This window comes from Tistrella mobilis, from assembly GCF_039634785.1.
Taxonomy (GTDB): Bacteria; Pseudomonadota; Alphaproteobacteria; order Tistrellales; family Tistrellaceae; genus Tistrella; species Tistrella mobilis.
Window position 1 is genome coordinate 1 of record NZ_JBBIAB010000024.1, and the last position, 55,076, is coordinate 55,076.

Sequence of the window (55,076 nt, forward strand, 5' to 3'; positions counted from 1 at the left end):
GGTGGTCTCCGACGCCCACGAAGGATTGAAAGCGGCCATCGCCAAGGTGCTGAACGCCACCTGGCAGCGCTGCCGCGTCCATTTCATGCGCAACGTGCTGGCCCATGCAGGCAAACAGGGCCGCCGCGTCGTCTCGGCCTTCATCGGCACCGCCTTCGCCCAGGACACCGCCCGGGCCGCCCGTGCGCAATGGCGCCAGGTGGCCGACCAACTGCGCCCCAGAGCCCGGAAACTGGCGGACGTGATGGACGACGCCGAAACCGACGTCCTGGCATACATGGACTTCCCTGCCGCGCATCGCGCCAAGCTGCACTCGACCAATCCCATCGAGCGCCTCAACGGCGAAATCAAGCGTCGCACCGAGGTCGTCGGCATCTTCCCCAACGAGGCCGCCATCACCCGACTGATCGGCGCCATCCTGCTGGAGCAGAACGACGAGTGGGCCGTCCAGCGATCCCGCTATATGACCCTGGAATCCGTCGCCCCCTTGGGCGATGATCCGCTGACCAGCCTGCAGCCCGTCGCGGCAGCCTGACTATCCCGGACAACCTTGCCGGAGATCAAACGGCGACTGCGCTGTTATACCAATCTGCAATAATTAGAACCCATGAGCCCAGCACCTCAATCTGAGGGACATGATCTTCCATGGATGGCTAATGAGCTTGTTCTAGGCACGGCAACATACGGCGATGATCTGATCGTCGAGATCCCCTATCGTGAGTCGTGATCAGCGTTTAGCCATCTTACACCTAACCATGGTTAGGTGTCAGCAGCCACCGTATTCATGGTAGAATTTCTGATCGTCACTTGCCAAAGCAAGTCCTGAAACAGGCTCCAAAAACGACAGCTTGCGGCGCCTCACCTCCCCCTGCTTGGCAGGGTGTAGCCGTATGTTTCACGCCATCAACCTCGCTACACGATGATTTCCCGGCTCAGCCATCTGCTCTTCGCCACAACCCCCCGATACCCCGCCGGCGTCCACCCCGTATGCCGGTGGAAAACGCGTGTCAGGTGGCTCTGGCTTGAAAAGCCGCAGGCGGCGGCGATGCCGGCGATGGGTTGGTCGGTTCGAAGCAGGATGCGGGCCCGGGCGACGCGTTTCCAGGTGACCCAGGCATGCGGTGCGATGCCGCGGGACAGGCGGAACATGCGGTGGAAGTGATAGCCCGACAGGTCGGCCAGGGCGGCGAGGTCGTCCAGCGTGATCGTCTGGTCCAGATGGGCGTCGATCCAATCGTCGACCCGGCGCAGGATATGCGGGGCAAGGCCCGCGCGCAGGGCGCCCGCCTGCGTGGTGCCGGCCCGCGTGGAACCCGGCTTCCGGCGCAGGGCGCCGAACAGCTCTGCGAGGGCGGTTTCGGCGTGCAGAACATCCCCGTCGGCGCCGGCCGCGGCGAGGCGGGCGAGCGGGGCGGCGAGGTCCGGGTTGCGGATGAAGGTCGCTTCCGGCAGGTCCAGGCTGCGGGCGTCGCAGTCATGGGTGCGGGCAAAGCCGCTGCGCAGCCTGGCTTCCGACAGATAGAGATGCACGAAGCGGAAGGGGGCGTTGATCTCCCAGTCCGAGCCGCAGCCCTCCGGCATCACGCAGATCGCCCCCGGATAGCCGGCAACCCCGCCGGCATCCAGCCGCCGCGTGCCGGTGCCGCCCTCAAGATAAAGGCTGAAGGTGGTATGGGCCGGCGCCCGATAGCACACCCGATCGCGGGTGTTTTCCCAGACCGTGACCGCACAGCCCTCGCCCAGCTCCATGCCGGCGAGCGCCCTGGCGACCGGCGATCTGCGCAGGACGTCGTAGATGGTGTCGGGCGTGGAGGGACGGGAGGTCGCAATGTGAGACATGGGGTGGTGGGACATGGGGTGCCGGCCGTTGGGTGCGTCGGCCGATGTTAGGTCGGCCGGCGCCGCGGGAAAAGTGTCGGCCTGCGGATTTGCGCAAGAAGATGCAAAACTGCCGGGGGTGACCCGGCCTATGCTGCGCGCATGAACACATCCCTTCTCTTTGTCGCCACCGTGCTGATCTGGGGCACGACGTGGATCGCGATCGCCCTGCAGATCGGTGCCGTGCCGGTCATGGTGTCGATCTTCTATCGCTTTGCGCTGGCCGGGCTGGTGATGCTCGCCGGGCTTGCGATCCTGGGCCGTCTGGCACGCCCGGCACATTGGCGGTTCGTCGCCGTGCAGGCGCTGTGTCTGTTTTCGTTCAACTTCGTCGGGCTCTACAAGGCGGCGGGGTTGATCCCCTCGGGCCTGGTCTCGGTGGTCTTCTCGCTGGCCTCCATCTTCAACGCGGTCAATGCCCGGATCTTCTTCGGGGACCGGATCACGCTCCGCGTCGTCGGCGCCGGGGCGATCGGGGTGGCCGGGCTGGTCCTGCTGTTCTGGCACGATCTGTTCACCACGCTGGACGGGAACAGCCTGCGCGGCATTGCCTGGGCGGGGTTCGGCACGCTGATGTTCTCGTTCGGCAATATGGCCTCGCGCCGCAACAGTGCGCTCGGCACCTCTCCGGTCACCGCGAATGCCTGGGGCATGGGCATGGGGGCCGCCGTGCTGCTGACGCTGATCCTGGCGACCGGGCAGCCGGTGGTTCTGCCCGACGGCATCACCTATTGGGCGGCGCTCGCCTATCTGGCGGTGATCGGCTCGGTCACCGGCTTCACCACCTATCTGCTGCTGGTGCAGAAGATCGGCTCGGCCCGGGCCGGCTATGCCACGGTGGTCTTCCCCATGGTCGCGCTTCTGATCTCCACCCTGTTCGAAGGCTATCAGTGGACCTGGACGGCCGCCGCCGGGCTGGGCCTGATCGTGTTCGGCAATATCGTGATGTTCGCGCGGCGCCGGGCCCGGCCCTGATGAGCCCGGCCCTGATCAGGCCGCATCCACCAGCGCCTGCCCCCGCGCATTCAACAGCAAGCCCGCCCCCAGCTTCGTCATCGTATACCCGAATGCCAGTCCGCGGTCCGGATCCGCGAAACCGATCGAGCCGCCGGCGCCGACATGGCCGTAGGCGCGATGGCCGATGATGACGCTGTCGGCCGGCTGCGGGCGGCGGCGGTTGTCCATGCGGAGCATGAAGCCCGGGCCGAAGCGGGTGGGTTGCAGCAGGGTGGCGTCGATCTGGGTGGCGGAGCTGGCCTCGGCGAAGCCGGCGACGGTGTCGGCGTCGAAGCCGAGCGCCGCGTCGGGCAGCGTGGCGGCATAGAGCGAGGCGAGCGCGCGGGCATTGGTGATGCCGCCGGCCGCGCCGATTTCGGCCGCGTGGCCTTCGCGCGTATTGGCGCCGCGGCTGCTGTAGGTGCCGTTGTTGAACACGAACAGATGCTGGATCGTGCCCGGCTGCTTTGCCGCGGCAAGGAAGGGCGTGAGGTCGGCACCGCGCTGGGCGCGGCGGACGATCACCGGGGCGACGCGCGGCTCGACGCTTTCGGGCAGGCCGATCCAGAAATCGAGGCCGAGCGGCCCCGCGATCTCTTCGGCGAAGAAACGGCCCAGGCTGCGGCCGTCCACCCGGCGCAGCACCTCTGCCGCCATGAAGCCCATGGTGATCGGGTGATAGCCGGTGCGGGTGCCGGGCTGCCAGAGCGGGGCCTCTTCCTCGATCCGGGCGATCATATAGGGATAATCGGTGACGCAATCGGCCTTGAGCGGCGCGGTCAGCACCGGCAGGCCGATGCTGTGGTCAAGGATCATCCGCACCGTGGCGTCGCGCTTGGGCCCCGGATCGGGGGCACGGCCGGCGAATTCGGGCCAGATCTCGACCACCTTCTGATCCAGATCGAGCAGGCCGCGCGCCGCCGCCAGATGCAGCGCGATCGCCGTCGCGCCCTTGGTGGCCGAGAAGATCACCGAAACCGTGTCTTCCGCCCAGGCGCGGGCCGGGCTGTCGCCACCCGCCCGCACCGCCAGCCCGCCCCAGAGATCGACCACCAGCCGGCCGTCCTGAACCAGGGCCACCGAGGCGCCGACCTCGTCGCGCTCGGCGAAATTGGCGGCGAAGGCCCGGGCCACCGCCTCGTATGCCGGGTGGCAGCGCCCCGCGATCTGCAGCGTCCCGTGTTCGGCACTGTCGACGGTGGCGGTCCAGGCGGCGGCATCGGGGTGGAGCGGGGCGGTCATGGGTGGCGCGTGTCCCTGGGATAAGGAAGGTGGTGAGCGGGTCCGTTATAGCCCATCCGCCTTGCGGATCGCCATTGAAGCCGCCCGCGGCTGGCCTCATGATCGCGTGCGGTCACCCATGGGCGAAGCGATGCGGGTGGCAAGACGCAGGGGCGGGAGGATGGGCCATATGCCGATGGGCCGGATGGTCGGGAACGGGCGGGGCATGATGCTCATGGTCCTGGCGGGTGTGATGTGGCTGATGCTGGCGGCCGGCGGCAGCCCGGCCATGGCGGCCATGCCCCAGATGATGCTGGCCCAGCAACAGAGCGCCGCGGCCCCGGCGGCCCCCACACCCGCCCCCGCCGATCCCGAGCGGGTGCGGGAATTGATGGGGCTTCTGGCCGATCCCGCGATCCAGGCCTGGATTGCCGCACAGGCCGCCGCCGGCACCGCCGCGCCCGCATCACCGCCCGCATCGGCCGCCATGCTGCCCGCCGATGCGGCCGAACGCCGGATGATGGCCGAACGGCTGCTGACGGCGCGCATCGACGGCATCCGCGCCTTCCTCGGCACATTGAAAGACGGGCTGCCGCAGATCCCGGCCGAACTGGCGGCGGCGGCGGGCACCTTCCGTGCGCGGATCGGTGCCGGGACCGGCGGGGTGATCCTGCCGCTGCTGGGCTTCGCGCTGCTCGGCTGCGGTTTCGAATGGGCCTTCACCCGGGCGACCCGGCCGCTGCGCCGGCGGATCGAGGCCCACCCGACCGATCGGCCGCGCATGCGGCTGCGCGTGGCGGGGCTGCGGGCACTTTATGGTCTGGGCGTGCTGGCGGCCTTCGCGCTCGGCAGTATCGGCGCCTTCGCGGTGATGCCCTGGCCGCCGATGCTGCGCCAGGTGGTGGCATCCTATCTGCTGATCGTGCTGATGCTGCGGCTGGTGACGGGGCTGGGCCGCATTCTGCTTTCGCCCCAGGTGCCGCGCTTCCGGATCGTGCCGATGAGCGACGCGGCCGCCCGGCACTGGATGCTGTGGTCGGCGGTGCTGGTCGGCTGGTACGGGCTGGGCGATGTTACGCTCGACCTGTTGCACGGGCTGGGCATGTCGCCCGGGCCCTGGGCGGCGCTGGGGCTGGGCATCGGCCTGGTCCTGCTGCTGCTGACCCTGATCGCCACCTGGACCCGGCCCGAAATCGACGGCGAGGGCCGCGCCCATCGCCGCCGGGCGCTGGCCACCTGGCTGTTCTCGATCTATCTGGTCGGCGTCTGGCTGCTGCTGTTCACCGGCTCCATCCAGCCCTTCCAGGTGGCGATCGTGCTGCTGCTGCTGTTCGTGGTGCTGCTGCCGGCCACCCGCCGGGCGGTCGCCCATTTCGTCCGCCCGACCGAACATCCCGACGGCACGGCGCCGGAGCCCGAACCTGCAACGGCCCTGCCGGTGCATGGCGGGGGTGAGGGCGGCGGCATGATGATCTCCGCCGGTCCCGCGCCGTCGATGATCGCGATCTCGGTCGGCCGCGGGCTCCGCGCCTTCTGGCTGCTGGGGGCGGCCGTGCTGATCGCCGGCATCATCGATTACGACCTGACCGAACTGACCCGCCGCGAAACCCCGCTGCAGCGGGTGATGGGCGGGATCTTCCAGGCGGTGGTGATCGTGCTGGTGGCCGACATCGCCTGGCGGCTGGCGGCGGCCTGGATCGATCACCGGCTGATGCGGGCCGCCCATGACGGCGCGACCGGCGGCGAGGACGCCCTGCGCCGGCAGGCGCGGCTGCGCACTTTGCTGCCGATCCTGCGCAACCTGCTGCTGGCGGTGCTGGGGGTGATCACCCTTTTGATGGTGCTGTCGTCGCTGGGGGTGGAAATCGGCCCGCTGATCGCCGGTGCCGGCGTGGTCGGCGTCGCGATCGGCTTCGGCGCCCAGACGCTGGTCAAGGACATCATCTCGGGCATGTTCTTCCTGTTCGACGATGCCTTCCGGGTGGGCGAATACATCGAAAGCGGCAATATCCGCGGTACGGTGGAAAGCTTCTCGCTGCGCTCGATGAAGCTGCGTCACCACCGGGGCGCGCTGCACACCATCCCCTTCGGCTCTCTGGACAAGATCACCAATTACTCGCGTGACTGGGTGATCGACAAGCTGACGGTGAAGGTCACCTATGCCGCCGATCTCGACAAGGTGAAGAAGATCATCAAACAGGTCGGCCGTGACCTGCAGCAGGATCCGGAATTCGCCCCCAACATCATCGAGACCCTGAAAATGCAGGGCGTGGAGCAGTTCGGCGATTATGCCATCCAGCTGCGTCTGAAGATGATGACCAAGCCCGGCGAACAATTCGTCATCCGCCGCCGCGCCTATGCGCTGATCAAGAAGGCGTTCGAAGCCAACGACATCGCCTTCGCCTTCCCGACCGTCTCGGTCTCGGGCCAGGGCGGCGACGCGGCCGCGGCGGCCCAGGCGACGCTGGCCGCTTCCGCGGCGGGGGAGGATGGAAAGGCGGGGTGAGGCGGGCAGGGAGCCTGCGCCCTGCTCGCGTCACCAGTCGGCAGCCTGAATGATGGCAAGCCAATCCTGCCGTGTACCCAGCAGGCGCAGGATCGTCACATCTGCACCGTCCTCAACATAGACGATGACATGGCGACCATGGGCGTGGATGCGCACCGGCGGATTGATGTCGCGCCGCTCCTGTCCAAGCGACGGCAGGGTGGCAATGAGGCCGAAAAGGCGCGCCAGATCATCGACATAGCGTCCGGCCTGATCGATCGACCAGGTTTCTGCCGAATACCGCCAGATCTCCTCAAGATCGTCGAGTGCGCGCGGAGAGAGCCGGTAACCGGGCGGCTCAGCGGACGACATGACGTTCGCGCATCCGCAGCTTGAAGGCCTCGACGTCGAGGGCCTGCGGCTCGCCGCTTTCAATGCCGTCGGTGACCGCGGCCTGAAGGGCGGCGATCGCTTCCTTGCGGGCGCGGTCGCGGCGGATCAGATCACGCATATAGTCGCTGGCGTTGCCGTACTGGCCGCCGTCGACCTGGCCTTCGACCCAGGATTTCATCGCATCGGGCAGGGACACATTCATCGTCGCCATCGCAGGTCTCCTCTGATGCAGAGAGTCTCGTGACGATGGCGGTTCTTGTCAATCAATTTGACAAAGATTGCCATTAACGACGACGACCTCACCCCGGCAACACCGCCGCCACCTCGGGCGAAAGCGGCGCTTCCAGCGCGCCGCAGAGCGATTCGACCAGGCAGTCGAGCGCATAGGGCTTGCCCCAGAGCCCGCCGCCGGTGGGGTCGGCCTCGAAGGCGGCTTCGCGCACGGCGAGGCTGGTGTTCATGAACAGCACCATATGGGCCAGACGCTGGCTGATCACCGCGGCGGGCAGGGGGGCCATCAGCCGGCGCAGATGGTCGATGCAGCGCATATAGCTCGACCGCCAGCGATCGCCCACCGCATCCAGGAACATGGCGCGGTGGTTGATCTGCATGGCGACGATGAAGCGCATATGGCCGAAGCCGATCGGCAGGCTGCGATGGGCGTCCGGGTCGCCGGCGCCCGTTGTCTCCACCTCTAGCAGCAGGCGGACGATATCGGCCACCCGCTCCGGGCCGCCCTCGGCCTCCATCACGTCCAGCCGGGCATTGCGGGCGCGATCGCTGCGCTGGGCCGCTTCGACCACCAGTTCGCGGATCAGCCCCTCTTTCGATCCGAAATAATAGTGGAGCGAGGCGCCGTTGCGCATGCCGGCTTCGGTGACGATGTTGCGCACCGACACCCCGTCGATGCCGCGGGTCGAGAACAGGCGCAGGGCCGCGAGCTTCAGCTTCTCGCGCGTGGGATCGGTCTGCGTGGGCTCCGCGGCGAGCGGGGCGGGTTCGGCGGACATGCGCTACTCCTGGGGTCTTCCGGCGGCAGTCTACGGATCTTCCGATCATTGGTTATCCGAAACGGGTCGGAAGATACATGATCAATTCGGGCACCAGCATCAGCAGGGCCAGAACCGCCAGATCCATCACCAGGAACCAGAGGATGCCGCGGAAGATCGCCGAGGTCCGGACCAGATCCCCGACCACGCTTTTGATCACGAAGACATTCATGCCGACCGGCGGGGTGATCATGCCGATTTCGAGCAGCTTGGTCAGGATCACGCCGAACCAGAGCAGGCCGAAGCCGGTGCCGTCGACGATCGGCAGCACGATCGGCAGGGTGAGCAGCATGGCGCCGACCGGTTCCAGGAACAGGCCGAGCAGCAGATACACGATCACCACCCCGGCCATGATGAGCACCGGATCGGCGCCCAGCGCCAGCACCTGTTCCGAGAGATAATCGGCTGATCCCGACAGCGCCAGGAAGCGGGTGAGCAGGGTGGCGCCGATGCCGATGATGATCAGGGTGGATGTGGTGAGCACCGTGTCGACGATGGCGGCCGAAAACCGCGCGCGGGTGAGGCTGCCCTTGGCGAGCGCGATCACCACCGCCATCAGCGCGCCGACCGCGCCCGCCTCGGTTGCGGTGAACACGCCCGAGAACAGGCCGCCGAAGATGCCGATCATCAGCAGGATCACCGGCCAGGTGTCCTTGAGCGCCGCGATCCGCTCTGCGGCGGGCGTGCGGATATCGACCTGCGGCGCCAGCGCCGGGTTCAGCTTCACCCGGATCATGATCACCAGCACATAGCCGATCGCGGTGATGACGCCCGCGGCGATGCCGCCCAGGAACAGGCCGGTGACCGGCACCTGGGCCACCACGCCATACAGGATCAGGATGATCGAAGGCGGGATCAGCGCGCCGATCGTGCCCGCCACCGCCACCGAACCGGTGGCGAGTTCGGGATGGTAGCGCGCCTTCAGCATTTCGGGGATGGCGATCCGGCCCATGGTCGCCGAACAGGCGATGGACGAGCCGGACACCGCGGCGAAACCGGCCGAGCCCATCACGGCCGCGACCGCGAGCCCGCCCGGCACCCGTTCCAGCCAGACCCGGGCCGCCCGGAACAGGCCCTGGGTCAGCTGGCCGTGATAGCAGACGAAACCCAGCAGCAGGAACATGGGCACCGAACTCAGCACCCAGTTGGCCGCGAACTGAAAGGGCAGCAGGCCGAGCGAGCCCCAGGCGACCTTCCAGCCCATCAGCACCCAGAGCCCGCCGAAGGACACGCCGATCAGCGAGATGCCGATGGGGATGCGCAGCGCGATGAACACCAGCAGCAGGCCCAGCCCGGAGAGGCCGATCTGAACGTCGCTCACAGCCCCGCCTCCCGTCCGGAGGTGGCGGCTGCCAGATCGTCGGGCCGTCGGCGCAGGAAATTGACGAAGCGGTAGATCACCAGCAGGGTCATCAATCCTGCGCCCACAGGCAGCGCGTAATAGGCCGGCCAGATCGGGATGCTGGACGAGCCCTGGATTTGGGCGGCGCCGATCGCCTGCTGTTTCAGCGCCTCTTCAAAACCCCGCCAGGTGAGCAGGCCGGTGACCAGGCCCGTGGGCACCAGCATCCAGCCTTCGAGCATGTTGCGGCCGCGTCGGGGCAGAAGATCGGTCACGATTTCCATCGAAATATGGGCGCGGCGCAGCTCGGCGAAGGCGAGCGGCACGAAGGCGGCGATCACCATGTAGTAATAGGTGACGACGGTGAGGGTGCCGGGCAGGGGCGCACCCAGCAGATAGCGGAAGGCGACGTCGAGCGAGACGTGCAGCATCATCAGCGCGATCGCGATGCCGGCGATGAGCGTCGCGAGCGAGGTCGTCCGCGCAAGCAGGCGGCCGGGCGTCGACATGGGAAGGGGACCTGTCGGGTTCTGGGGACCGGGAAAGACCCGCCCCGGCCGGAGTGGCCGGGGCGGCGCGCGCCTTACATGCCGTGGGTGTTCACGTCGACCTTGGAATAGATCTCGTCCCAGTAGAGCCGGGCCAGGTCTTCACGGGTCTTGGCAGTGCGGGCCAGACCCACCCATTTGATCAGGGTCTCACGGAAGTCCGAGAGCATTTCCTCGCCGCGGGTGACGCCATAGCGCTGCTGATAGGCGGCGGGCATGGCCTTCAGATAGCCGTCGACGAAGCTGCGGGTCGCCTCCACCACGGCCGGATCGGCCTGATGGACCTGCACCCCCTTGGCCTTCACCTTTTCAAGAATGTCGGCCTGGTTGTTCTCGTAGGCGAGGCTCGCTTCGGCCGAACCCAGCGCCGCGGCCTTGAGCAGGGCGGTCCGGGCCTCCGGCGACAGATCCTGCCAGGTATCGCGGTTGACCTGCGCCATCGAGGCGACATAAACGCCGCCGGGCGCGCCCATGGTGATGTGCTTGACCGACTCGCCCATGCCGAAATTCTGGACATCCGGCACCGACAGGATGATGCAGTCCAGCACGCCCTGGCTCAGCGCCTCCAGCATCTCGTTGCCCGACATGGTGACGGGCGCCGCACCCACGGCTTCCGACCAGCCGGCCCAGTTGGCGCCGCCGATGCGCAGCCGCGCGCCCTTGAGGTCGTCCATGGTGACCACGGGCTTCGTGCAGTTCAGCGCATAGCCCGGCGTGCCGGCGGCAGCGGTGTAGACCTGGTTCTGCTTCGCGAACTCGGCATTGCACTCAGGGCATTTCGTCAGGATGTATTCGGCCATGGCCGCCGAATAGGCCTGTGCCTCCACGCCGGTCGGATCTTCCGGCAGGGTGCTCAGCATCATCGAGGCTTCGAGCAGCAGGTTGGTGTGCGGAAATTCGGCCGGGAAATAGGTGCTCATCACCGTGCCGATATCGGCAAGCCCGTCGCGCAACCCGCCCGAGGTCTCGGCCATGCTCAAAAGCGACATGGGGAAGACCTTGATGGTGACGGCATCGCCGGTCTCTGCGGCCATGGTCTTCGCCATGGTCTCGCCCGCCTTGACCAGGAACGAGGCCGGCGGATGGCCGATCGCGAAGCGCAGCTGATCGGCCGAGGCGGTAGCGGCGGTCATGGTCAGCGCGGCCAGACCCGCGGCGAGACCGATCCCCTGGATCGTCTTCATGGTGGATGTCCTCCCGTGTGGTGCAGATGCGTGCGGCATACCGGACGCTGTGCCGGGTGCCGTCTGTCGTTGTGGCGGTGGTGCGGAAATGTGCCGACCGCTCAGGCGGCGAGGGCGGCATAGGCCGCGTCGACCAGCGACTGGCCGCGCGGGTTGAGCAGCAGGCCCGGCCCCATGCGGGTCATGGCATAGCCGAAGGCGATGCCGGCCGCGGGATCGGCGAAACCGACCGAGCCGCCGGCGCCGACATGGCCGAAGGCGCGATGGCCGATCACCAGGCTGTCGGCCGGCTGCGGCCGGCGGCGATTGTCCATGCGCAGCATGAAGCCGGGGCCGAAGCGCATCGGCTGCAGCAGGGTCGCGTCCAGATGGGTGGCCGAGCTGGCCTCGGCGAAGCCGGCCAGGGTGTCGGCAGAGAAGCCGAGCGGGCCGCCCGGCACCAGCGCCGCATAGAGCCCGGCCAGGCCGCGGGCATTGGTGATGCCGCCGGCGGCGCCGATCTCCGCCGCATGGCCCGCGCGGGTGTTGACGCCGCGGATGGCGAAATCGCCGCTGTTGAACACGAACAGATTGGCGATGCTGCCCGGCTCGCGCGCCGCCAGCAGGAAGGGCGTCGCCTGGGCATCGCGCGGCGGGCGGTGGATGATCACCGGTGCCACCCGGGCCTCGTGCTCTTCCGGCAGGCCGATCCAGAAATCGAGGCCGAGGGGGCCGGCGATCTCTTCGGCGAAGAACCGGCCCAGGCTGCGGCCATCGACCCGGCGGACCACTTCCGCCGCCAGGAAGCCCATGGTCAGCGGGTGATAGCCGGTGCGGGTGCCGGGTTCCCAGAACGGGGTTTCGGCGGCCAGATGATCGATCATATAGGCGGCATCGGTGATGCAGTCCGCCTTGAGCTGCGGGCGCAGCACCGGCAGGCCGATGGTGTGATCCAGGATCATCCGCACCGTGGCGCGATCCTTGCCGTTCCCGGCGAATTCGGGCCAGTAGCCGGCCACCGGCCGGTCCAGATCGAGCCGGCCGCGTTCGGCCAGAAGATGCAGAGAGAGCGCGGTCGCGGCCTTGGTGGCCGAGAACACCACCACCAGATCATCGGCCTGCCAGGGGCGGTCTGCGGTGGCCGTGCCGCCCCAGAGATCGACCACCATCCGGCCGTCATGGACCAGCGCCACCGAGGCGCCGGCCTCGTCGCGGTCGGTGAAATTCCGGGCGAAGGCCTCGGCCACCGCGGCGAAGCGCGGGTGGCACCATCCTTCGATCGTGACGGTGTCGTTGAGCATGCGCGAGAACCGCGCCGCGTCATCGTGGCGTGCAGGCATCCGGACCCTACTCCTCCCGCGCGGGCGCCCTTCTTCATCCTGCCCCCCAAGCGGGGGTGGTGCGGGGCGCTCCGCCAGTCACGACCGATAAGCCGGTCGTATAAAGCTATCGACTAAAACGTTCGACTTAATTACGGTACCCGGACACCCGATGCGGGTCAAGATGCCCGATGGGGGGCTGCCGGCCCCGGCAATCAGGGCTCAGGGCGTATCAGAAGCAATGGGCAGGACGAACCTGCCGCCAAGGGTAAGGAAACCTGACGATGGCCGATCACGCGAACCGGGACGGCGCCCTTGCGGGTGCCGGCGACATTGACCAGGACGCCGCCTTTCGGGCGGCGGTGGCGATCGCCAATATCCCGACGCTGCTGATGGTGCTGGTCCAGCTGACCGGCGACACGCGCTGGCTGGAGCCGCCCTATGCGCCCGAACGCGGCCGCGGGCTGGACGACAACGATGATGGCGGCCTGCCCGAAGATGTTCAGGCGGAGATCCGCGCCGCCGCGACCGAGGCGATCCTGGCCTGGCGGGCGGGTCGGCCGGTGGCGATGCCGCGGCCCGACGACGATCTGCTGGTGCGCATGCTGAGCGTGTCGATGGCCGAAGAGGTGCCGGCGGAATATGGCGAGATCATCGCCTCGGGGCTGGGGCTGAAGGCGCACCGGCTGGGTGAGCCGGCGGCGGTGCCGGCCGGCTTCAAGGTGCTGGTGATCGGCGCCGGCGTCTCGGGCATCTGCGCCGCGATCCGTCTGCGCCAGCGCGGCATCGCCTGCGAGGTGATCGAGAAGGGCTCGGATTTCGGCGGCACCTGGCGCGAGAACCGCTATCCCGGCGCCGGGGTCGACACCCCCAACCACATCTATTCCTTCTCGTTCGCGCCGCATGACTGGACGCGCTATTTCGCGCTGCAGGGCGAGCTTTACGGCTATTTCCGCAAGGTCGCGCGCGATCACGGGCTGGAGAGCTGCACCCGTTTCGACACCCGGGTGTTGAGCGCCGTGTGGCAGGCGGAGGCCCGGCGCTGGGCGGTGACCATCCGCCGGCCCGACGGTGCGGAAGAGGTGCTGACCGCCGATGCGGTGGTGAGTGCGGTGGGCGTGCTGAACACGCCGCTGGTGCCGCATATCCCCGGCCTCGACAGCTTCCCCGGCCCCTGTTTCCACACCGCCGAATGGCCCGAAGATCTGGATGTCGCGGGCAAGCGCGTGGCGCTGGTCGGCAATGGTGCCTCTGCCATGCAGGTGGCGCCTGCGATCGCGCCCAGGGTCGGGCAGCTCACCATCTTTGCGCGGTCGAAGCAGTGGGCGGCACCCTTCCCGCAATTCGGCAAGGAAATGCCGCAGCCGATCCGCTTCCTGATCGCGAACATGCCGCTCTATCGGTTGTGGTATCGCCAGCGTCTTGCCTGGACCTTCAACGACCGGGTCCATGGCTCGCTGCAGAAGGATCCCGCCTGGCCGCATCCGGACCGGGCGCTGAACGCGGTCAATGACGGCCATCGCCGCGCCTTCGTGAAATACATGCAGCAGGAACTGGGCGACCGGCAGGATCTGCTGGAGAAGGTGCTGCCCGACTACCCGCCCTTCGGCAAGCGCATGCTGCTCGACAATGGCTGGTACCGTACCATCGCCCGCGACAATGTCGAACTGATCACCGACCATATGGCCGAGGTGCGCGGCAGCACGCTGGTCTCGCGCGGCGGGGAGGAACGCGAGGCCGATATTCTGGTGCTGGCCACCGGGTTCAAGGCGACCGAGTTCCTGGGCTCTTACGAGGTGCGGGGCCGCCAGGGCCAGGTGCTGTCGGATGTCTGGAACGGCGATGACGCCCGGGCCTATCTGGGCACCGCCGTGCCCGGTTTCCCCAATTTCTTCATGCTGCTGGGGCCCAATGTCGGCCTTGGTCACGGCGGCAGCATCATCTCGGCGGTGGAGCTGCAATGCGACTATCTGTTGAGCGCGCTCGACGAGATGTTCCGCCGCGGCGCCGCCACGATCGAAGTGCGCGCCGAGATCCATGACGACTACAATCGCAGGGTCGACGAGGCCCATGCGAAAATGGTCTGGACCCATGAGGGCATGGAGAACTGGTACCGCAATTCCCGCGGCCGGGTGGTGGCGATCACCCCCTGGCGCAATGACGATTTCTGGCGCATGACCCGCACGGTGGCGCCGGCGGATTACGTCTTCGACGGCCGGCCGGCCGCCGCCGGCGACGCGGCCTGACGAGACGCCAGAGACGACAGAGAAGACAGAGAAGACAAGAGGCCGGCGCGGCCGAGGCGCCTGCGACCGGCCCGGCGTGGACATGAGCAATGGGAGGGACGTCCCGATGACGATCGTGGTCGAGCAGAGCCCCGAGGGTCCGGTCCATTTCGATGCGCGCATTCCCCCGCGCGACCGGGTGGTGACCCGCGACCTTGTCGACCGGCTGGCCGTGGAGCAGCCGGACAAGGTTTTCGTGAAATTCGACGACACCGGAGAGGAATGGACCTATGCCCGCTTCCGCGAGCTGATCGTCCAGACGGCGCTGGGCCTGCAGCAGCAGGGCGTGGTGCAGGGCGCGCATGTCCTGGTCTGGATGCCCAATGGCCGCGACCAGATCCGGGTCTATTTCGCGCTCAACTATCTGGGCGCGGTCTATGTGCCGATCAACACCGCCTATCGCGGTTCGCTGCTCGCACATGTGGTCGATCTGTCGGATGCCAGCCTGGCGATCGTGCATGCCGATCTGGTCGAGCGGCTGTTCGACGTGCCCACCGCCCGGCTGGAACGGCTGATCGTCTCGGGCGGGCGCATGCCGGAATGCCCCCTGCCGGCGGTGCGGCTGGAAGAGGCGCTGCTGCCCGAGACCGGCACGCTGACGGCGCCCGCGCGCCGGATCGAGCCCTGGGACCCGATGGCGATCATCTACACCTCGGGCACCACCGGGCCGTCCAAGGCGGTGCTGGTGTCCTATCTGCACATCTATACCAATGCCGGCCCCGATGCCTGGCCCTTCGTCACGGGCGAGGACCGCTATCTGGTCAATGCGCCGATGTTCCATATCGGCGGCATGGGGCCGATGTTCGTGATGCTGGCCCGCGGTGCCTCGTTTGCGCTGGTGGAGCGGTTCGACACCGCCACCTACTGGCAGACCGTGCGGCGCAACGGCGTCACCGTCTCGTTCCTGCTGGGGGTGATGGCGACCTTCCTGGAAAAACTGCCGCCCTCGCCCGACGACCGCAATCACGGACTCAGGCTGGTGCTGGTGGTGCCGCTGGGCGATGCGGCGGTCTTTGCCGAACGCTTCGGGGTCGAGGTCCGCACCATCTTCAACATGACCGAGATTTCGAGCCCGATCGTCTCAGAAGCCAATCCGCCGCTGAAGGGCACCTGCGGCCGGATGCGGCCGGGGGTGGAGGTCCGGCTGGTCGACGACAATGACTGCGAGGTGCCGGTGGGGCAGGTGGGCGAGATGATCGTCCGCACCGACCGGCCCTGGGCGATGAACAGCGGCTATTACCGCAACCCCGAGGCGACGGCCAGGGCGTGGCGCAATGGCTGGTTCCACACCGGCGACGCCTTCATCTGCGATGCCGAGGGCAACTACTTCTTCGTCGACCGGCGCAAGGATGCCATCCGCCGCCGGGGCGAGAACATCTCGTCGCTGGAGGTCGAGGCCGAGGTGACGGCCCATCCTGACGTCCGCGAGGCCGCCGTGGTCGCGGTGCCGAGCGAGATGGGCGAGGACGACGTGCTGGTCTGCGTCGCCCCGGTCGAGGGCCGGACCATCGATCCCGAAGCCCTGATCGAATTCCTGCGCCCGCGCATGGCCTATTTCATGATCCCGCGCTATGTCCGCGTGCTCGATGCTTTGCCCAAGACGCCCACGGCCAAGGTGCTGAAGCACGAACTCCGCGCCGAGGGCATCACGGCCGACGCCTGGGACCGCGAGGCGGCGGGGCTGCGGTTGAAGTCCGAGCGGTTTGCGAGTTGACGGGCCTCCGGTCGGTGCATTGAGCTGGCCAGCAGGACCGACAGGCGTGGCTGCTGATCACCCCCTCCGTTGCTCTCGCACTCCGGTCCCGGACGTGACATGATGCCGGCCGACGACATCCTCACCTCCGGGACCGCCTCATGCCGATCAGCGCCGATACGCTTGCCCAGCAGCTTCAAGACAAGCCCCTGCCGCTCGCCCGCCTTGCGGTGGTGCTGTGGGCGAAGGGCAAGAAGGAGGAGGCGCGGGTCGCCGCTCTCCGGGTGCTGGAGGTGGCGGGCGACGGTCATCCCGAGGCGGTGATGGTGGCGCGGGACATTCTGGCCCGCGACGTGCCGAAATGGCATTTCTCGATCATCCGCGATCAGCGCCGCAACGATCTCTACGAGGCGGCGCTGAAGCGGCTGGTCCGCCCTGAGTCCCATGTGCTGGAAATCGGCACCGGCACCGGCATCCTGTCGATGATGGCGGCGCGGGCCGGCGCCGAACGGGTCACGACCTGCGAGATGAACCCGTCGGTCGCCGAGGCGGCGGCCCGGATCATTGCGAAGAACGGCTATGCCGATCGCGTGACCGTGGTGCCCAAGAAGTCCGATGATGCGCTGGTGGGCGAAGATATCGATGGCCGCGCCGATCTGCTGGTTCAGGAGATCATCTCCAACGATCTTCTGGGCGAGGCCGTGCTGCCGGCGATGGAGGATGCGGTCAAGCGGCTGCTGAAGCCCGGGGCGCGGATGATCCCGGATTCGGTCACCGCCCGGGTGGCGCTGGTCGACGATACCCGCGCCGCGAGGCATCGCATGGGCGAAATTTCGGGCTTCGATCTTGGCGGTTTCGACCATCTGGCCCAGGTCTGCCAGCGGGTGGGGGCCGATACCTCGCGGTTCACGCTCCGCAGTGCCGTCCACGACCTGTTGCATTTCGACCTGCGTTCCGGCGGCCCCTATCCGGGCCGACGGGTGATGGCGAAGCTGACCGCCACCGGCGGCCGGGTGGCCGGCGTGGTCCAGTGGCTGAAGATGGATATGGACGGTACGGGCGAGCTGATTTACGAGAACCGCCCGGATCAGGGGCTGTCTTCGTGCTGGGCGGTGCGCTTCTTCCCCTTCGACGCGCCACGGGATCTGCCGGCCGGATCGACGGTGGAAATCGGCGCCACCCATGACCGCAACACCATCATGATCTGGTGCGAAAAGGTTGAGGCGACGGCGGAAACCGCCGTCGCCTGAGCGCCTTCTTCCTCAGGCGGCGGCCTTTGCGCCGGCGCTGCGGGCCGCCAGGATCATCGATGCCGCCCGTTCGGCGATCATGATGGTGGGGGCGTTGGTGTTGCCGCCCGGCAGGCAGGGCATGACCGAGGCATCCACCACCCGCAGACCCTGAACTCCGCGCAGCCGCAGATCCGGCGTCACCACCGCGCCGTCGTCATTGCCCATCCGGCAGGTGCCGACGGGATGGTAGATGGTGTCGGCGCGGGCGCGGATATGGGCGGTCAGGGTCTGGTCGTCAGGCTCGCCGGAGAGATAGAGTTCGCGGGCCCGATAGGGGGCGAGGGCGGGGGCCGAGAGGATCCGCCGGGTGATGCGCGTGCCCTTCAGCATCACCGCCAGATCGTCCGGATCGGCGAAGAAGGCCGGGTCGATCGCGGGCGCCGCCAGCGGATCGGCCGAGGCCAGGCGCACACTGCCGCGGGATTTCGGCCGCAGCACGCAGACATGGCAGCTGAAGCCATAGCCGGCATGCAGTTTGCGGGCGTGGTCGTCGACGATCGAAATCACGAAATGCAGCTGGATGTCGGGCCGGTCGAGCGTGGGATCGGTCTTGAGAAAGGCGCCGCCCTCGGCGAAGGGGGTGGTGAGCATGCCGGTGCGGTTGCGCCGCCAGTCCCGCCAGGCGCGGACGAGCCGGCCGGTGCCGGCCATGCCGATGCCGAACATGTCGGTATCGGTCGACGACCAGCCCAGGATGAAATCCGGATGGTCCTGAAGATTGCGGCCGACATTGGCGAGATCTGCGACCACGGGGATGCCCAGGGCCGACAGCTCGGCCGCAGGGCCGATGCCTGAGAGCATCAGCAGCTGCGGCGAGTTGAAGGCGCCGCCCGAGAGGATCACCTCGGCACGCGCCCGGACCTCGCCGGTCTCCCGACCGCGCCGCCAGGCGATGCCGGCCGCGCGGCCGTCCTCGATCAGGATCCGGGTGGCATGGGTGCGGGTCATGACGTGCAGATTGGGCCGCGCCGCCATCACCGGATGCAGATAGGCCGCCGCTGCGGAACAGCGCTCCCCCTTTGCCGGACCCGAATGAAACTGGGTGACCTGATAGAGCCCGACACCTTCCTGACGCGGACCGTTGAAATCCTCGTTGACGGGGATCTGGCACTCGGCTGCCGCCTCTACGAAGGCGCGCGAGACCGGGCGTGGCGAGGGCTGGTCCGAGACCTGAAGCGGCCCGTCGGCGCCGTGGAAATCATCGGCGCCGCGCTGATTGCCTTCCGCTTTGCGGAACCAGGGCAGCACTTCCTCCCACGACCAGCCCGGGCAGCCCGCCGCCGCCCAGCCGTCATAGTCCGAGGGATGGCCGCGGACATAGAGCATGGCGTTGATCGCGCTCGACCCGCCCAGCGCCTTGCCGCGTGGCTGATAGCCGCGCCGGCCGCCCAGGCCCGGCTGCGGGACCGTTTCATAGGCCCAGTTGTTGATCTTCGGCCGCCCCGGCAGCATCGCCACCACGCCGGCCGGCGTGCGGATCAACCGGTCGCGGCCCTCGCCGCCCGCCTCGATCAGGCAGACCTCGACCGACGGGTCGTCCGTCAGCCGTCGGGCGAGCACGGACCCTGCCGATCCGCCGCCCACGATCACGTAATCGAATACCATTGCCCTTTTCCTCCCCCGGTCGCACCGATGCGTGCCGGTGCGTCTTGGTTGAGGAAATTGAACGCCCCTCCCGGCCTTATGTCCAGATGGTTGATGCGGTCCGGGGGCGGGTCAGATCGATTTCAGCAGCACGCGATCGATCGCATGGGTTGCATCCTTGTGCAGGATGACATCGGCACGCATGCGGGTGGGCAGGATGTTCTCGTGCAGGTTCACCCGGTTGATGCCGCTCCAGATGCCGCGGGCGACCTCGACCGCCTCGTCATGGGGCAGATCGGCGTAGTGGTGGAAATACGAGGCCGGGTTGCGGAAGGCGGTCTTCTGCAGCAGCAGGAAGCGGTCGACATACCAACGCGCGACATCGGCCTCGTCGGCATCCAGATAGAGCGCGATGTCGCAGAAATCCGACACCACCGCCGGGGCATTGCCGTCCACCTGCAGCAGGTTCAGCCCCTCCAGAATCAGGATGTCGGGCCGCCGGACCATCTGGAACTCGCCCGGCACGATGTCGTAGGAGAGGTGGGAATAGACCGGAGCCGCAACCTCTTCCGCCCCCGCTTTCACCGCGGCCAGGAAGCGGATCATGGCCGCGGTGTCATAGCTTTCGGGGAAGCCCTTGCGCGTCATCAGCCCGCGGGCCTTGAGCACCGCGGTCGGGTGCAGGAAGCCGTCGGTGGTGACCAGATCGACGCGCGGATGATCGGGCCAGCGGGCAAGGAGCGCGCGCAGCACCCGGGCGAAGGTGCTTTTGCCGGCCGCCACGCTGCCGACCAGCGCCACCACATAGGGTGCGCGCCCAGCCGGCCGGCCGAGGAAGGCATCGCGCACCCGCGACAGGCCGCGGGCGGCGCCGACATGCAGGTTCAGCAGCCGGGAGAGCGGCAGATAGACCTCCGACACGTCGGCAAGCCCGATCGGATCCTGCAACCCGCGCAGGCCCGCCAGCTCGGCTTCCGACAGGGTGAGCGGCGTGTTGGAGCGCAGCGCCGCCCAGGCGCTGCGGTCGAAGCTCTCATAGCCCGGCAGCGCGCCGGCAATATCCTGCATCACAATCTCTCCATTGCCCGGCACAGGCCACAACGCCCGCTCCCCCCGGGCCCTTGCGATCAGCCGCCGGTGACCAGGCCGGCGAGGCCGTCGGCCGACAGGATCTCGATCCAGTAGCCGTCGGGGTCGCGGATGAAGGCCAGGCCCTTCATCTTGCCGTCGTCGGGCCGCTTCACGAAATCGACGCCCAGCTCTTCGAACCGCGCGCAGGCGGCATAGACGTCGGGCACGGTGATGCCGATATGGCCGAAGCCGCGCGGATCGCTGTTGCCGTTGTGATAGCCGGCAAAGCCGTCATCGCTTTCGGTGCCCCAGTTATGGGTCAGCTCCAGCGCGCCCTTGCGGCGGAATACCCAGGCGGCGGCCTCGGCCGGGGTCTCGGGCTGCGGCTCGTCCGAGGCGTCGACATAGCCCATGAAGTAGAGCGAGAACTTCATCTCGGGGAAGTCGAAGCGTCTGAGCAGGCGCATGCCCAGCACGTCGCGATAGAAGGCGACCGACCGTTCCGGATCGCGGACCCGGAGCATGGTCTGGCTGAGGATGAAGTCGCGGGTGGCCGGATCGGCGGCGGCGGTTCCGGTCATGACCGTCTCCTTGGATAAGCGGCGCGGGCGGTGTGGCATCCGCCGGCGCCCGTGGTGGGCGTCGGGGCAGAGCCTAGCGGCCGGGCGCGCGCTTGTCGCCTGTCGAAGACGGCCGGGGTGGTCCTCAGCGCGGAGAGACCCGACGATGTGCACCCGCAGGCGAGCGGCCGGCCCCGGCAGCTGCCAGACTGATCAGGCCCGCAAGAGGCGGCCGCCAAGATGCGGCGTTCAACACGAGACCTGGGAGGACGACCATGCTGATGTCGACGGGCCATATCGCCAAGCCCCATACGCCCGAAGAATATGTTCAGATCGACGACGGGCCCTGGGCACCGTTCCCCGATGCCTTCTCGGATGGCGGCATCACCTGGAAGCTGCTGCATGTTTCGCCCGAAAGCGGCGGCTGGACCGCGATTTTCACCTGCCCGGCCGGGTCGTCCTTTGCGGCCCATATCCATACCGGGCCGGGCGAGTATTTCCTGACCCATGGCCGCATGGACGTGCGCGGCGGCCGGGATGCCGGCGGCGACACCGCGGTGGCGCCGGGCTATGGCTTCGAATCCTCGGGCGCCCGCCACGACCGCACCTTCTTCCCGGTCGACAGCGTGTTCTATATGACGTTCCTCGGCCCGCTCGCCTTCATTCAGCCGGACGGCACGGTCATCGCCAATATCGGCTGGGCCGAAGCCCAGGGGGCCTGGACCGCCTTCCTTTCGGCGCAGTCATGAGCACGGCCGCCGTGTTCGACCGCCATCTCGGCGCCTTCGCACAGGGCCTGGATGCGGTTCTGGCCGATTACGATGCGGCGGCAGTGGTGATCACCCCGTATGCGGTGCATCATGGGATCGAGGAGATCCGGCAGTTCTTTGCCGGCTTCCTTGCGGAGGCCACGCCCGAATTCTGGGCGGCATTCCGGGTTGAGACACGTCAGGTGGCGGGGGAGGTCGCCTATCTGGTCTGGTCGGCGGCGCCCTTCGTCACGCGGGCGACCGACACGCTGCTGGTCCGCGACGATCGGATCCTGGTCCAGACGTTCACCCCCTTCCACGGCTGACATATCCGCCAGCGAGGCGGGGAGGCCAGTCGCCCATGTCCCTGTCTACCACGTCCCCCTCCACCACGCCGGGCGGCGCATCCTGGCGCGCCGCCGACCACCCGCCGGACCTCCGCCCGGAGGTCTGGCGCACCACGCTCGAGACCGTCTATGACGGCTGGGCGGCCATCGGCCGGCCGATGCCGGGCTTCGACGCGCGGCTGCTTCAGCGGCGCGCCGGCCCGGTGACGGTCGTCGATTGCATATGTGATCCCTGTGCCGGCAGCCGCCGACGGCCGGGGCCGGCGCGCGACGGCCGCGAGCTTGTCGTCATCCAGCTGGTCCTCGGCGGTCGCGAGCAGTTCTCGATCGGCGAGGCGCAGATCGCCCTCGGCCCCGGCGACGTGCTGGTCTGGACCACCACCCGGCCGATGAGCTTCGAGGTGACGGAACGTCTGCACAAGCGGTCGGTGGTGCTGCCGCTCGCCCGGCTCCGTCACTGGCTGCCGGGCAGCTGGCAGGGGGCGACCGGCCGCATGGCCGCAGGCACGGCGGGGGCGGCGCTGGTCTCCGGTGCGGTGGGCGCCATGGCCGGCGGGCTGCTGGAACAGAACCTGCCCGATGGCGAGGCGCTGGGCGAGGCGATGCTGGGCGTGCTGGTCGCAGGCCTGGGTGCCGAGGCGCCGCGCCGCGCGGGCGGGCTCAGGGCGGCGCAGCTCGACCGGGTCAAGGCGCTGATCGATGCCCGGCTCGACGACCCGGATCTGGACCCGGCCGGCATCGCCGCCGCGGCCGGCATCTCGCTTCGCCATCTCCACGCCCTGTTCGGCAGCGCCGGTACCACCGTCCGCCGCCACCTGATCACCGCCCGGCTGGACCGCTGCCGCCGCGATCTGGCCAATCCGGTGATGGCGGGGCGCACCATCACCGACATCGCCTTTTCATGGGGGTTCCAGAACGCGGGCCATTTCGGCCGCCGCTTCCGCGACGCCTATGGTCTGTCGCCGCAGGCTTTCCGGCAGGGGCGAGACAGGTGACAGGCGACAGGTGAAAGGCGGACGAGGAGGCGATATCATCCGCGTCATCTGCACCATAAATTGATGCGGACCGGCCAGGGAGTTTCGTCATGTCCCGGATCAACAGGCAGACCACGGACGCCGATCAACCGCCAAAGGCGGGGGATGAGAAGCGGGCCGGGGATGAGAAGGGGGCTTTCGACCGTCTGAAGGCGGCGCTGACCGAAGCCTTCGCCGCCCCAGACATGGCGTACCAGCCATTGACGGCCGCCGAGGTGATCGCCCGGAACCGGCGCTGACGAAGGCTCACGCCTTCGCCAGTTCCTCCTCCACCTGACCCAGCCGTTCCTTGCCGAAGAACATGTCCTCGCCGACATAGAAGGTCGGGATGCCGAAGGCGCCGCGGGCGACCGCCGCCTCGGTGTTGGCGGCGAGTTCGGCCTTCACCGCCGCGTCCTGGGTTGCGGCGGCGATGGCGGCACCGTCCAGCCCGGCTTCGTTCAGCGTGGCGACGAAGACCTCGGGGTCGTCCATCTTGCGGCCGGTTTCCCACATCGCGGTCTCGACGGCCTCAAGATAGGCGTCGCCCACCCCCATGCGCTTCGCGGCGACGAAGCCGCGCATGGCGAGCAGGGTGTTGACCGGGAAATGCGGGTTGATCCGGAAGGCGTCGAAGCCGTGCCTGGCCACGAAGCGGCGCAGTTCCAGCGCCTCGTACTCGTTCTTGCCCTTGATGCCGGCGAAGGCGAGCATCGGCGCCTGATTGCCGGTCGCCTTGAAGATGCCGCCCAGCAGGCAGGGGATGACATTGACGGTGGCGCCGGTGCGGGCGGCCACCTGGTCCAGCACCCGGCGCGCCAGATAGGCGTTGGGGCTGCCGAAATCATAGATCATGTCGACGGTGCGGCTGCTCATGCGTCTGGTCTCCCTCACCAGGTTTCCGACCAGGGGCGCAGATCCAGTTCATGCGTCCAGGCCGATTTGGGCTGCCTATGCAGCCAGACATAATTGGCGGCGATGTCTTCGGGCTTCAGGATCAGATCCTGGTCCAGCAGCGTCTGAACATCCTCGCGGGTGGAGCGGGTGAAGGCGCCGTCGATGGCGCCGTCGACCACGACATGGGCGACATGGATGCCCCGGGGCCCCAGCTCGCGCGCCATGCTCTGGGCCACGGCCCGAAGGCCGTGCTTGGCGGCGGCGAAGGCGGCGAAGCCTTCCCGGCCGCGGATGCTGGCGGTGGCACCGGTGAACAGGATGGTGCCCCGGCCGCGCGGCACCATCACGCGCGCAGCCTCTCGCCCGGCCAGAAAACCGGCGAAACAGGCCATCTCCCAGACCTTGGTGAAGACACGGGCGGTGGTATCGCGGATGTCGAAACGGACATTCGCGCCGATGTTGAAGACCACCACTTCCAGCGGCCCGACCTCGGCCTCGATACGGTCGAAGAGGGCGACCATCTCGTCTTCCGACCGGGCATCGACCCCATAGGCATGGGCGCGGCCGCCCTCGGCGCGGATCTCCTCGGCCAGCGCCTCTACCTGATCCAGATTGCGCGGCCGGCGGGTCAGGCAGACCGCATGGCCGCGGGCGGCGAACGCCCGCGCGATCGCCCCGCCGACCCCGATGCCGGCGCCGATGACCAGGCAGGCGCCGGGTGTGGTGCCAGGCTTGGCCTGCGTCGTTGGATGGCTCATGGCGTGTTTCTCCTCCCGACCGGGTCATCATATTGCCCGGGGTTATGTAAGTCCAGTTTCTGGACGAAGTTCGTATTGAATCTGGATCGAGTCAATGGAATACTGCGGCCATGAAACGCGATGATCTGAAAGACCAGCCCTGTTCCATGGCGCGCACCGTTGCGGTGATCGGCGACCGCTGGACCCTGATGCTGCTGAGGGACTGCTTTCTGGGGGTGCGGCGCTTCGACACCTTCCAGGAGCGGCTGGGGATTTCGCGCACCATCATCGCCGAACGGTTGAAACTGCTGGTCGATGAGGGCGTGCTGGCGCGGGTCCGCTATCAGGATCGCCCCCCGCGCGACGAATACCGCCTCACCCCCAAGGGCTTCGATCTCTATCCCGTGGTGATGAGCATCGTGCACTGGGGCAACCGGCATTATGCGGGGGAGGCGGGGCCACCGATGCTGCACCGGCATCGCACTTGCGGTCACGACATCGAACCGGTGCTGACCTGCCGGGCCTGTGGCGAGGAACTGCGCGCCCGCGAGGTGGAGGTGCGCGCCGGGCCGGGGATCGGTGACGAGGCTGCGGCCGCCGCGGCCCTGCCGCCACGGCGCGGGCGGACCGGCTGAACCGACACCTGCCATCGCAGGTCTCAACGCAATCCGATTGGCGCTCTGGATGCAGCGCATGGCATGATCTTCCTAAGTTCCGCGATACGAGAACGCCAGGGAGGATCCATCCGTGAACCAGATCGCCAGGCCGGCATCGACGACCAGGGACCACGCCGCCGCTGCCCGGTTGCTGATCGACAACTGGAATGCCGGCACGCGGCTCGCCTGCCTGCCCGAGGCATTGCGACCGCGGAGCCGGGCCGAGGGCTATGCCATTCAGGCACAGCTCGTCGCCGACCCGGCTGCCCATATCGGCTGGAAGATCGCCGCGACCAGCCTGGCCGGTCAACGCCATATCGGCGTCGATGGTCCGCTGGCCGGCCGGTTGTTCGCAGAGCGCCTGCTGCCCGATGGGGCGGTGGTGCCGCTCGCCACCAGTCTGATGCGCGTGGCCGAGGTTGAATTCGCCTTCCGCTTCGGCCGCGAGCTGCTGCCGCGCACCACGGCCTTCACGGTCGACGAGGTGATGGCGGCGGTGGCGAGCCTGCATCCGGCGATCGAACTGCCGGATTCGCGCTACACCGATTTCTGTGCGGTGGGCGCCGCCCAGCTGATCGCCGACGACGCCTGCGCCAATCTGTTCATCCTGGGCCCGGCCACGACCGCCGCCTGGCGCGATGTCGACCTTGCGGCCCAGACCCCCATGGCCGTGGTCACCGGACCGGATGGCCGGATCCGCAGCCGTCATGACGGGCTGGGTGCCAATGTGCTGGGCGATCCGCGCCTGGCGCTTGCCTGGCTCGCCAACGAGGTCTCGGCCCTGGGCCTGCCGCTGCGGGCGGGGCAGGTGGTGATCACCGGCACCTGCGTGGTGCCGATCGCGGTCGAGCCGGGCGACCGTGTCGCGGCGGACTGGGGGGCCTTTGGCCAGCTGTCGGTGTCTTTTGTCTGAGAGCCGACCAGTCTGACGTCAGATCAGGCCGGCGTCAGATCAGGCTGGCCTGCGCATCCGTCTCGATCAGCCGGACATTGGCGTCGGCGCAGATGCGGCGGATCGGGGGCAGGTCGCAGCGGTTGGTGATGAAGGTGTTGACCTGAGAGAGGTGGCCGATGCGCACCGGGGCGGTGCGTTCGAATTTGGTCGAATCGGCGACCAGGATCACATGGCGGGCATTGGCGATGATCGCCTGGGCCACCTTCACCTCGCGGAAGTCGAAATCGAGCAGCGCGCCGTCATTGTCGATGGCCGACACGCCGATCACGGCGAAATCCACCCGGAACTGGCGGATGAAATCGACCGCCGCCTCGCCCACCACGCCGCCGTCGGAACCGCGGACCACGCCGCCGGCGATGATCACCTCGATCGAGGGATAGATCCGCATCCGGTTGGCGACATTGATGTTGTTGGTGATCACCATCAGCCCGGCATGATCGGTGAGCGCACGGCCGACCGCTTCGGTGGTGGTGCCGATATTGATGAACAGCGAGGTGTTGTCGCCGATCAGCTGGGCGGCGGCGCGGCCGATCGCGGTCTTTTCGTCCGAGGCGATCAGGCTGCGCGCCTCGTATTCCATGTTCTGCACGCCCGAGGGGAACAGCGCGCCGCCATGGATGCGGGTCAGCAGCCGGCGCTCGCACAGGTCGTTCAGATCCTTGCGGATGGTCTGCGGCGTCACCCCGAAATGTGTCGCCAGCTCGTCGACCAGGATCCGGCCCTTGTCCTTGGCAAGCTGGACGATTTCGGCATGGCGGGGAGACAGGTACATCGGCGGCGCGTCCTCGACTGCGGGTTTCCGGCGGTCCCTTGGGCCCCCGGCTTTCGTTTCAGTCATCATATAGTCAGGAACGAAAGTGCGAAAAGCCGAACTTGGCCGATCGCGCATCAGCGGTTCAGCCGCCGCCAGCGCGCCGGAGGCTGGCCGGTCCACTGGCGGAAGGCGCGCTGGAAGGCGCTGGGCTCCGAGAAGTCGAGCCGGTCGGCGATGTCCGCGAGCGAAAGTTCGGTGCGCCTCAACAGGCTGCAGGCCAGATCGCGGCGCAACTCGTCGCGGACCAGCCGGAACGACATGCCAGAAGATGCAAGCCGACGGGCGAGCGTCGCCCGTGACATGCCGAGCGCCCGCGCGGCCGCGGTTTCGCTGAGCCCGGCATAGGGGCGGGTGGCGGCCAGCAGGTGGCGAAGCGCCGCTTCGGCCCCCGCCGGCGCGGTGGGCGCGGTCATCAGCTCGACCAGACGGCGGGTGAAGGCGCCGGCACTGTCCGGCCGGGCCGTGACCGGCAGGGCCAGACTGCCCGGGGCGAAGTCCAGCCCGCCCGGCGTCGCGCCATGTTCCACCGCCCGGCCGAACAGGAAGGTCGATTCCGCGGCCAGCGCGCCAAAACGCTCGGGTAGCATCACCCGGCGCAGCGGCGGCGCCTCTCCCGCCAGCCAGCCGATGACATGGATCAGGCCGAGCAGGATCAGATGCGGCATCAGCAGGGCATCGGCCTGCACGGCCGTCCGCGGCGTAAGCTCAAGCCGGACCGGACCGGCCGGCCCCTCGGGCAGCGCAACCCGCCAGGGTGCGGCCCCGTCGAAGACCCGGATCATGCGCGCGGCGGCATCGATCGCGGGGCCGGTCGCGGGCATATGCGCCATCAGCCTCAGCAGTTCCGCCGTCGCCCCCGGCGGCACCGGCCGGGCCAGATGGCCCAGGAACTCGTCGCCGGCGGCGCCCACCGCCAGCCGCTGCAGGCGCCGATAGGCGATCGGTGCCACCCGCGGCCCGTCGGCTTCCAGCAGGCGCGGATCGATGCCGGCCCGCTGATGGATGCGCCGCAGGGTGTCGGCCGCCAGCGGCAGCCGGTCGGTCAGCTCACGCGCGAAGCGGGCCGGGATGGTGGGCGTGATCCAGCGGCGGAGGGGAGGCGGGCTTTCGGTCATGTCGTGTGAGACGCCCCGTCATTGTGCCAGGCGGCGGGCCGGATCATCCTGAAAGGCCAGAACGGCATGGATACCGCAACCGGAGGAGGAGACCGCGCCCATGGCCCCGCTGATGCTCGACGGCCTCGACGACTATGCCAGCACCGGTTCGCCGCGCAAATACCGCTCCACCGCCGGCAGCCAGGAGACGGCGCCGCCCGCGCGGGTGGAGGACGCCTGGACGGCGCTGGAGCGCGACGGCTATGTCATCCTGGAAAATCTGTTCGCACCCGACGAGGTGGCCCGGATGCGGGCGGCGGTGCTGCCGCATATGGCGCCGCGCGGCGGCCGCAACCCCTTCGAGGGGCTGAAGACCCGCCGGCTCTATGCCGTGATCGCCAAGACGCTGGCCTGCAACCCGCTGGTCGAACATCCCCTGGTGCTGGCCCTGCTCGACCGGGTGTTCGAGCCCAATTACCTGCTCTCGCAATTGCAGGTGATCGACATCCTGCCCGGAGAAGAGGCGCAGGCGCTGCATTTCGACGACAGTTTCTACAGCCTGCCGCGGCCGCGGCCGGTGCTGGGGGCGGCGACGATCATGGCGCTGGATGACTTCACGCCCCTGAACGGCGCCACCCGGGTGATCCCCGGCAGCCATCGCTGGGGCAACCGCCTGCCCACGCAGGAAGAGGCGGACGGGGCGATCCCGGTGGTGATGCCGGCGGGGTCGGTGGTGCTGTTCCTGGGCACGCTCTGGCACAGCGGCGGCGCCAACCGCAGCGACCGCCCGCGCCTGGCGCTCACCGCCCAGTACTGCGCGCCCTGGTGCCGCCAGCAGGAGAATTTCAGCCTGTCGGTACCGTTGCCGGTGGTGAAGCAGTGCAGCGAACATGTCCGGCGGATGCTGGGCTATTCGATCCACGCCCCTTTCATGGGCATGGTCGACGGCATGCATCCGAAGCGCCTGCTTGAAGATCTGCCGTCCGCGGGGCGCTGAGAAGGGGCGCCCCGGGCGGAACACTGCCATCTGCGCCGCGTTGCATCGGGACAGGCGCCGGGTCCTCCGGCCGCCCCCCGATGGAAGGCCGGTGTCATGGCCGGAACGGCGGAAGACCTGACTGCGGAAGGCGGCCGCCTGCCGCGCTTCCTGATCGCCCATGCCGCAGCGGGCTTCGCGCTGGCACTCGGCGTGGTGGCGGCGCTGTTGGCCGGGGATGTCTCGGGGCTGCGCGGGCTGGTGACCGAGGTGCGGGGCGGCGTGCTGGCGGGCGTCGTCTTCACCCTGCTGATGGGGCAGACGCTCGCCGTGGTGCAGATCGCCTTCGCGCTCTGGCTGATGGCCCGGGCGCCGGGGGATGGCGGCGGCGGCAGCCGTTCCCGTATCGGCGCCCCGCCGGGCCTGCGACCTTCCGGCATCTTGACCCCTGCGATGGCGGGGCCATAGTCATGGAAGATGCGTCACCGCACCGAAATCGCGCTGAAGGGGAGCGCCGCCCGATGCCCATGCTGGTCCGTTTCGTCGTCATGCATGCCCTGGTGGGCTTCGGGCTCGCCTTCGCCGTGGTCGGCGCCCTGCTCTGGTTCGACGTTTCGGGCCTGGGCACGCTGATGAGCACCAATGCCGACGGGCCGTTGGCCGCGGCGGTGCTGACCTTCTTCATGGGGCTGACGCTGGGCAGCGTTCAGGTCGCCTTCGCGGTCTGGTTCCAGGCCGGCGACGACCATGGCGGCTCGGGCGGCAGGCGCATCCGCATCCCGCAGATCTTCCTGCCGCCGCGGCGGGCGGTTGCCCATGCGCCCGTACCCGCGCGTACGACCGGCGGACGGGCCTGATCGTCAGGATACGAAGACGCCGCCGTCATCCGTGGAAGCCGGCGCAGCGAGCGTCGACGACGGCAGATCGTCGATCATCAGCTGCGGGCGCCGCCAGACGGCGCGCGGCATTGCGGTGGTGTCGGATGTCTCGGCGCCGGAGACCGGGTGACTCTGCTGCATGGCGCGTGGCCTGTCGTACTTTAAAGTTGAGGGCGAAAGTGCCCGACAGAAGTCTACAACAGGCACTGCATTTGGCGCCATATCTCAGTCTCGCGGATCAAGGTTATGCCGCACGATTATTGACGAGGGCCAGATACGCATCAGGCCGTCGGCCAATGCCGCGCCCGCCGCGGCCAGCGCGGTGTCGGGCATGCTGCCCAAAGCTTCGAGGATGAACCAGAGTCGGCGCGAGTCCGCGGTCAGGCGGGTGCGCAGCCCCTGGCGCCAGTTCCAGCGCCGGCAGGTGACGCCGGCCTCGTCGCACCAGACCACCTCGCCCGGGTCGGGTGTTTCGATCGCCGGAGCACCGTCGCGAATGACGCGGTTGCGCAGGGCTTCTGCCGATGATGGGGTAAGGGCCTGCACCTTCCAGGCCGTCGACGGCCACGCCCGCCCGCGCGGCGGGCGAATCTACTATCCCGCAGATCTTCCTGCCGCCACGCCGGGCGGTCGCGCCAGTGCCCGTCCGTGTGACGGGCGGACGGGTCTGACCGTCAGGACACCTCGATATCGCCATCTTGCGTGGCAGAAGGCGCGAGCTGCGTGAATGACGCGACATCGTCGATCACCAGCTGAGGGCGCGACCAGATGGCACGCTGTATCAGAATGGTGGCAGGGTTCTTGATACCAGAGACGATGTGATTCGTCTGCATGATGTCAGACCTCTCTTGTTTCAGGGGCGGTGAACGCTTTCCGAGGCATACCATATGCAGTGTGTCAGAGGCGAGGCTCAGGCGCGCTGATCAATGGTGTGTTGCACGAATATTGCTGATGGCCAGATACGCGTCACGCCGTCAGCCAACGCCGCGCCCGCCGCCGCCAGCGCGGTGTCGGGCATGCTGCCCAGGGCCTCCAGGATGAACCAGAGCCGGCGCGAGTCCGCGGTCAGGCGGGTGCGCAGCCCCTGGCGCCAGTTCCAGCGCCGGCAGGTGACGCCGGCCTCGTCGCACCAGACCACCTCGCCCGGATCAGGTGTTTCGATCGCCGGGGCACCGTCTTTCATCACGTCGAACGGCTCGGTGCCGCTGGCGCGGATCAGGCGGGGGGCGCCCCGATAGGCCTCCAGATCCTCGCCGCCCACGGGGATGGCGAAGGCCAGGCTGACGGCGTTATAGAGGTCGACCACCAGCCCGGCCGGGGGCAGGGCGCCGTCCCGGATGGCGCGCTTGCGCAGGGCTTCCGCCGATGACGGGGTGCGGGCGGGTTTGGCGCCGAAGGCCCGGAAGGCCGTCCGCCAGTCGTCGAGATGCGCCGCCGCCCAGTCCGGCCCGCCGGCCTGAACCTGGCCGATGGCCCGGGCCAGGGTCTCGGCCACGATCGCATCCGCATCGGCCACCGCCGGTCCTGCGAGGGTGACGGTCAGGCTGACGGCCCGGAAATCCGGACGCAGGGCGTGGATGGCGGGGTCGATCACGGGGGTGACGGGCTGGGCGGACATGCAGCAGATCCATGAACCTGGGGTTGGGTGTCTGAGGATATCATAACCGGGCAGCGCCCGGCCGTCGTTGGCCCTGCACGCAAGAGCTGTGGCATGCGGTGGCCGGTCGTGTCACGCTATGGCAGCGGAGACCCCTGACGGAGATCCCGACCCATGGTCGTGACGGCCGAGCCGCTGATCCGGCGTGACCCGGTCGCCGAAGCCGCAATTGCGGACGAGGCGATCACGGGGCGGCTTGCCTGCGACCCGGCGCGGCCCTGGCCGCTGCCGCCGGTCGGCATTGGCGCCTGGCAGGCACGGCTGCCGGCCTGCGCCGCCCGGCTGATGCGCACGGCGCTGGCCGCGGGGCTGGGGCCGCTTGTCCCCGACCTGCTGAACGTCCGGCTGTGCCGGCCGATCTTCCATGCCCGGCTGGAACTGGCGGAGCTGCTGGTCCGCCGCCCCGACGGCCGTTTCGCGACCCTGCTTCTGGGCATGCTGCCCGACCGGCTGGGCCATGTCGACGGCACCTCGCGCCTCGTTCATGCACTGAATGCCGCCGATCCGCCCCTGCTCGACGGGCCCGAACAGGCGATGGACTATCTGCGCTGGTTCTGCGCCGTGGTCTGCGGCGACCATGGCGGCTTTCTGGTGGTGGAGCGCCTGACCGATCTGCCCTTCACCGCTGTGACGCCCGCGCTGGGCGACCGCCTGGCGCAGGTGTTGAAGCCGCTGACGGTCCATGGCCGCACCGTCGGCGGCGACTGGATGATCGCCGGCTGCCTGCTGCATGCCGCCGCCCTCTATCAGGTCGAAATGCGGGTCGGCCCCGACGGGCTGGTCGAGATGCTGGACGATTGCATCGCCCTGGACAACCTGCCCTGCCGTCGGCCCGGAATCCGGCGGGGCTATCGGGTCGCGGATGTCGCCGACTGATCGGCCTGCATGCCATGGCATTGAAGCCGCCGCGGCGGTGATACAGATCGCGTTATTGACGCAGCCCTCCATCTCCTCAACAATCAGGCCTAGGTCGAACGTTTGTTCTAACTGACCGCCGGTCATCGCCGGGTAAACGGTCGTACCGGACGAACGGATCGATACAAGGCCGCGACAGACGGCCGCGACGGGAGGACTGCCACCGTGAACGCCCAGGCGCTGTTCGCGATGATGGTGCAGCAGGGGGATGTGGTCACCGACCGCTTCCGCGATGCCGTGCGCCATCATCCTGACCAAACCTTCATCCGCTATGGCGAGGAGGGCCGCGACCTCAGTTTCGCCGCCTTCGAGGCCGAGGTGGCGACCCTTGCCGCCGCCCTGCAGGAGATGGGGCTGGAGCCCGACGACCGCGTGTCGGTCTTCACCCGTAATTCCTGGATCGCCACGCTTGCCATGTTCGCGGTGTGGGAGGCGGGCGCCGTTTATGCGCCGGTCAATTTCAACTATGCCGGCCGGCTGCTGGCCTATCAGCTGAACGACACCGCACCGCGGGTGCTGATCACCGATGCCGATCTGGCCCCGGCGGTCGCGGCGGTGCTGGACGAGGTGCGCCTGACCAATATCGTGGTGCACCGGCCGCTGCCCTCGGATCACGACCATGATCCGGCGAAAGCCGCCCTGCCGCCGGCGCTTCTGGCCCGGCCCGGCCTGCATGATCTGGCAGAGCTGATGCGCACCCCGCGCCGCCACCGGCCGGTGACCCGCGGGGCCGCCGATATCGCCAACATCATCTACACCTCGGGCACCACCGGCCCGGCCAAGGGCGTGGTGCAGCCCTTCCGCTGGATCAACCAGTACACCTTCAACAGTCGCGCCTTTCTGACGCCCGAGGACACGATCTATTGCGACCTGCCGCTCTATCACGTCGGCGGCGCGATGTTTCTGGTCGCCAAGGCCTGCTGGACCGGCTGCGCCGTGTCGCTCTGGGACAAGTTCAGCCCGACCAGGTTCTGGGACCGGGTGCGCGCCCATCGGGCGAGCAATGCCGTGCTGCTGGATGTGATGGTGCCCTGGCTGATGAGCGCCGACCCCCGCGCGGACGACCGGGACAACACCATGATGCGGGTGCATATGCAGCCGCTGCCGGCGCGCCATCACGAGGTGGCGCAGCGTTTTGGCATCCCCTTCTCCACCGCCGGCTTCGGCCAGACCGAAAGCGGCAACGGCTTCGTCGCCCTGATCGACCAGTTCGGCGAGACCGAGGCCAAGCGCCCGGAGTTCCGGGTCGGGCATGACCGGGCGACGGTGCTGGAGATCGCCCGCCGCCGCGGCGTCATGGTGGTGGATGGCGCCGAACCGCTGGCCAAGGGCTTCATGGGCCGGCCTTCGCCGCTGCTGGAGGCCGCGGTGCTGGATGCGGACGACAATGTGCTGGGGCCCGACGAGGCCGGGCAGCTGGCCTTCCGGCCGCGCTTTCCGCATCTGCTGTTGAAGAGCTATTTCAACAAGCCGGATGCCACCATCAAGACCTTCTCGAACCTCTGGTTCCACACTGGCGATGCGGTGCGGCGGACCGAGGGCGACGTCTATTACTTCATCGACCGCATGGGCGGCTTCTTCCGGGTGCGCGGCGAGAACGTCTCGTCCTATCAGGTGGAGGATCTGCTGAACACCCATCCGGACATCCGCGCCACGGCGGCCCTGCCGGTCCCGGCGGAGGAAGGCGAGGAAGAGGACTGCGCCGTCTTCATCCAGCTGGTCGAGGGCTGCAGCATGACCGAGGCGGAGCTGCGCAGCTTCGCGGCCTCGGTGATGCCGCGCTACATGACGCCGCGCCATGTGCGCTTCGTCGAGGCGCTGCCGGTGACACCCACCAACAAGATCGAGAAGTACAAGCTGAAACAATCCCTTCTGGCCGAACTCGCCGCCGCGCGCGCGGCCGCGGAGACGGGCCGATGACGGCGGCGACGCCGCTGCTGGAGCTGGACCGTGTGGGGATCAACCTGCGCACCGGCGGCGGGATCGTCTCGGCCACCCGCGACGTCTCGTTCAAGGTGGGGGCCGCCGAGCGGATCGGCATCGTGGGCGAAAGCGGCTGCGGCAAGACGCTGACCGGGCTTGCGATCATGCAGCTGCTGCCGCGTGGCCTCGCCCGGATCGACGGCGCCATCCGCTTCGAGGGCCGCGACCTGCTGAAGCTCTCGGGGCGCGAGCTGCGCCGGGTGCGCGGGGCCGGCATCGCCATGATCTTCCAGGAACCGATGAGCGCGCTCGACCCGGTCTTCACCATCGGCGAGCAGATCGTCGAGACCATTCTGGCGCACGAGGCGGTGTCGCGGCGCGAGGCGAAGGAACGCGCGGTCGACCTGCTGGCGCGGGTCGGCATCCCGCTGCCGGCGCGGCGGGCGGGGGAATATCCTCACCAGCTGTCGGGCGGCATGCGCCAGCGGGCGATGATCGCCATCGCGCTGGCCTGCAACCCCAAATTGTTGATCGCCGACGAGCCGACCACGGCGCTGGATGTCACCATCCAGGCCCAGATCATCGATCTGCTGGTCGACCTCAGCGAAACCACCGGCACGGCGCTGTTGTTCATCACCCATGATCTGGGGGTGGTCGCCGAGACCTGCACCCGGATGGTGACGATGTATGCGGGCGAGGTGGTCGAGGATGCGACGGTCGACGACGCGCTGGTCCGGCCGCGCCACCCCTATACCGCCGGGCTGTTTTCCGCCTTGCCGCGGCTGGTGGAACGCGGCGCGCCGCTGCCCTCCATCCCCGGCCGGGTGCCGCCCCTGATGGCGATGCCCGAGGGCTGCCGTTTCCGCCCCCGCTGCCCCCATGCCGAGGAGGCCTGCACCACGGCACAGGCCATGCGTGAGCCCGAGCCCGGCCACCGCGCCCGCTGCCGGCGCACCGGGGAACTCCAGCTGGAGGGCACCGTCGGATGATCACCGTGAAGCCCGCCCATCGACAGGCAGCCGCCACGACCGCAGACCAGCCGATGCTGTCGGTCGAGGATCTGCGCGTCACCTTCACCACCGCCGACGGCGAAAGCCTGAAGGCGGTGGACGGGATCAGCTTCGAGGTCCGCCCGGGCGAGACCTTCGGCGTCATCGGCGAAAGCGGATCGGGCAAGTCGACGCTCGGCCGCGCCATCGTCCGCCTGCTCGACCCGACCGGCGGGCGGATCCTGTACGAGGGCGACGACCTCGCCCGGCTGAAGGGCCGCCGCCTGCGGCACAAGCGCCGCGAGCTGCAGATCATCTTCCAGGACCCCAACGCGGCCCTGAACCCGCGGATGAGCATTCTCGACAGCGTTCGTGAGCCGCTGGACGTGGTGGGGGAGGGGGATCGCGCCTCGCGGACCGGCCGCGCGCTCGACCTGCTCGACCGGGTGGGGATCAGCGCGGAACAGGCGCGGCGCTATCCGCACGAGCTGTCGGGCGGCCAGAAGCAGCGGGTCAACATTGCCCGCTCGCTGACGCTCAACCCGAAACTGGTGGTCTGCGACGAGGTGGTGGCGGCGCTGGATGTGTCGATCCGCGGCGACGTGCTCAACCTCTTTGCCGAAATCCAGCGCGAACGCGGCCTCGCCTATGTCTTCATCACCCATGATATCGGCGTGGTCTCGCATATCAGCGACCGGGTGGCGGTGATGTATCTGGGCCGGTTCATGGAGCTGGGGCCGGTGGCGGCCGTGGCCGAACGGCCGATGCACCCCTATACCCGCGCGCTGATGTCGGCCGAGCCGGTGCCGCTGCCGTCCCATCTGCGCCAGAAGCGCCGGATCCTGCTGGAGGGTGAGATCCCGTCGCCGCTGAACCCGCCTTCGGGCTGCCGCTTCCGCACCCGCTGCCCCCATGCGCAGGCAACTTGCGCCGAGCGGGTGCCCGACTGGCGCCCCGTCGCCCCCGACCATTTCGTCGCCTGCCACTTCGCCGAGGAGCTGGCGCCCGGCTGACGAAGACCGGACCCAACCAGAATGACCGCATCAGGCGGCACGGCCGACCGCGACAGAAGATCCGGCGGCGGCCACCAGGGAGGAAGACCAGAATGACCAAGGATCCGTTCAACATCTCTACGGGCGAGCCGGTCACCGTCGGGGGCCGCCCGGCCTTCGCGATGGACCGCCGCCGTTTCCTGTCGCTGCTGGGCGCCGGTGCCGCCGGTGCCGCGGCATCCGGCATGCTGCCCGGCCATGTCCGCCGGGCGCTGGCCGCGGGCGGCGTGCTGAAGGTGGCGGCCCCCGCCAACCCGTCGAGCCTGGACCCGATGACGGGTGGCTCGGGCCAGGACCATCCCTTCCTCTACACCGTCTTCGACACGCTGGTGGAATGGGAATATGAAAGCCTGGACCCCAGGCCCGGCCTGGCGCGCGCCTGGAGCTTCCCCGACCCGAAGACCCTGGTGATGGATCTGCAGGAGGGGGTGAAATTCCACGATGGCACCGATTTCAATGCCGAGGCGGTGAAGTTCAACCTGGACCGCAATCGCGGGGATCAGCGCTCCAACATCAAGGCCGACCTGATCAATGTCGAGGCGGTGGAGGTGAGCGGGCCGCATCAGGTCACCATCCGGCTGAAGAACCCCGATGCCGCTTTGCCGATGATCCTGTCGGATCGCGCCGGCATGATGTGCTCGCCCAAGGCGGTGACGGAGAAGGGCGACGCCCATGACCGCAACCCCGTCGGCACCGGCGCCTGGAGCTTCGTCACCTGGAACGACAACGAAAAAGTGGTCGTGAAGCGCAACGAGGGTTATTGGAAAAAGGGCACGCCCAAGGTCGACGGCATCGAATTCGCGATCATTCCGGAACTCTCCACCGGGCTGCGCTCGGTGATGGCCGGGCAGAACCATTTCGTCTATTTCCTGTCGCCCCAGCAGGGGCTGATCGCGAAGCGGGCGCCGAAGCTGACCACCTTTACCGGTCCGACGCTCTATTGCATCCAGATCTATTTCAACTGGGCGCGCAAGCCGCTGGATGATGTCCGGGTCCGCCAGGCGATCAACCATGCCATTGATCGCGACGCTTTCGTCAAAGTGACGATGAACGGCATCGGCGAGAAGGCGATCACCAACCTGCCCTCCGCCCATTGGGCCTTCGACAAAGAGCTGGCCGGCTACTACCCCTATGATCCCGAGAAGGCCAAGGCGCTGCTTGCCGAGGCGGGCTATGCCGACGGGCTGGATCTGCATCTGGGCGGCTATCCCGACCAGAGTTCGGTGCAGCGCCAGGAATTCATCATGGAGCAGCTGCGCCAGGTGGGCATCCGGGTGCGCTATTCGATCGGCACCATTCCCGAGGCCTCGGCCGCCTTCTTCGGCAACGAAAAGAAGACCGACGCCCTGGTCTCGGCCTGGACCGGCCGGCCCGATCCCAGCCTGACCTTCTCGCTGATGTACCTGCCCGACGCCTATTACAATGGCGGCCGCGGCCCGGTGCCCGACGAGCTGGTGCAGGCGATCGCCGCCAGCCGTGCCTCGCCCGACAAGGAGGCGCGCAAGCTGGCCTTCTCGAAGGTCCAGAAGCTGGTGCTCGACAATGCCCTGGTCTGCCCGCTGGCCTTCCTGTCGGCGCTGGACGTGGCGGGTGAGAAGGTGGAGGGCTACAAGCCCAACCTGCTGAACAAGCCCAAGCTCTACGACGTGTCGCTGGCCTGACCTCTGCGCCCCGCGGCCGGGTGGGGACGTCCTGCCCGGCCGCGCCTCGCGGCTCCCTCCCCCTTGTCGAGGACCTCTTATCCGATGTCCAGCCGCCGCGCGATCCGCACCGTGCGCCGCCGCCTGATCCAGGTGGTGCCGGTGATCCTGATCGTGACCTTCGTGGTGTTCGGGCTGATCCAACTGATCCCCGGCGACATCGCGGTGACGCTGGCCGGCGACAATGCCAGCGATCAGCGCCTTGCCGAAATCCGGGCACTCTACGGTCTCGATCGTCCCTTCCTGGTTCAGTATTTCGACTGGTTGTGGGGGGCGGTTCATGGCGACCTCGCCCGGTCGCTGATTTCGGGCGAGGAGGTGATGACCTCGCTCTCCCGCACCTTTCCGCTGACCTTGCTGATCGTGGTGCTGGCGATGCTGATCTCGATGGTGATCGGCATTCCGCTCGGCATTCTGGCGGCGCTCCGGCCCAATTCGATCATCGACGGCGCGGTGATGGGGCTGGCCTCGGTCGGCATCGCCATTCCGAATTTCTGGCTGGCGATGATCCTGGTCGCGACCTTCGCCCTCTCGCTCGGCTGGTTGCCGGCGACCGGGGCGGTGGCCTTTTCGGATGATCCGATCCGGGCGCTGGAACATGCGATCCTGCCTGCGACCGCGCTTGCCGCCGGCGGCATCGCCGAAGTGGCGCGCCAGCTGCGCACCTCGCTGGTCGATATTCTGGGCTCGCAATATGTCCGCACGCTCCATGCCAAGGGCCTGCCCGGCGGCGCGGTGCTCTGGAAGCACGGGCTCAAGAACGTTTCGGTCAACCTGCTGACGGTGATCGGCCTGCTGGCCAACCGCCTGCTGGCAGCGACCGTCGTGGTCGAGACGGTCTTCGCCATCCCGGGTGTCGGCAATCTGATCGTCAACGCGGCGCTCGCCCGCGATTTCCCGGTGGTGCAGGGGGTGGTGCTGACCATGATCATCTTCGTGGTCGGGCTGAACCTGATCATCGACATGCTCTATGTCGTCTTCGACCCGAGGGTACGCTGATGAGCCGGACCGCAACCCCTTCTGCCGCCGGGGCGGCGCCCCGCCGGCGCAACCCGGTGCTCGCCTGGATGCTGCGCGATCCGCGCGGCGCGCTCAGCCTGCTGGTGGTGGCGATCATCGCGCTCACCGGCATCTTCGCCGACCAGTTGGCGCCCTATTCGCCGATCGAGCAGAATTTCGACCTGATCCTGATGCCGCCCTCGGCCGAAAACTGGCTGGGCACCGACGATCTGGGCCGCGACGTGTTCAGCCGGCTGATCCATGGCGCCTCGGCCAGCATGTATGCCAGCGTGCTGTCGGTGTCGATCGCCCTGGTGATCGGCCTGCCGATCGGCCTGCTCGCCGGTTTCGCCGGGGGCTGGGTCGACGAGGTGGTCAGCCGGGTGATCGATGCGCTGCTCTCCTTCCCCGCCATCGTGCTGGCGATCGGCGTCACCGGCGCGCTGGGGGTCGGCCTCACCAACGGCATGATCTCGGTCGGCATCGTGTTCTCGCCGCTGATCGCGCGCCTGGCCCGCGCCCGGGCGCTGGTGGTGAAAGAGGAATTGTTCGTCGATGCCGCCCGCTGTTTCGGGGCAAGCCCGGTGCGCATTCTGGCCCGCCACATTCTGCCCAACGCCATCCAGCCGATCCTGGTGCAGGTGACCCTGCTTCTGGCCGGCGCGCTGCTGGCCGAAGCCTCGCTCTCCTTCCTGGGGTTGGGCGTTCAGGCGCCGGATGCCAGCTGGGGCTCGATGCTCGCCAAAGCCTATCTCTATATGGAGATTGCGCCCGAACAGATGGTCACCCCGGGCCTCGCCATCCTGGTGACGGCGCTCGCCTTCAACGGGTTGGGCGACAGCGTGCGCATGTTGCTGGACCCGACCACGCGCAGCGGCCGCTGACCGCGGCCGTGCCATCCTCCCGGAACGCTCACTGGAAGCGGCCTGCCGCTTCCGGTAGCGTTTTCGCGTGTCCGATCATGGAACTGCGGGAGGAAACATGTCCGAAGGTGCGGCCGAGGGCCGGCGGAAGCTGATCGACCGCTGGTGGCCCCTGGGCCTGGTGACGGCGGCGATCGTGTTCTTCGTCTGGCTGGCCGACGAGGTGATGGAGGGGGAGACCGAGGCGCTGGATCGCGCCGTGCTCAAAAGCCTGCGCAACCCCGCCGACCCGGCCGATCCGCTGGGCCCCCACTGGCTGGAAACCGGCTTCGCCGACCTGACCGCACTTGGCAGCACCACGGTGCTGGGGCTGATGACCCTGGTCGTGGTCGGCTATCTGCTGATCCGCCGCAGCCGCGCGGCTGCGCTGACCGTGGCGCTGTCGGTGATCGGCGGCACGGTGTTGAGCTTCGGCCTGAAACTGGTCTTCGAGCGGCCGCGGCCGGATCTGGTCGCCCATCTGGTGGAGGTGCAGACGGCGAGCTTCCCCTCTGCCCATGCCATGCTGTCGGCCACCACCTACCTCACGCTCGGCGCCCTGCTCGCACGGTTCGAGGACCGGCGGCGGCTGAAGAGCTATGTGCTGGCGGTCGCGATCGGGCTCACCTTTCTGGTCGGGATCAGCCGGATCTATCTGGGCGTCCACTGGCCGACCGACGTCATCGCCGGCTGGTGCGCAGGCGCCGCCTGGGCGGTCGCCTGTGCACGGGCCGTCTCTGGTCGATGATGCCGGCGATCTTGTGGACGGCGCCCGCACCCTCGACAGTATCCGGCCCAGCCGTTGCCGGCCTTCATACCTGGAGCAGGTGGACGTCTGCCGTCAGGCGGGGGCCATGCCGCGCCGGCATCCCCGAGCACCTACTGCATGATCAGCCTTTGGCAAACAGCCGCCCGTCATCGTCGAAGGCCTTGAATTCAAGGGCATTGCCCGAGGGGTCCAGAATGAACAATGTCGCCTGTTCCCCCGGCTGGCCCTCGAACCGGATGCGCGGGCGGATCACCCAGCGCGTGCCCTCATTGGCCTCCAGACGCGCTGCCAGGGCCCGCCACTGATCCATGGTCAGCACCACGCCGAAATGCGGCACGGGCACGTCGTCGCCGTCGACCGGATTGCGGGCAGCGATGGCGCGGTCGAGCTTCGGGTCCAGATGGGCCACCACCTGATGGCCGTAAAGATCGAAATCGATCCAGTGCACGTCCTCGCGGCCGGTGCCGCAGCCGAGCACACCGACATAGAAGCTGCGGGTCTCTTCCAGGTCGAGCACCGGGAAGGCGAGGTGGAAGGGGCGGATGGCGGTCATGGCGCGTGATCCCATGTCTGATTGGCGCGGAGTCTCTCTGCGCGGGTGTGCAGTCGTCCTCGGCTGCCATCATCTCTCATGGCGTTGGCGGATCAAATGGTGCCGGTTATCATATGCTGATGCTTCTGGTGCATGAAAGGCGCCCCCTTGGCTACCGATGCCGCCGCCCGCCTGCTTGCCGCCGAACTCGCCGTGATCGAGGCGGCCTGCCGGCATATGAACCTGACCGCCGCCGGCCGTGAACTCGGCCTGGGCCAGAGCGTGATGAGCCGGCGGATCGCGGCGGTCGAGGCGGCGCTGGGCGTGCCGATCTTCCTGCGCGACGGCCGTCGGCTGCGGCTCAGCCCCCAGGGTGCCGCCCTGCTGCCGGCGATCCGGGCGGCGTCGGACCGGCTGGAAGCGGCGGTGGCCATGCTGGGTGCGGCCGGGCCGGACGAGGTGGCGGGCACGCTCAGGCTCGGCACCCTGCCGACCTTCGCCGCGGCCTGGCTGGCGCCGCGGCTGGCGGGGTTCGCCGTCCGTCATCCGGCGGTTGCGATCGATCTGTCGACCATCGGGGCTGATTTCGCCGATGGCCGCAAGGATGCCGTCACCTGGGATGGAGAGGCGGTGGACGCGGTGATCAGCTGGGGGCGGGGCGGCTGGCGCGGTTTTGCCGCCCGGCGCCTGTTCGACGAACGGGTCATACCGGTCGCCGCCCCCGGCCTTGCCCTGCCCGACGATCCGGCTCGGCTGGGCCGCGAGGGGCCGCCGCTCATCCGCCACACCACCCGGGCCGATCTCTGGCCCGACTGGGCCGGGGCTGCGGGCCTGCCGCCGCAGGGCTTCCGGCCCTCGCCGCAGGGGGCCGGGACCGATGGTGCGGCGGGCCGGCGGGCGGAGCCGCGCTTCGAGCACTTCTTCATGATCCTGGCGGCGGCAGTGGCGGGGCTGGGCATCGCGCTGGTGCCCGAAGCCTTCGCCCGGGCGGATCTGGCTGCGGGTCGGCTGCAGAGGGTGGCGCCGGCCTTGCCGGCCCTGCGGAGCGGCGCGGCCTATTGGCTGATCACCACCGATGCCCTCAGCACCCATCCGCGTATTCGCGCCTTCAGGGAGTGGATCACCGAAGAGGCCGCAGAGTGTGCAACCGAAACCGCCCAGTATCTGGCGAAATAAATCCATCTATGGGATAGTTTGTTGCATTGCGCGTCATAACCGGAGCTTCCCAACCGATGACTGCCCGTGCGGATCCAGAGCTGACCTGTGACGTGATCATGAAAGGGGGGATCACCTCCGGCGTCGTCTACCCCAAGGCGATCCTGCAACTGGCGGCGATGTATCGTTTTCGCAGTGTCGGCGGGACATCGGCCGGCGCGATCGCGGCCTCGATCACGGCTGCGGCGGAATACGGCCGGGCATCCGGCGGCTTCGAGACCCTGGGCGCCATCCCCGACACTTTGCAGACCCGGCTGCTGGATCTGTTCCAGCCCGATCCGCGGGCGCGGGATCTGTTCGATCTGATCCTGACCGCGGGGCTGCAGCGCCGCCCGATGGCTGCGCTGCCGCTGCTGATCCGCGCGGGCCTGCCCTGGAACCTGGTCGCCCTGCTGCCGGGGCTGCTGCTGATCTGGTTCGCCGATGGCTGGGCCGGCTGGCTGGCGGGCGGCTTGCTCGCCCTGTTCCTGACGCTGATCGCCAGCGCCGGGATCGCGATCTGGCGGTTGTACCGCCTGTTGCCGACGCTGGATTACGGCCTCTGCCCCGGTTCGGCGCCGGACGGGGCGAGCCCCGGTTTTCCGCCGCTCTCGGACTGGCTGACCGACACGATCGACGCCGCGGCGCATGTGCAGGGTCCGGGGCAGGGGCAGGGGCGGGGCGGCCGGCCGCTGATCTTCTCGGATCTCTGGGCCGGCGGACCCGGTGGTATCGAGGGTACGCCGGCGCATCCCGCGATCAATCTGCGCACGGTGACCACCAGCCTGGGCGAACGGCGCCCGCGTGCGCTGCCCGATCTGGGCGACCGGAATTTCTACTTCGACCCGGCGGAGATGCGGCGCGCCTTCCCCGCCCGGGTGGTCGACCAGATGGTCGCCGCCGGCACCCGGCTTCTGGACGAGGCGAAGGCCCGCGACGGCGACAGGTTCATCTGGCCGGAATATGACGGCCGGCGGCTGATCGCCTTTCCCGCCCCCGGCGATCTGCCGGTGGTGGTGGCGGCGCGCATGAGCCTGAGCTTCCCCTTCCTGATCTCGGCCATTCCGCTCTACCGGATCGACTGGCCGACGAAACAGGCGGACGGCAAGGCGGTGATGCGCCGGTTGCTGTTCAGCGATGGCGGGATTTCGAGCAATTTCCCGATCCATTTCTTCGATGCCCTGCTGCCCACCCGCCCGACCTTCGGCATCAGCCTGGACCAGTATTCCGAAGACCGGCCCAGGCGACGGGTGCATCTGCCGATGCCGGCGATCCAGGGCCAGTGGATCGCGTTGCAGACCGTGGGCAGCCTGGGCGGTTTCGTGATGTCGCTGTTCAATGCCGCCAGCGAATGGCAGGACGAGCTGCGCACCGTGCTGCCCGGCTATCGCGAGCGGGTGGCCCATATCTATCTGAAGCCCGACGAGGGCGGGCTGAACCTGGCGATGCCGCCCGAAACCATCCGGACCCTGACGGATCTTGGGCAGCGCGCCGGCCTGCTGATGACCGGAACCGCGCCCGAGGACGGGCCCGACGCCGCGAATTTCGATTTCGACGACCATCGCTGGCGTCGGTTCCTCAGCCTTTATGCGGCCTTCGAGGCGGCACTTCAGGGCGCCGCACCGGTCTGGGGCGATGCCGGGGATCCCGACAGCTATGCCGCTTTCATCGCCCGCACCCTCGACCATCCGGCCAGCTATTTTCAGTCCGACCCGGCCGACCGGCAGGAGGTTTTCCGGCGCATGGATCGGCTGATGCGCCTGGTGCGTGACGACTGGCCGACCCCCTTGCGCGACCACAAGGGGCTGGTCCCCAAGCCGGAGACGAAGCTGAGGATCACGCCGGAGTTCTGACCCGAGGGGCAGCGATCAGTCTTCCGCCAGCAGCCAGGCGATTTCGGCCCCGAGACGCAGGTCGTCGACATGGCCGAAGGTCTTGCGCCGCACCCGGCCGGCACGGTCGAGCAGGATAAGGCTGGGCGTGCCCTGCAGGTTCCAGGCCGCCATCGTCAGCGGCAGCGGGCCGCGGGGCCCCGGCGCATCGATGCCCACCGGCACGGTGACGCGGTTTTCATGCAGGAAGGCGGTGAGCGCCTCGACCGTGTTGGCGGCGTGGTGTTCGAACACCGTATGCAGGCCGATCACCGCCACCCGGTCTTCGGGAAAGGTCTGGCGGACGCGCATCATCTGCGGCACGGCCTCGCGGGCGCAGCCGGTGCAGAACATCTGGAAGGCCAGGATCATTACCACGCGGCCCTCCAGATCCGGCAGCCGGATTGGCTGTGACGTGTTCAGCCAGAGCGCGATTTCGGGCTCGGAGGGATGGGCAGGAAGGCGGCCAGCAGGGGTGTCGCGCAGCATAAGCGGGGCTCCATGAACGGCAGGGATGTCCTGATGACATCCCTCACAAGTTGATTTTTGTCGCATTAATATAAGAAAAAATCGAGGGCGTCTGTTACCTGATGCGCGCGCACCGTTTTCATGGCATCCGTAACCGTGAGCGACGGCAAGGCAGAGCGGCAAACGTGCAGAGCGACACGAACTTGGTGGGGAGTGACGGCTACCGGCCGGATATTGATGGCCTGAGAGCGATCGCCGTCCTCGGTGTAATGGCTTATCACCTTGATCTTCCCTTGTTTAGCGGAGGATTCGTCGGCGTTGATGTATTTTTTGTCATATCCGGTTATCTGATTACTTGTCTTATACTGCGAGAGGCGCGCGCAGAATCGTTTCGTTTCGGCAATTTCTGGCTGCGACGGTTTCGTCGACTTATGCCGGCGATGTTGGTCATGCTGGTGGCAACCGCAGTTGCCGCCTATCTTATGCTTTATCCACTTGAATTTCGGTCTCATTTCAGGTCACTGCTTATGCAGGCCCTGTCGATGGGTAATTTTTTCTTCTACCGGCAGGATCCCTATTTCTCTCCCCATACCGAGTTGATGCCGCTTCTACATACCTGGTCTCTGGCAGTGGAAGAGCAGTTCTATCTGATCTATCCGTTACTGTTGCTCCCTCTGTTTCAGGCGTCGCCACGTCGGCGACTGATATGGCTGTCGCTGGGCTGCGGGGCCGGCATCATGATTGCGGAGGTGCTCGTCCGGAGCGACATGCGCGCGGCATTCTATCTGCTGCCCGGGCGCCTGTGGGAACTGCTGGCCGGAGGATGGCTCGCTGTGCTGCCCGCTGTCCGACCCTCAGGGCGTACAGCGATTCTGCGACGGGAGGCACAGGCTCTCGTCGGCTTTCTGGTCATCCTGATGGCCATGATCGCCTTTCATGCGCACATGTCGTTTCCGGGACTGGCGGCTCTGCTCCCCGTCGTCGGTACCATGCTCGTCCTCCGGGCCGGACAGACTCCGACGCCAACCTTTGTCGGACGGGTGCTGGCCATGCGCCCGATGGTGTTCGTGGGCCTCATTTCCTATAGTCTTTATCTCTGGCACTGGCCTCTTATTGTATTTGCCCGCTATCTCGATGCTGATCTCTCTCTCCCCTGGGCCGCCCCGCCACTCAGCTCAACCGCGACTGCAGTGGTGGGTTTTTTGTGTTTCCCTATCGCCTGGATGAGCTGGCGCTACGTCGAGCGCCCGTTCCGTCAGCGGCAATTGTTGGTCAAGAGCCGGCGTTTCCTGACGGTCATGACGGTGTCTGTCCTGGCTCTGGTATCCTATGCTCTGGCTATGGACATGGATCTGGTGCGGCGTTATCCACCGGCCGAGGCGGCTCTTCTACAGGCTGAAATTGAGCCGGCAAATCGTTGCCGCCATTGGAGTGATGAACTCTGGTATACGCCGTTTTGCGAGGTAGAAGCCGGTGTACCGGCCCGGGGGAGCGTTCTGCTGTTCGGTGACAGCCATGCGGGCATGGTCTGGCCTGCGGTCGCAGAGGTTGCGAGAGAAATGGGGGTCGGTGTTTATGTCAATCGTCAACGCTGCCCGGTTCCGGCACTGAAAGAGGATCGGTGGTGCAATCTCACTCTGGCGGAACTGGGGGCCGTGATACGGCGTCATGATGTGCGGCTGGTGATTCTGGCGAGCCGCTGGGACAGATGGGTCATCGGCGCCGAGCCGGGCGGCGTGGATGAGACCCTGGGTCTGCCGGTACTGACGAAGGCTGAACAGAGCCACCGGGCCGCGGAACTTGGTGCGGTCCTGGATCACGCGCTCACCATTTTCCGCGATATGGGCGTCGAAGTGGCGATCATGAAACAGGTACCGCTCATGCTCGCCCATCCTCCCCGGGCTTTGGCGGCCATCATACGCGATGGCGGCAATCCAAGGCATGCAGGTAAACCCCTCGAGGTTCACCGCAGGGTCAACGCGCCGGTTGAACAGGTCATTGACCGGGCGGCAGCCGGCAGAGCACGCGTGCTTGATCCGGCCCGATGGTTGTGTGTACCAGACGATCTGTGTCCGATGATTGATGATAAGGGCCAAAGTCTGTATCAGGACGATAATCACCTCTCCAAGAGCGGCGGAAAGGTGCTGGCCCCGATGTTCGACGCATTGATGACCGCGGTATTCAAGAGTGAGGCAAAGGTCCGGCCGATGCGGTGACCCGTCCCTCTTCAAGCCGCAATACCTGATCGGCGACCTCCAGGATGGCCGGGCGATGGGTGATCACCACCACCGTCGTCTGCCCCTTGAGTGCGGCCAGGGTGGCGCAGAGACGCTGTTCGGTTTCGGCATCGAGCGCGCTCGACGGTTCGTCGAGCAGCAGCAGCCGCGGCCGGCGGATCAGGGCGCGGGCGATCGTCACCCTTTGGCGTTCGCCGCCCGAAAGCCGGCTGCCGCGATCGCCGAGCGGCGTGTCCAGCCCGTCGGGCAGTCCGGCGACCACCGGTGCCAGCCCGGCCGCCTCTATCGCCGTCATCAGCGCTGCATCATCGGTGGCATGGCGCTCGGGATCGGCGGACCAGAGCAGATTCTGGCGCAGGCTGGCATCGGTCAGGAAGGTCTCCTGCGGGACCCAGCCGGCGCGTGGCCGCCAGGCCGCGGCAAGGGCTTCGTCGAGCGGCCGGCCGTCGAAGGTGACGGTGCCGTCATCCGGTGGCAGAAGACCGAGCAGCAGATCGATCAGCGTGGTCTTGCCGGCACCCGACGGGCCGATGATCGCGGTGACGCTGCCGGCCGGGAAGCTGGCATCGACGCAGTCGAGCACCGTCTGGCTGCCGCTCGTCTCGGGCGCCGAGGGGTCGCCCGGATGGCTGAGCCTCACGCCCTTCAGCCGGATTTCGGGGGCATGATCGGCAGCGGACAGTGCCGGACGGGCAACCGCCGGTCCCGCCTGGCGGGCCAGGCGGGCGGCGGCGGCGTTCACCGCCACCAGCGCCGGCAGCATATGCGCGACCCTCTGGGCCGATTGCTGGAATTCCTGTGCCATGGGGAGCAGGCGGCCGCAGATCACCGCAAGCAGGATCAGCTCGGGGCCGGGCACCTTCAGGATCAGCGCGCCCATCACCACCAGGCCCGACAGGGCAATGACGCCCACCACCTGCATCATCAGCCGGGCGTTGGCGCTTGCCCGGACGAAGGACAGCATGCCAAGCCCCGTCTCGCGGAGCGCAGTCGCCGAGACGGCGGCGTGCCGTGCTTCCACGCCCTGGCCCTTGGCGGGCTTGAGCCCGTCCAGGAAGTCGCGGACTTCGCGGGAGGCGGCGGCGTGCAGGCCGGTCTGCCGCGTGCCTTGCGCGAAGCTCGATCTGGAGCGGCGGCGGACGGCAACCCCGCTCAGACCGCCGATCGCCAGTGCCGCCAGGGTGAGGGTCGGGCTGATCAGCGCGGCGACGGTGATCTGCGCCACGGCCATCACACCGAGGGCGGGGAGCCTGAGGAGCATGACCGTGCCGGTCACGATCCGGTCGACCTCGGTGGTCAGCAGGCCAAGCAGATGGCCACGGGGTTCCGAGGCGAGAACCCGCCACGGAGCACGGGCAGCGGCGCCGAACAGGTCAGCCCGCAACTGGGCCGCCAGATCGACCGTCAGATGAAAGCTGTGGACCTCGCGACCATAGAGCAGCAGGCCGCGGATCACGGTCAGGAAGACGAAGACAAGCAGCACCGCGATCAGCCCTGCAGCGGGGTCCAATGCCCCGATCAGCCGATCCAGCGGCGCGAAGCCGGTGCCGGCACTTTCGCCCAGCTCTGCCGGTGCATCGCCGCCCGGCAGCTGGATCATGCGCAGCAGCGGCAGCAGCATGGCGAGACCCAGGCTTTCGGATACCGCCGCACCCAGCTGAAGGCCGGCGAGCTTCGCGACGCGGCGGCGTCCGCCGGCTCGGACCATGCGGCGGATGAGATCGCGGAACGCCGCGCCTGAGGTCATGGTCATGCCCGGGCCTGCCGTCCCAGGCGGTGGGCGATATGGTGGCGGGCCGATCGCCAGCCGCGAACCGCCGGGTAGAGCCAGAGCCAGCGATCGCCGAGACCGGAGCTTTCGAGGCCGCCGGGGAAGTTGAGATCCATGATGATCTGGGCCGCCAGAAATCCTGGTTCGCGCCGCAGCCGGTAGCTGTGCAGAACCATGCGGAGCGCGAAGCGCCGGTCCACGGCGAGGCCCACCGCCGAGGCGTCGTGGTGGTGCAGCGCCTCCAGCGCGAAGCCGTCGAGCGCTTCCCGCCGGGGGGCGCGGGCGACGCGGTCTGTCTCTTCGGCCGTCAGCGGTATGGCGAAGAGACGATGGGCGAGCGACAGCGCATGGTCGAAGACCGGGCCGACACCCTGTTCCCGGGCAAGCGCTGCCGCGGCCCTGCGGTCTTCGGGCGGCGTGGCACAGAAAACCGCGGCGAAATCAGCCACCCATTTCAGCCGGAACCAGGCATGGTAAGCGCCGTGCACCGCCAGATAGACCAGCTGCTGGAGATTGCCCACCATCGGGATTTCGACATCGTTCACCACTTCGACATGCCGGCCACGCCACAGCATCTCGAAGTCGAACGGCAACAGCCTTTGGTTGTCAAAGATCCGCCAATGGCATTCGATCATCGGGCCGCCATCCTGTGGCAGGAAGGCCGAGTCCTTCCGCCATTTGCGGTAATGCGCCACCCAGGCCGGACGCCAGCTGGCCGGTGGAAGATGCCGGGTATAGCCGAAGCCGGTGATCACCGCCTCGGCCTCGTCGATCCGTTGCGGGTCGACGAGCACATCGAGATCGTTGGACAGTCTGAGTTCCGGTCGCGCCATGAACCGGTGTCCCAGCATCGCCCCTTTCAGCGCAATCGCCCGGATTCCGTGCTGTTGCAGCGCCGTCAGCACGCGCAGCAGCAGATCCATCTGCTTGCGCTGGGCCTGCACGGCCAGCATGGTCGCCCGAATCAGACTGGTTTTCAGATCGACCGGCATGGCACCGCCCGACACCTTCAACAGGGTGGGCGAGGCCAGCCCCTGGACGCGATGGCGTGCAATCAGCCGGGCAGTTTCCGTCCAGTCGCCAAGCGGCCCTCCGGGCCCCAGATCGACCGGCCGCGCCGCCGCCGCCACCGGGCCGCCGATGCCCTGCGCGACCGCCACGGCCAGGGCCGCCAATCCGGGATCGATCCCGCTTTCCGTCATCCACCTGTCCCCGTTGACCGGCCGCCATGGCCTGTTGCGGCGCAACTTTCGCCGAAGAGGGCGGCAGGGGCAAGGGGGGAGGTGGCGTATCTGCAGAACCTGCGCCCGGTGGTCAGTGGCTGAACATCCACGGCCGCTTCGCCGGAAAGGTCTTCATGGCCGGCTTTTCCGCGACCGCGGAGAAGCCCTTCGATCCGCCGCCATGGCTGCAGCCGGGGCCGCAGACATGGGAGCTGCGGCGGGGTTCGTGCGATGCGCGTTCATTGGTCGCGTGGGCGGCGCGTGCCGCTTTCGACAGGCCGGCGAGGCGCGGGGCCGAGATGCGGCGCGGCGCGGCGGTGCCGCAGGCGGGGCAGGGGCTGGGGCGTGCGGCATCGGACATCGGCCGGAAGGCGTCGAATTCGGTGGCGCAGGCCGGGCAGGCGTAATCATAGAGCGGCATGGGGGCGTCTCCGGTCGTTCGTAGCACGAGGCACCGGCCGGCGACAGGCCGGCCGATGCCGGGTGGGATCAGGCCTTGTCCTTCCAGAAGGCGATCGGCAGTTCGGCGCCCTCCACACCCTTGAAGGGCCCGGATGCCGTGGGCGAGATGTCGAAATCGAAGATCTCGGTCGGCAGGAACAGGGTGGCGCAGGCATTGGGCACGTCGACCACGCCCGAAATCTTGCCCTCGACCGGGGCGGTGCCCAGGATCGAATAGGCCTGGCCGCGCGAATAGCCGAATTTGGTCAGGTATTCGATCGCGTTCAGGCAGGCCTGGCGATAGGCGATGTGGACGTCGAGATAGTGCTGTTTGCCGGCCTCGTCGACCGAAATGCCCTCGAAGATCAGATAGTCGTTATAGGTCGGCTTGATCGGGCTCGGCTTGAAGATCGGATTCCTGATCCCGTATTTCGCGCAGCCGCCCTTGATCAGATCGACCTTCAGATGCGCCCAGCCGGGCATCTCGATCGCACCGCAGAAGGTGATCTCGCCGTCGCCCTGGCTGAAATGAAGGTCGCCCATCGACAGGCCGGCACCGTCGACATAGACCGGGAAATAGATCTTGCAGCCGCGCGACAGATCCTTGATGTCGCAATTGCCGCCATGTTCGCGCGGCGGCACGGTGCGGGCACCGGTTGCGGCCGCGGTCTCGGCGGCGGAGCCCTTCAGCCGGCCCATATGGGCGGTGGGCGCATAAGGCAGGTTGGCCAGGCCCGGCACGCGGGTGGGATCGGTGTCGAACAGCGCCTTCTCACGCGTGTTCCAGGTGTCGAGCAGATCCGGCGAGGGCAGGCAGCCGATCAGGCCCGGATGGATCAGCCCGGCGAAGCGCACGCCCGGGATGTGGCGCGATTTCGCGAACAGGCCCTCGAAATCCCAGATCGACTTGCGGGCGTCGGGGAAATGCTCGGTCAGGAAACCGCCACCGTTTTCCTTGGCGAACACGCCGTTGAAGCCCCAGCGCGCGCCGTCGAGCGTGCCGATGTCGAGGATCTCGACAACCAGCAGGTCGCCGGGCTCCGCACCCTTCACACCCACCGGGCCCGACAGGAAATGCACCTGACTGAGGTCGACGTCGCGGATATCGGCTGCGTCGTCATCATTCTTGATCTGACCACCGGTCCAGTCATAGCACTCCAGGATGAAGTCCTCGCCGGGCTTGACCCAGGCGATCATCGGAATATCCGGGTGCCAGCGATTGTGGACGTTCTCGTTCTCATAGGCCGAAGACGAAAGATCCACCTTGACGAGCGTTTCAGTCATGCGGCGCTCCGTTTCTGATCGGATTGCGGGACGAAAAAAGGCGGGAAGACGGGGGATCGGGCCGTGATGGGGCGGTGGCCGGTTCCGGCCACCGAAGCCGCCATTGAGGCGGCGGCCAAGGCCACGGCAGTGGCCGCCCGGCGAGGGACTAACAGACTCCCGCCATTGAGGCGGCGGCCAAGGCCACGGCAGTGGCCGCCCGGCGAGGGACTAACAGACTCCCGCCATTGAGGCGGCGGCCAAGGGCGCGGATGCGCCCGCTTGGGCAGAGGGCTAAACGGATAGATAGGCGGAAATGCGGGCCTCATTGACGTCGGCGCGGCGGTCTTCGTGGACCAGGCGGCCGTTTTCGATCACCAGGAAGCGGTCGGCGACGTCTAGCGCGAAGCTCAGCACCTGTTCCGAGACCAGGATGGTGAGGTTCATCATGTCGCGGATCTCGCGCAGCGACCGCGCCATGTCCTTGATGATCGAGGGCTGGATGCCCTCGGTCGGCTCGTCGAGCAGCAGCACCCGGGGCTCGGTGACCAGCGCCCGGGCGATGGCGAGCTGCTGCTGCTGGCCGCCCGAAAGATTGCCGCCGCGCCGGCGGCGCATCTCGTGCAGCACGGGGAACAGGCTGTAGATGTCGTCGGGAATGTGGCGCCGGCCGCGGGCGACCAGGCCGGTGCGGATGTTCTCTTCCACCGTCAGGGTGGGAAAGATCATCCGGCCCTGCGGCACGAAGGCCAGGCCCTCGCGCACCCGCTGATGGGGTTCGGTGCCGACCAGCTCGGCCTGTCCCAGCCGGATCCGGCCGCCGCGCGCCGGCAGGATGCCGATCAGGGATTTCATCAGCGTGGTCTTGCCCATGCCGTTGCGGCCCATCACGGCGACGATCTCGGCCTTTGCGGCAGTCAGGCTGAGGCCGTGGAGCACTTCCGACTGGCCATAGGCGACGGTGAGGTCATCGACGGTCAACATGGCGGATCTCCCTCGGGCAATTCATGCACATGTGCGGTTATGGTACGAGCGATCCGGATCGCGTGACGCGCGATCAATGCCCGAGATAGACCTCGATGACCTTCGGGTCCGACTGCACCTTGTCGATATCGCCCTCCGACAGGATCCGGCCCTGGTGGAGCACGGTCACCTTGTGGGCGATGTCCTTGACGAAGTTCATGTCGTGCTCGATGACGATCACCGACCGGCCGCGGGTGATGCGGTTGAGCAGGTCGGCGGTCTTGGCGCGTTCGGCGACGCTCATCCCCGCCACCGGCTCGTCGAGCATCAGCAGGGCCGGGTCCTGGATCAGCAGCATGCCGATTTCCAGCCACTGCTTCTGACCGTGGGCCAGCTCGTCGCCGCGGCGGGTGAGCTGGTCGGCCAGGAAGATCTCTTCCGCGATCCGGGTCACCCGCTCCACCACCGCCCGGTCGCGCCGGAAGCCCAGCGCCTTGAAAACATGGCGGGTGCCGGGCATGGAGAGTTCCAGGTTCTCGAAGACGGTCAGGTCCTCGTAGATCGACGGGGTCTGGAACTTGCGGCCGACGCCGGCCCGGACGATTTCGTGCTCGGACATCTTCGTCAGTTCCCGGCCCTCGAACCGGATCGAGCCGGCGGTTGCCCGGGTCTTGCCGCAGATCAGGTCGAGCACCGTGGTCTTGCCGGCACCGTTGGGGCCGATGATCACCCGGATCTCGTCGCGGTCGACATAGAAAGAGAGGTCGTCGACCGCCTTGAATCCGTCGAAGGAGACGGTGAGACCTTCGACCGCGAGCAGGAAATCATTGTTGGTGGCGGAGACGCCGACGGCACTGGTGGCTGTGGCTGCATTCATCGATCGGATCTCCTTCACTCGCCCGGTGCCGGTGCTGCGGGGCCCGCGGGGGCGGTGGGGCTGCGGCGGGTGAGCGCGCGGCCGATCAGCGGCTGAACATATTGCTGCCAGAGGCCGGCCAGCCCCGTGGGGAAGGCCACGACCACGCCGATGAAGAGGGCGCCCATGGCGAAGAGCCAGAGTTCGGGGAAGCTTTCCGAGAAGCTGGTCTTGGCGTAGTTGACGATCAGCGCGCCATAGGCGGCACCCAGCAGCGACAGCCGCCCGCCGAGCGCACAGAACACCACCATTTCGATCGACGGCACGATGCCCACGAAACTGGGCGACATGAAGCCGACCTGCAGGGTGAACATGGCCCCGCCGATGCCCGAGAAGGCGGCGGCGATGCAGAAGACGAAGGTCTTGTAGGCCGCGACGTCGTAGCCGGTGAAGCGGACCCGGTCTTCCTTGTCGCGCAGCGCCACCAGGATGCGGCCGATCTTGCCGTTCTTGATGAACTGTGCCGCCAGGATGACCAGGATCAGCAGCCCGCCATTGACGTAATAGAGGATGTATTTCGCGGCATCGGTGCGGATGTCCCAGCCGAGCAGGGTGCGCAGATCGGTGATGCCGTTGATGCCGCCGGTCAGCCCCTGCTGGCCGATGATCAGGATGGTGAGGATCGAGGCGACGGCCTGGGTGATGATCGCGAAATAGACGCCGCCCACCCGCCGCCGGAACAGCATGGTCCCCAGGAAGAAGGCGAAGATGGTGGGCACGGCCACGACCGCGATGATGGTGAAGGCCAGGTTGTGGAAGGGTTCCCAGAACCAGGGCAGGGCGGTCAGCTGGTTCCAGTCCATGAAATCGGGGATGCCGGGGGTGGACTGGATGGCGGTGGCTTCGGGCGACGAGGCTTCGAGCTTCAGGAACATGGCCATCGCATAGCCGCCGAGGCCGAAGAACACCCCCTGGCCCAGCGACAGCACGCCGCCCAGCCCCCAGCACAGCACCAGGCCCACCGCCACGAAGGCATAGGTGAGGTATTTGCCGATATTGTTGAGCCGGAAGAGATCGAGGCCGAGCGGCAGCACGACCAGGATGAACACGGCGAAGAGCAAAAGGCCGATCATGTCCCGCTTCGTGCCCAGCATCAGCGCCAGACGGGACGGGGTGGGAATGGCGGGTGAGGTGGCGGTCCGGGTCGTCGTATCGGTCATCGCATCAGGCCTTTCGCACTTTGAGGACGAACAGCCCCTGCGGCCGGACCAGCAGGATCAGCACCACGACCAGCAGCGTGAACACCTTGGCCATGCTGCCCGAGAGGAAGAATTCCAGCGTCGACTGCGACTGCGA

56 protein-coding genes (1 of these 56 running past the window's edge) are annotated in these 55,076 nt (G+C 67.8%); 26 read left to right on the forward strand and 30 right to left on the reverse strand.

Features of this window, described 5'->3' with window-relative positions; genetic code table 11:
* A partial coding sequence (locus tag WI697_RS23325) for a transposase (protein ID WP_345960096.1) occupies nt 1-535 on the forward strand: 535 nt, incomplete at its 5' end.
* 377 nt (nt 536-912) lie between these two features.
* Here WI697_RS23325 and WI697_RS23330 read toward each other — a convergent pair.
* Complete coding sequence (locus tag WI697_RS23330) at nt 913-1,839, reverse strand: helix-turn-helix transcriptional regulator (RefSeq protein ID WP_345960097.1); 927 nt, start codon at nt 1,837-1,839, stop codon at nt 913-915.
* Between the two features lie 141 nt (nt 1,840-1,980).
* Here WI697_RS23330 and WI697_RS23335 point away from each other — a divergent pair, with 141 nt between their 5' ends.
* On the forward strand, nt 1,981-2,853 hold the full coding sequence (locus tag WI697_RS23335) for a DMT family transporter (RefSeq protein WP_345960098.1): 873 nt from the start codon (nt 1,981-1,983) through the stop codon (nt 2,851-2,853).
* 15 nt (nt 2,854-2,868) lie between these two features.
* Here WI697_RS23335 and WI697_RS23340 read toward each other — a convergent pair whose 3' ends face one another.
* On the reverse strand, nt 2,869-4,116 hold the full coding sequence (locus WI697_RS23340) for a serine hydrolase domain-containing protein (RefSeq protein ID WP_345960099.1): 1,248 nt from the start codon (nt 4,114-4,116) through the stop codon (nt 2,869-2,871).
* Between the two features lie 205 nt (nt 4,117-4,321).
* On the opposite strand from WI697_RS23340, the gene WI697_RS23345 reads away from it, so the two are divergent.
* Entirely contained in the window at nt 4,322-6,601 is a 2,280-nt protein-coding gene (locus tag WI697_RS23345) for a mechanosensitive ion channel family protein (protein ID WP_345960100.1), read from the forward strand.
* A gap of 30 nt (nt 6,602-6,631) precedes the next feature.
* On the opposite strand, the gene WI697_RS23350 is transcribed toward WI697_RS23345, so the two are convergent.
* The 7 genes from WI697_RS23350 to WI697_RS23380 form a co-directional block, all read right to left on the reverse strand.
* Complete coding sequence (locus WI697_RS23350; protein WP_345960101.1) at nt 6,632-6,952, reverse strand: type II toxin-antitoxin system RelE/ParE family toxin; 321 nt, start codon at nt 6,950-6,952, stop codon at nt 6,632-6,634.
* Nucleotides 6,939-7,184 carry a type II toxin-antitoxin system ParD family antitoxin gene (locus tag WI697_RS23355; protein WP_345960102.1) on the reverse strand — a complete coding sequence of 82 codons (246 nt, stop codon included), beginning with the start codon at nt 7,182-7,184 and terminating at the stop codon, nt 6,939-6,941. Before WI697_RS23355 ends, WI697_RS23350 begins: the two co-directional genes overlap by 14 nt.
* Nucleotides 7,185-7,272: 88 nt before the next feature.
* The gene (locus WI697_RS23360) at nt 7,273-7,983 is read right to left on the reverse strand and encodes a TetR/AcrR family transcriptional regulator (RefSeq protein WP_062761884.1); all 711 of its coding nucleotides are present in this window, start codon (nt 7,981-7,983) and stop codon (nt 7,273-7,275) included.
* Between the two features lie 52 nt (nt 7,984-8,035).
* Complete coding sequence (locus WI697_RS23365) at nt 8,036-9,343, reverse strand: TRAP transporter large permease (protein ID WP_062761883.1); 1,308 nt, start codon at nt 9,341-9,343, stop codon at nt 8,036-8,038.
* Entirely contained in the window at nt 9,340-9,873 is a 534-nt protein-coding gene (locus WI697_RS23370; protein WP_296713546.1) for a TRAP transporter small permease, read from the reverse strand. Before WI697_RS23370 ends, WI697_RS23365 begins: the two co-directional genes overlap by 4 nt.
* Nucleotides 9,874-9,947: 74 nt before the next feature.
* Nucleotides 9,948-11,096 carry a C4-dicarboxylate TRAP transporter substrate-binding protein gene (locus tag WI697_RS23375; protein WP_345960103.1) on the reverse strand — a complete coding sequence of 383 codons (1,149 nt, stop codon included), beginning with the start codon at nt 11,094-11,096 and terminating at the stop codon, nt 9,948-9,950.
* Nucleotides 11,097-11,197: 101 nt separating this feature from the next.
* Nucleotides 11,198-12,415 carry a serine hydrolase domain-containing protein gene (locus WI697_RS23380; protein WP_345960104.1) on the reverse strand — a complete coding sequence of 406 codons (1,218 nt, stop codon included), beginning with the start codon at nt 12,413-12,415 and terminating at the stop codon, nt 11,198-11,200.
* Nucleotides 12,416-12,678: 263 nt separating this feature from the next.
* Here WI697_RS23380 and WI697_RS23385 point away from each other — a divergent pair, with 263 nt between their 5' ends.
* From WI697_RS23385 to WI697_RS23395, 3 genes are all read left to right on the forward strand, one after another.
* Nucleotides 12,679-14,640 (forward strand): flavin-containing monooxygenase, encoded by a 1,962-nt coding sequence (locus WI697_RS23385; protein ID WP_345960105.1) that lies wholly within the window; start codon nt 12,679-12,681, stop codon nt 14,638-14,640.
* A gap of 106 nt (nt 14,641-14,746) precedes the next feature.
* Entirely contained in the window at nt 14,747-16,393 is a 1,647-nt protein-coding gene (locus tag WI697_RS23390) for an AMP-binding protein (protein WP_345960106.1), read from the forward strand.
* A gap of 140 nt (nt 16,394-16,533) precedes the next feature.
* The gene (locus tag WI697_RS23395; protein WP_345960107.1) at nt 16,534-17,622 is read left to right on the forward strand and encodes a 50S ribosomal protein L11 methyltransferase; all 1,089 of its coding nucleotides are present in this window, start codon (nt 16,534-16,536) and stop codon (nt 17,620-17,622) included.
* A 12-nt stretch (nt 17,623-17,634) separates the two neighbouring features.
* On the opposite strand, the gene WI697_RS23400 is transcribed toward WI697_RS23395, so the two are convergent.
* The 3 genes from WI697_RS23400 to gloA all read right to left on the reverse strand — a co-directional run bounded on the left by WI697_RS23400 (nt 17,635) and on the right by gloA (nt 20,900).
* The gene (locus WI697_RS23400) at nt 17,635-19,269 is read right to left on the reverse strand and encodes a GMC family oxidoreductase (protein WP_345960108.1); all 1,635 of its coding nucleotides are present in this window, start codon (nt 19,267-19,269) and stop codon (nt 17,635-17,637) included.
* 111 nt (nt 19,270-19,380) lie between these two features.
* Nucleotides 19,381-20,316: a type I pantothenate kinase gene (gene coaA / locus WI697_RS23405; RefSeq protein ID WP_345960109.1), complete on the reverse strand. Its 936-nt coding sequence runs from the start codon at nt 20,314-20,316 to the stop codon at nt 19,381-19,383.
* A 59-nt stretch (nt 20,317-20,375) separates the two neighbouring features.
* The gene (gene gloA / locus WI697_RS23410) at nt 20,376-20,900 is read right to left on the reverse strand and encodes a lactoylglutathione lyase (protein ID WP_345960110.1); all 525 of its coding nucleotides are present in this window, start codon (nt 20,898-20,900) and stop codon (nt 20,376-20,378) included.
* A 254-nt stretch (nt 20,901-21,154) separates the two neighbouring features.
* Between gloA and WI697_RS23415 the strand changes: the two genes are divergently transcribed.
* From WI697_RS23415 to WI697_RS23430, 4 genes are all read left to right on the forward strand, one after another.
* The gene (locus WI697_RS23415) at nt 21,155-21,628 is read left to right on the forward strand and encodes a 2,4'-dihydroxyacetophenone dioxygenase family protein (RefSeq protein WP_062761874.1); all 474 of its coding nucleotides are present in this window, start codon (nt 21,155-21,157) and stop codon (nt 21,626-21,628) included.
* Nucleotides 21,625-21,954, forward strand: a complete 330-nt coding sequence (locus WI697_RS23420; RefSeq protein ID WP_345960111.1) for a nuclear transport factor 2 family protein — start codon at nt 21,625-21,627, stop codon at nt 21,952-21,954. Before WI697_RS23415 ends, WI697_RS23420 begins: the two co-directional genes overlap by 4 nt.
* Nucleotides 21,955-21,989: 35 nt before the next feature.
* Nucleotides 21,990-22,970: a helix-turn-helix domain-containing protein gene (locus tag WI697_RS23425; protein ID WP_345960112.1), complete on the forward strand. Its 981-nt coding sequence runs from the start codon at nt 21,990-21,992 to the stop codon at nt 22,968-22,970.
* 89 nt (nt 22,971-23,059) lie between these two features.
* Nucleotides 23,060-23,248, forward strand: a complete 189-nt coding sequence (locus WI697_RS23430; RefSeq protein ID WP_345960152.1) for a hypothetical protein — start codon at nt 23,060-23,062, stop codon at nt 23,246-23,248.
* A gap of 7 nt (nt 23,249-23,255) precedes the next feature.
* On the opposite strand, the gene WI697_RS23435 is transcribed toward WI697_RS23430, so the two are convergent.
* Nucleotides 23,256-23,864, reverse strand: a complete 609-nt coding sequence (locus WI697_RS23435) for a 2-hydroxychromene-2-carboxylate isomerase (protein ID WP_345960113.1) — start codon at nt 23,862-23,864, stop codon at nt 23,256-23,258.
* A gap of 14 nt (nt 23,865-23,878) precedes the next feature.
* Entirely contained in the window at nt 23,879-24,643 is a 765-nt protein-coding gene (locus WI697_RS23440) for an SDR family NAD(P)-dependent oxidoreductase (protein ID WP_345960114.1), read from the reverse strand.
* Between the two features lie 110 nt (nt 24,644-24,753).
* On the opposite strand from WI697_RS23440, the gene WI697_RS23445 reads away from it, so the two are divergent.
* Together WI697_RS23445 and WI697_RS23450 are read left to right on the forward strand one after the other, a co-directional pair.
* Entirely contained in the window at nt 24,754-25,257 is a 504-nt protein-coding gene (locus WI697_RS23445; RefSeq protein WP_345960115.1) for a winged helix-turn-helix transcriptional regulator, read from the forward strand.
* 112 nt (nt 25,258-25,369) lie between these two features.
* Nucleotides 25,370-26,191, forward strand: coding sequence for a 2-keto-4-pentenoate hydratase (locus tag WI697_RS23450; protein WP_345960116.1), 822 nt, complete (start codon nt 25,370-25,372; stop codon nt 26,189-26,191).
* A 34-nt stretch (nt 26,192-26,225) separates the two neighbouring features.
* Here the strand turns inward: WI697_RS23450 and WI697_RS23455 are convergent, their stop codons facing one another.
* Nucleotides 26,226-27,005, reverse strand: coding sequence for a DeoR/GlpR family DNA-binding transcription regulator (locus WI697_RS23455; RefSeq protein ID WP_062761868.1), 780 nt, complete (start codon nt 27,003-27,005; stop codon nt 26,226-26,228).
* A gap of 116 nt (nt 27,006-27,121) precedes the next feature.
* Nucleotides 27,122-28,162: a helix-turn-helix domain-containing protein gene (locus WI697_RS23460; protein WP_345960117.1), complete on the reverse strand. Its 1,041-nt coding sequence runs from the start codon at nt 28,160-28,162 to the stop codon at nt 27,122-27,124.
* Nucleotides 28,163-28,262: 100 nt separating this feature from the next.
* On the opposite strand from WI697_RS23460, the gene WI697_RS23465 reads away from it, so the two are divergent.
* From WI697_RS23465 to WI697_RS23475, 3 genes are all read left to right on the forward strand, one after another.
* Nucleotides 28,263-29,138 (forward strand): phytanoyl-CoA dioxygenase family protein, encoded by an 876-nt coding sequence (locus tag WI697_RS23465; protein ID WP_345960118.1) that lies wholly within the window; start codon nt 28,263-28,265, stop codon nt 29,136-29,138.
* 96 nt (nt 29,139-29,234) lie between these two features.
* Entirely contained in the window at nt 29,235-29,585 is a 351-nt protein-coding gene (locus WI697_RS23470) for a hypothetical protein (RefSeq protein ID WP_345960119.1), read from the forward strand.
* A 53-nt stretch (nt 29,586-29,638) separates the two neighbouring features.
* The gene (locus WI697_RS23475) at nt 29,639-29,974 is read left to right on the forward strand and encodes a hypothetical protein (protein ID WP_296713602.1); all 336 of its coding nucleotides are present in this window, start codon (nt 29,639-29,641) and stop codon (nt 29,972-29,974) included.
* Between the two features lie 3 nt (nt 29,975-29,977).
* Here WI697_RS23475 and WI697_RS23480 read toward each other — a convergent pair whose 3' ends face one another.
* The 4 genes from WI697_RS23480 to WI697_RS23495 form a co-directional block, all read right to left on the reverse strand.
* The gene (locus WI697_RS23480; RefSeq protein WP_345960120.1) at nt 29,978-30,136 is read right to left on the reverse strand and encodes a hypothetical protein; all 159 of its coding nucleotides are present in this window, start codon (nt 30,134-30,136) and stop codon (nt 29,978-29,980) included.
* An 84-nt stretch (nt 30,137-30,220) separates the two neighbouring features.
* Nucleotides 30,221-30,541: a hypothetical protein gene (locus WI697_RS23485; protein ID WP_385998452.1), complete on the reverse strand. Its 321-nt coding sequence runs from the start codon at nt 30,539-30,541 to the stop codon at nt 30,221-30,223.
* A 128-nt stretch (nt 30,542-30,669) separates the two neighbouring features.
* Nucleotides 30,670-30,828 (reverse strand): hypothetical protein, encoded by a 159-nt coding sequence (locus WI697_RS23490; RefSeq protein WP_345960121.1) that lies wholly within the window; start codon nt 30,826-30,828, stop codon nt 30,670-30,672.
* A 77-nt stretch (nt 30,829-30,905) separates the two neighbouring features.
* A complete protein-coding gene (locus WI697_RS23495) occupies nt 30,906-31,613 on the reverse strand; it encodes a B3/B4 domain-containing protein (RefSeq protein WP_345960122.1) in 708 nt (235 codons plus the stop codon).
* Nucleotides 31,614-31,766: 153 nt separating this feature from the next.
* Between WI697_RS23495 and WI697_RS23500 the strand changes: the two genes are divergently transcribed.
* The 8 genes from WI697_RS23500 (at nt 31,767) to WI697_RS23535 (ending at nt 40,880) form a co-directional block, all read left to right on the forward strand.
* Nucleotides 31,767-32,528: a hypothetical protein gene (locus tag WI697_RS23500; protein ID WP_345960123.1), complete on the forward strand. Its 762-nt coding sequence runs from the start codon at nt 31,767-31,769 to the stop codon at nt 32,526-32,528.
* A gap of 204 nt (nt 32,529-32,732) precedes the next feature.
* Nucleotides 32,733-34,487 carry a class I adenylate-forming enzyme family protein gene (locus WI697_RS23505; RefSeq protein ID WP_345960124.1) on the forward strand — a complete coding sequence of 585 codons (1,755 nt, stop codon included), beginning with the start codon at nt 32,733-32,735 and terminating at the stop codon, nt 34,485-34,487.
* Complete coding sequence (locus tag WI697_RS23510; RefSeq protein ID WP_014753255.1) at nt 34,484-35,479, forward strand: ABC transporter ATP-binding protein; 996 nt, start codon at nt 34,484-34,486, stop codon at nt 35,477-35,479. Before WI697_RS23505 ends, WI697_RS23510 begins: the two co-directional genes overlap by 4 nt.
* The gene (locus tag WI697_RS23515; protein ID WP_345960125.1) at nt 35,476-36,492 is read left to right on the forward strand and encodes an ABC transporter ATP-binding protein; all 1,017 of its coding nucleotides are present in this window, start codon (nt 35,476-35,478) and stop codon (nt 36,490-36,492) included. The genes WI697_RS23510 and WI697_RS23515 overlap by 4 nt, the downstream gene beginning before the upstream one ends.
* A 92-nt stretch (nt 36,493-36,584) precedes the next feature.
* Nucleotides 36,585-38,192, forward strand: a complete 1,608-nt coding sequence (locus WI697_RS23520) for an ABC transporter substrate-binding protein (RefSeq protein WP_345960126.1) — start codon at nt 36,585-36,587, stop codon at nt 38,190-38,192.
* Between the two features lie 84 nt (nt 38,193-38,276).
* Nucleotides 38,277-39,230 (forward strand): ABC transporter permease, encoded by a 954-nt coding sequence (locus WI697_RS23525; protein ID WP_296713615.1) that lies wholly within the window; start codon nt 38,277-38,279, stop codon nt 39,228-39,230.
* On the forward strand, nt 39,230-40,114 hold the full coding sequence (locus WI697_RS23530; RefSeq protein WP_062761858.1) for an ABC transporter permease: 885 nt from the start codon (nt 39,230-39,232) through the stop codon (nt 40,112-40,114). The genes WI697_RS23525 and WI697_RS23530 overlap by 1 nt, the downstream gene beginning before the upstream one ends.
* Nucleotides 40,115-40,211: 97 nt before the next feature.
* Complete coding sequence (locus tag WI697_RS23535) at nt 40,212-40,880, forward strand: phosphatase PAP2 family protein (RefSeq protein WP_345960127.1); 669 nt, start codon at nt 40,212-40,214, stop codon at nt 40,878-40,880.
* Nucleotides 40,881-41,022: 142 nt separating this feature from the next.
* Here WI697_RS23535 and WI697_RS23540 read toward each other — a convergent pair whose 3' ends face one another.
* Complete coding sequence (locus tag WI697_RS23540; protein ID WP_345960128.1) at nt 41,023-41,454, reverse strand: VOC family protein; 432 nt, start codon at nt 41,452-41,454, stop codon at nt 41,023-41,025.
* A gap of 147 nt (nt 41,455-41,601) precedes the next feature.
* Here WI697_RS23540 and WI697_RS23545 point away from each other — a divergent pair, with 147 nt between their 5' ends.
* Together WI697_RS23545 and WI697_RS23550 are read left to right on the forward strand one after the other, a co-directional pair.
* Nucleotides 41,602-42,609 carry a LysR substrate-binding domain-containing protein gene (locus WI697_RS23545; RefSeq protein ID WP_345960129.1) on the forward strand — a complete coding sequence of 336 codons (1,008 nt, stop codon included), beginning with the start codon at nt 41,602-41,604 and terminating at the stop codon, nt 42,607-42,609.
* A gap of 56 nt (nt 42,610-42,665) precedes the next feature.
* On the forward strand, nt 42,666-44,480 hold the full coding sequence (locus WI697_RS23550) for a patatin-like phospholipase domain-containing protein (protein WP_345960130.1): 1,815 nt from the start codon (nt 42,666-42,668) through the stop codon (nt 44,478-44,480).
* Between the two features lie 15 nt (nt 44,481-44,495).
* Here the strand turns inward: WI697_RS23550 and WI697_RS23555 are convergent, their stop codons facing one another.
* Nucleotides 44,496-44,987, reverse strand: coding sequence for a peroxiredoxin family protein (locus WI697_RS23555; RefSeq protein WP_345960131.1), 492 nt, complete (start codon nt 44,985-44,987; stop codon nt 44,496-44,498).
* Nucleotides 44,988-45,151: 164 nt separating this feature from the next.
* On the opposite strand from WI697_RS23555, the gene WI697_RS23560 reads away from it, so the two are divergent.
* Complete coding sequence (locus WI697_RS23560; RefSeq protein WP_345960132.1) at nt 45,152-47,182, forward strand: acyltransferase family protein; 2,031 nt, start codon at nt 45,152-45,154, stop codon at nt 47,180-47,182.
* On the opposite strand, the gene WI697_RS23565 is transcribed toward WI697_RS23560, so the two are convergent.
* From WI697_RS23565 to urtB, 8 genes are all read right to left on the reverse strand, one after another.
* The gene (locus WI697_RS23565) at nt 47,148-48,956 is read right to left on the reverse strand and encodes an ABC transporter ATP-binding protein (RefSeq protein ID WP_345960133.1); all 1,809 of its coding nucleotides are present in this window, start codon (nt 48,954-48,956) and stop codon (nt 47,148-47,150) included. The two genes, WI697_RS23560 and WI697_RS23565, sit on opposite strands and share 35 nt — an antisense overlap.
* The gene (locus tag WI697_RS23570) at nt 48,953-50,176 is read right to left on the reverse strand and encodes a nucleotidyltransferase domain-containing protein (protein WP_345960134.1); all 1,224 of its coding nucleotides are present in this window, start codon (nt 50,174-50,176) and stop codon (nt 48,953-48,955) included. Before WI697_RS23570 ends, WI697_RS23565 begins: the two co-directional genes overlap by 4 nt.
* Nucleotides 50,177-50,288: 112 nt before the next feature.
* Nucleotides 50,289-50,618, reverse strand: a complete 330-nt coding sequence (locus WI697_RS23575) for an FmdB family zinc ribbon protein (RefSeq protein WP_345960135.1) — start codon at nt 50,616-50,618, stop codon at nt 50,289-50,291.
* Nucleotides 50,619-50,686: 68 nt separating this feature from the next.
* Nucleotides 50,687-51,922 (reverse strand): formamidase, encoded by a 1,236-nt coding sequence (fmdA, locus tag WI697_RS23580; RefSeq protein ID WP_345960136.1) that lies wholly within the window; start codon nt 51,920-51,922, stop codon nt 50,687-50,689.
* A 273-nt stretch (nt 51,923-52,195) separates the two neighbouring features.
* Entirely contained in the window at nt 52,196-52,885 is a 690-nt protein-coding gene (gene urtE / locus WI697_RS23585) for an urea ABC transporter ATP-binding subunit UrtE (protein WP_345960137.1), read from the reverse strand.
* A 73-nt stretch (nt 52,886-52,958) separates the two neighbouring features.
* The gene (gene urtD, locus WI697_RS23590; RefSeq protein WP_345960138.1) at nt 52,959-53,741 is read right to left on the reverse strand and encodes an urea ABC transporter ATP-binding protein UrtD; all 783 of its coding nucleotides are present in this window, start codon (nt 53,739-53,741) and stop codon (nt 52,959-52,961) included.
* A gap of 14 nt (nt 53,742-53,755) precedes the next feature.
* Nucleotides 53,756-54,874: an urea ABC transporter permease subunit UrtC gene (gene urtC / locus WI697_RS23595; RefSeq protein ID WP_345960151.1), complete on the reverse strand. Its 1,119-nt coding sequence runs from the start codon at nt 54,872-54,874 to the stop codon at nt 53,756-53,758.
* A gap of 70 nt (nt 54,875-54,944) precedes the next feature.
* Nucleotides 54,945-55,076 carry the 3' end of an urea ABC transporter permease subunit UrtB gene (urtB, locus tag WI697_RS23600; RefSeq protein WP_062763754.1) on the reverse strand. Its footprint extends 798 nt past the window's final position, so 132 of the gene's 930 nt are visible here — the last part of the coding sequence; its start codon lies beyond the right edge, outside the window; the stop codon is at nt 54,945-54,947.

Bases quoted from the DNA above. Each gene is read 5' to 3' on its own strand.
- WI697_RS23330 (WP_345960097.1), bottom strand. From the start codon at position 1,839: ATGTCTCACATTGCGACCTCCCGTCCCTCCACGCCCGACACCATCTAC.
- WI697_RS23335 (WP_345960098.1), top strand. From the start codon at position 1,981: ATGAACACATCCCTTCTCTTTGTCGCCACCGTGCTGATCTGGGGCACG.
- WI697_RS23340 (WP_345960099.1), bottom strand. From the start codon at position 4,116: ATGACCGCCCCGCTCCACCCCGATGCCGCCGCCTGGACCGCCACCGTC.
- WI697_RS23345 (WP_345960100.1), top strand. From the start codon at position 4,322: ATGATGCTCATGGTCCTGGCGGGTGTGATGTGGCTGATGCTGGCGGCC.
- WI697_RS23350 (WP_345960101.1), bottom strand. From the start codon at position 6,952: ATGTCGTCCGCTGAGCCGCCCGGTTACCGGCTCTCTCCGCGCGCACTC.
- WI697_RS23355 (WP_345960102.1), bottom strand. From the start codon at position 7,184: ATGGCGACGATGAATGTGTCCCTGCCCGATGCGATGAAATCCTGGGTC.
- WI697_RS23360 (WP_062761884.1), bottom strand. From the start codon at position 7,983: ATGTCCGCCGAACCCGCCCCGCTCGCCGCGGAGCCCACGCAGACCGAT.
- WI697_RS23370 (WP_296713546.1), bottom strand. From the start codon at position 9,873: ATGTCGACGCCCGGCCGCCTGCTTGCGCGGACGACCTCGCTCGCGACG.
- WI697_RS23375 (WP_345960103.1), bottom strand. From the start codon at position 11,096: ATGAAGACGATCCAGGGGATCGGTCTCGCCGCGGGTCTGGCCGCGCTG.
- WI697_RS23380 (WP_345960104.1), bottom strand. From the start codon at position 12,415: ATGCCTGCACGCCACGATGACGCGGCGCGGTTCTCGCGCATGCTCAAC.
- WI697_RS23385 (WP_345960105.1), top strand. From the start codon at position 12,679: ATGGCCGATCACGCGAACCGGGACGGCGCCCTTGCGGGTGCCGGCGAC.
- WI697_RS23390 (WP_345960106.1), top strand. From the start codon at position 14,747: ATGACGATCGTGGTCGAGCAGAGCCCCGAGGGTCCGGTCCATTTCGAT.
- WI697_RS23395 (WP_345960107.1), top strand. From the start codon at position 16,534: ATGCCGATCAGCGCCGATACGCTTGCCCAGCAGCTTCAAGACAAGCCC.
- WI697_RS23400 (WP_345960108.1), bottom strand. From the start codon at position 19,269: ATGGTATTCGATTACGTGATCGTGGGCGGCGGATCGGCAGGGTCCGTG.
- coaA (WP_345960109.1), bottom strand. From the start codon at position 20,316: ATGCAGGATATTGCCGGCGCGCTGCCGGGCTATGAGAGCTTCGACCGC.
- gloA (WP_345960110.1), bottom strand. From the start codon at position 20,900: ATGACCGGAACCGCCGCCGCCGATCCGGCCACCCGCGACTTCATCCTC.
- WI697_RS23415 (WP_062761874.1), top strand. From the start codon at position 21,155: ATGCTGATGTCGACGGGCCATATCGCCAAGCCCCATACGCCCGAAGAA.
- WI697_RS23420 (WP_345960111.1), top strand. From the start codon at position 21,625: ATGAGCACGGCCGCCGTGTTCGACCGCCATCTCGGCGCCTTCGCACAG.
- WI697_RS23425 (WP_345960112.1), top strand. From the start codon at position 21,990: ATGTCCCTGTCTACCACGTCCCCCTCCACCACGCCGGGCGGCGCATCC.
- WI697_RS23430 (WP_345960152.1), top strand. From the start codon at position 23,060: ATGTCCCGGATCAACAGGCAGACCACGGACGCCGATCAACCGCCAAAG.
- WI697_RS23435 (WP_345960113.1), bottom strand. From the start codon at position 23,864: ATGAGCAGCCGCACCGTCGACATGATCTATGATTTCGGCAGCCCCAAC.
- WI697_RS23440 (WP_345960114.1), bottom strand. From the start codon at position 24,643: ATGAGCCATCCAACGACGCAGGCCAAGCCTGGCACCACACCCGGCGCC.
- WI697_RS23445 (WP_345960115.1), top strand. From the start codon at position 24,754: ATGAAACGCGATGATCTGAAAGACCAGCCCTGTTCCATGGCGCGCACC.
- WI697_RS23455 (WP_062761868.1), bottom strand. From the start codon at position 27,005: ATGTACCTGTCTCCCCGCCATGCCGAAATCGTCCAGCTTGCCAAGGAC.
- WI697_RS23460 (WP_345960117.1), bottom strand. From the start codon at position 28,162: ATGACCGAAAGCCCGCCTCCCCTCCGCCGCTGGATCACGCCCACCATC.
- WI697_RS23465 (WP_345960118.1), top strand. From the start codon at position 28,263: ATGGCCCCGCTGATGCTCGACGGCCTCGACGACTATGCCAGCACCGGT.
- WI697_RS23470 (WP_345960119.1), top strand. From the start codon at position 29,235: ATGGCCGGAACGGCGGAAGACCTGACTGCGGAAGGCGGCCGCCTGCCG.
- WI697_RS23475 (WP_296713602.1), top strand. From the start codon at position 29,639: ATGCCCATGCTGGTCCGTTTCGTCGTCATGCATGCCCTGGTGGGCTTC.
- WI697_RS23480 (WP_345960120.1), bottom strand. From the start codon at position 30,136: ATGCAGCAGAGTCACCCGGTCTCCGGCGCCGAGACATCCGACACCACC.
- WI697_RS23490 (WP_345960121.1), bottom strand. From the start codon at position 30,828: ATGCAGACGAATCACATCGTCTCTGGTATCAAGAACCCTGCCACCATT.
- WI697_RS23495 (WP_345960122.1), bottom strand. From the start codon at position 31,613: ATGTCCGCCCAGCCCGTCACCCCCGTGATCGACCCCGCCATCCACGCC.
- WI697_RS23500 (WP_345960123.1), top strand. From the start codon at position 31,767: ATGGTCGTGACGGCCGAGCCGCTGATCCGGCGTGACCCGGTCGCCGAA.
- WI697_RS23510 (WP_014753255.1), top strand. From the start codon at position 34,484: ATGACGGCGGCGACGCCGCTGCTGGAGCTGGACCGTGTGGGGATCAAC.
- WI697_RS23515 (WP_345960125.1), top strand. From the start codon at position 35,476: ATGATCACCGTGAAGCCCGCCCATCGACAGGCAGCCGCCACGACCGCA.
- WI697_RS23520 (WP_345960126.1), top strand. From the start codon at position 36,585: ATGACCAAGGATCCGTTCAACATCTCTACGGGCGAGCCGGTCACCGTC.
- WI697_RS23525 (WP_296713615.1), top strand. From the start codon at position 38,277: ATGTCCAGCCGCCGCGCGATCCGCACCGTGCGCCGCCGCCTGATCCAG.
- WI697_RS23530 (WP_062761858.1), top strand. From the start codon at position 39,230: ATGAGCCGGACCGCAACCCCTTCTGCCGCCGGGGCGGCGCCCCGCCGG.
- WI697_RS23535 (WP_345960127.1), top strand. From the start codon at position 40,212: ATGTCCGAAGGTGCGGCCGAGGGCCGGCGGAAGCTGATCGACCGCTGG.
- WI697_RS23540 (WP_345960128.1), bottom strand. From the start codon at position 41,454: ATGACCGCCATCCGCCCCTTCCACCTCGCCTTCCCGGTGCTCGACCTG.
- WI697_RS23550 (WP_345960130.1), top strand. From the start codon at position 42,666: ATGACTGCCCGTGCGGATCCAGAGCTGACCTGTGACGTGATCATGAAA.
- WI697_RS23555 (WP_345960131.1), bottom strand. From the start codon at position 44,987: ATGCTGCGCGACACCCCTGCTGGCCGCCTTCCTGCCCATCCCTCCGAG.
- WI697_RS23565 (WP_345960133.1), bottom strand. From the start codon at position 48,956: ATGACCATGACCTCAGGCGCGGCGTTCCGCGATCTCATCCGCCGCATG.
- WI697_RS23570 (WP_345960134.1), bottom strand. From the start codon at position 50,176: ATGACGGAAAGCGGGATCGATCCCGGATTGGCGGCCCTGGCCGTGGCG.
- WI697_RS23575 (WP_345960135.1), bottom strand. From the start codon at position 50,618: ATGCCGCTCTATGATTACGCCTGCCCGGCCTGCGCCACCGAATTCGAC.
- fmdA (WP_345960136.1), bottom strand. From the start codon at position 51,922: ATGACTGAAACGCTCGTCAAGGTGGATCTTTCGTCTTCGGCCTATGAG.
- urtE (WP_345960137.1), bottom strand. From the start codon at position 52,885: ATGTTGACCGTCGATGACCTCACCGTCGCCTATGGCCAGTCGGAAGTG.
- urtD (WP_345960138.1), bottom strand. From the start codon at position 53,741: ATGAATGCAGCCACAGCCACCAGTGCCGTCGGCGTCTCCGCCACCAAC.
- urtC (WP_345960151.1), bottom strand. From the start codon at position 54,874: ATGCTGGGCACGAAGCGGGACATGATCGGCCTTTTGCTCTTCGCCGTG.